The following is a 56847-nucleotide window of genomic DNA, read 5'->3' as shown; positions in this document are numbered from 1 at the left end:
CGTCAACCGCGGCTACCGGGTGGAGTTCAACAGCGCGCTCGGCCCGTACAAGGGCGGCCTGCGCTTTCACCCGTCCGTGGACATCGGCGTGGTGAAGTTCCTCGGCTTCGAGCAGATCTTCAAGAACGCGCTGACCGGCCTGGGCATCGGCGGCGGCAAGGGCGGCAGCGACTTCGACCCGCACGGCCGCTCCGACGCGGAGGTCATGCGCTTCTGCCAGTCCTTCATGACCGAGCTGCACCGCCACATCGGCGAGCACACCGACGTCCCGGCCGGCGACATCGGCGTCGGCGGCCGCGAGATCGGCTACCTGTTCGGCCAGTACCGGCGCATCACCAACCGCTGGGAGGCCGGCGTCCTCACCGGCAAGGGCCAGGGCTGGGGCGGCTCCGCGATCCGGCCCGAGGCCACCGGCTACGGCAGCGTGCTGTTCGCCTCCGAGATGCTGGGGGTCCGGGGCGAGTCCCTGGACGGCCTGACGGCCGTCGTCTCCGGCTCCGGGAACGTCGCCCTCTACACCATCGAGAAGCTCCAGCAGCTCGGCGCCAACCCGCTGACCTGTTCCGACTCGCAGGGCTACGTGGTCGACGACAAGGGCATCGACCTCGCCCTGCTCCGCCAGATCAAGGAGGTCGAGCGCGGCCGCGTCAGCGAGTACGCCGCCCGCCGCGGCTCCTCGGCCCGCTTCGTGCCGGGCGGACGCGTCTGGGAGGTCCCGGCCGACGTCGCCTTCCCGTCCGCGACCCAGAACGAACTGGGCGCCGAGGACGCGCGCGCCCTCATCGGGAACGGCGTCAAGGCGGTCTCGGAGGGCGCCAACATGCCCAGCACCCCCGAGGCGGTCCACCTCTTCCAGGCGGCGGGCGTCGCCTTCGGCCCGGGCAAGGCCGCCAACGCGGGCGGCGTCGCGGTCAGCGCGCTGGAGATGGCCCAGAACGCGGGCCGCACGGCCTGGACCCGGGACCGGGTCGAGTCGGAACTGGCCGGCATCATGCGCTCGATCCACGAGGTCGCGTACGAGACCGCCGCCCGCTACGACGCCCCGGGCGACTACGTCACGGGCGCCAACATCGCCGGCTTCGAGCGCGTGGCGGACGCGATGCTGGTGCAGGGCGTGATCTAGGCCTTCCGCTGCCGTCGGGCCCGCACCCGTGCAGGGTGCGGGCCGTGCCGCCTCAGGCGGGGTCAGTGCGGTCGTCTCCTTCAGCCCAGGCGGCGAGCTGCCTGCGGATGCTCAGGACCGCGGGATGGCCGGCCCCCTGGTCGCGCTCCACGTCCGCCAGGAGTACGCGGCCGAGCTCCTGTGCTGCGGCTGTGTCACCCGCTTCGGCGGTGTAGCGGGCGTATTGCGCGCGGCTGCTGAGAGTGCGCGGGTGCCGGGGTCCGAGTACACGGGTCCAGTCCTCCACGAGGACGCGGAAGAGGTCGCGCGCCTTGGCCGGGTCCCCGGCCCTGCCGGTGTAGCGGGCGTGCTGCCCGCGGCTGATGAGGGTGTTCATGTGGTCGGGGCCCAGGACACGGGTCTCCTGGTGTACGAGTGCGCCGTAGAGGTCGCGTGCCTTGGCGGGCTCTCCGGCCTTGCCGGTGTAGCGGGCGAGTTCGTACCTGGTGATGAGGGTTCCGTGGTGGTCGGGGCCGAGGACGCGGGTGCGGTCGGCGGCGAGGGCGGCCAGCAGGTCCCGTGCCGCGGCCGGATCACCGGATTCGTTGGTGAAGTAGGCGTTCTCATGCCGACTGGCGAGGGTATCGGGGTGCTCGGGGCCCAGGACGCGGGTCTGAACGGGGATGAGGGCGGCCAGCAGGTCGCGTGCGGTCGCCGGATCACCTGCCAAACCGGTGAAGTAGGCCTGCTGGTAGTAGCTGGCGAGGGTGTCCGGATGATCAGGTCCCAGTACGCGGGCCTCGTCCGACACGACTGCGGCCACGAGGTCGCGTGCGGTGGCGAAGTCACCGGTCTCGCCGGTGTAGTAGGCGAGCTGGTACCGGGCGCGCAGGGTGTCCGGATGGGTGGAGTCCCGGACTCGCAGCCCGTACTGCACGAGCGCCTCGTACAGATCGCGTGCGACGGCGGGTTCGCCGGCCTCGCCGACGCAGTAGGCGTGTTCGTACCGGCTGGCGAGGGTGTCCCGGTGCTCCGGGCCCAGGTAGCCGGACGAAGCCGCCGTCAGCAGGGCGTAGAGACGGGCAGCCTCCCGGAAATCTCCCCTCTCCTGCGCGGCCCTGGCCTCACTGCCGAGTTCCCACGCCGTCTTGTTCGGCATGTCCGGGCCGGTGGAGGGGTTGTCCGGGACAAGGGTGGGCGCGGGTTGGCCGAGTTCGCCGCTGATCCGGTGGACCGTGTCGCTGTCGGTGTCGTTGACCGCCGCCACGCGGGCGAGGGTCGCGTCGATGTCGTCACCCACGGGGTCCGGGGAGGCGGCCGGTGCGAACGGGGCGAGGCCGGGGAGACCGTCCGACGGGTCCGGGCCGCCGCCCTGGCCGCGCAGCCGCTCCAGTTCCTCCGTCAACTCGGCGATCTGCTCCTGGAGGTGCCCGGCCAGGGCCTCGGCCTGCCGCTTCTTCTCCTCGGCCCGGCCCAGCTCGCTCTCGGCCCTGGCCTGCTGGGAGCGGGCCCGCTCCAGTTCGGCCCGGACGGCGGACCGGTCCGCGTCCCGGCTGAGGGCGCCGACCCGCTCGTTCAGGGTGTGGATCATGCCGAGCAGGATGCAGATCAGCCGGGCCGAGTTGTGGGCCGTCTGGCGCAGCTCCGCCTGCTGCTCCAGCGCGCGCGTGAGCCGGTCGTACGTCTCGATCTGCTGGGCCTGTACGGCCGCCAGGTCCACCGCCGCCGCACCGGCCACCCGCGCCGCCGGCTTCGACGTGCGCGGCGGGTGCAGCGCCTCGTACAGCAGGGCCTCCGCCTCGCTCCGCCGGCGTTCGCGCAACGGCGGCGGGACCGTGGCGTCGATCAGTGAGGTGACGAACCGCTGCGACGGGATCCGCCCGCCCAGCAGCGAGCTGATCTGCGTCGAGGAGAAGCTGATCTCCTTCTCCAGCACCGCCAGGGTCTTGCCGGAACCGTCCACCTGCGCGCGCAGGAACGCGGCGAGTCTGCCCGCCGCCGGGTTCACCGGGCGGATCTGCCCCCAGGGGCGGCCCTTTCGCCTGTTCGTCTCCGCCACCCACGTACCCCCGGGTGCGCGCGCCGTGCGTTTGTCCGGTCCGGCCGGGACAAGTGCCCTTTCATCCGCAACCTATCTGCGATGTTCTGCCCGCAGGGTCCGGACAACCCAACTCCCCCCGATGGTGCGTCCACCGGCCGCACCCCGCGGCCCGACCCCGAAGGGCCCGACCACCATGACCGACCTCCTCTCCGTCGCCGCCGACGTCCTCACCCTGATGGGTACGACCCTCTCCCTCACCCTCGAAATCCGCCGCGCCCGCCGCGAGGCCGCCGCGCTCAAGGACCGGGAGAACCCCGAGGGGTGAGCCCTGGGCGGCGGCGTAGCCTGTAGGTCCGCCACCTACAGGGAGTTGCCGCGTGCTGACCGCGCTTGACGGGACGTACGGCGACCGCGCGGACGCCGTACGCGTCGCCGGCCGTACCGCCTCGTACGAGGAACTGCTCGGCGCGGCGGGGGCCGTGGCCGCCGACGTCGCCGGAGCCCCCGCCTTCGCCGTGACGGCGACCGCCTCCCTGGAGACCGTCGCGGCGGCCGTCGGCGGGCTCCTCGCCGGGGTGCCCTTCGTACCGCTGCCCCCCGATGCCGGGCCCGCCGAGCGCGAGCACATCCTGCGGGACTCCGGTGCCGTCGAGGTCCCCGTCGACTTCGCCCGCCGGGCCGCGGCGCCCGCCCGGGCCGCCGCGGCCGGGGACCCCGCACTGGTGCTGTACACCTCCGGCACCACCGGCCCGCCCAAGGGCGTGGTCCTGACCGCCGCCGCCATCGCCGCCGACCTCGACGCCCTCGCCGGAGCCTGGCAGTGGAGCGCCGAGGACACCCTGGTGCACGGGCTCCCGCTGTTCCACGTGCACGGCCTGGTCCTCGGCGTGCTCGGCGCGCTGCGCACCGGGAGCCGCCTCGTGCACACCGGCCGCCCGACCCCGCAGGCGTACGCCGCCGCCGGGGGCAGCCTGTACTTCGGGGTGCCGACCGTGTGGTCCCGCATCGCCGCCGAACCGGAACACGCGGCCGCGCTGTCCGGGGCCCGCCTGCTCGTCTCCGGCAGCGCCGCCCTGCCCGCGCCCGTCTTCCGGGACCTGGAGCGCCTCACCGGCCACCGCCCCGTCGAGCGCTACGGGATGACCGAGACCCTGATCACCGTCAGCGGCCGCGCGGGCGGCGAGGTCCGCCCCGGCACCGTCGGGACCCCGCTCCCCGGCATCCGGACCCGGATCGCCGCCGAGCCGGGCGCCGAGATCGGCGAACTCCAGCTCACCGGCCCCACGCTGTTCTCCGGCTACCTGGGCCGCCCCGACGCGACCGCGGCCGCGTACACCGAGGACGGGTGGTTCCGCACCGGCGACATCGCCGCCGTCGACCCGGAGGACGGCGTCCACCGCATCGTCGGCCGGGCCTCCATCGACATGATCAAGTCCGGCGGCTACCGCATCGGCGCCGGCGAGATCGAGAACGCCCTGCTGGACCACCCCCGGGTGGCCGAGGCGGCCGTCGTCGGGGTCCCGGACGCGGACCTCGGGCAGCGGATCGTCGCCTTCGTCGTCGCCGACGGGGTCACCGGTCCCGAACTCACCGACTTCGTCGCCGCGCACCTCTCGGTGCACAAGCGGCCCCGCGAGGTCCGCTTCGTTCCCGCGATCCCGCGCAACGCCATGGGGAAGCCCCAGAAGAAGCTCCTGCTGGGCGGCGACCGGGGCGGGTCCGGGGAGGCGCGGTGACCGGCTCCGACGGGGAGAGCCCCTGGATCCGCCGCTTCCACCCGCCGGCGGTGCCGCCGGGGAGGCCCGTGCCGGTCCTCGTCGTCCTCCCGCACGCGGGCGGCAGCGCCTCCTTCTACTTCCCGCTCTCCCGCGACCTCGCCGCGCACGCCGAGGTGCTCACCGTCCAGTACCCCGGCCGCCAGGAGCGGCTGGGGGAGCCGATCCCGGACACCATCGCCGGGCTGGCCGACGGGGTGGAACGGGCGCTGGAGCCCTGGCGCGGCCGGCCCCTCGTCCTGTTCGGGCACAGCATGGGCGCGGTGCTCGCCTACGAGCTGGCGCGGCGGCTGGAGGCGGCCGGCGCGACGCCGCGCGGCCTGATCGTCTCCGGGCGGCGGTCGCCGCTGGTCGAGCGGGAGGAGGAGCACCTCCACGCGCGGGACGACGACACCCTGCTCGCCCAGGTGCAATCCCTTTCCGGGACCGACCCCGCGCTGCTGGCCGACCCGGGGTTCCGGGCGCTGATCCTGCCGGCGCTGCGCAGCGACTACCGGGCGGTCGAGACCTGGCGGCACGAGCCCGGGCCGCCGTTGCGGACCCCCGTCAGCGTGCTCTGCGGGGACTCCGACCCGCGGGCGAGCGTGGCGGAGGCGCTGGGCTGGCGGGACGTGGCCGGGGCCGGGTTCGGCTTCCGCGGCTTCCCCGGCGGGCACTTCTACCTGGCCGAGCAGCACGCGGCCGTGGTGCGGGCGGTGGCGGAGGACCTGGCGGGGTTCACGGCGGGCTGACGCCGGTTCGGCCGGGCGGGCGTGCGTCCCGCGTGCGTCCTGCCTCGTCAGGCCGTCGTTCCTTCGCCGCGCACCGCCAGGTGCCGGGCCAGAACCTCCAGGGCCTGCGTCACCTCGGGCAGCCGCTCGGCGCCGGCCTCGCCCAGTGCCCGGGCGAGCGCCTCCTCGACCTTGGAGCTGCCGGCGGTCCGTACGGCGGCCACGCGCGCGGAGGCCGCGGGGGACTGGCGCACCAGGGTCCGGCGGCGGTCGGCGGGGTCGGGGGCCGTCTCGACCGAGCCGGCCTCGCGCAGCCGGGCCACGGCGCCCGAGACCTGGCTCTGCGGGAGCCCCGTGCGCTGCGCGGTCTCGCCGACGGTGGTGTCCGGGTGCGCCGCGATGTCCCCGGCGACGATCACCACGGAGCGGGTGCCGCCCGCGTACTGCCCGGACCCGCCCGGGGGTTCGGGCAGGGCCTCCTCGCCGAGCTTCATCAGGGCGCGGCCCAGCAGGAACAGTTCGATTCCATCCACCGGTCCAAAATACATCAGCATCGATTCATCAAAATCGATCCATCGGTATTGATGTATCGGAATCGATGGAATATCTTGGTTGCAGGGCGACGGGCAAGGGGTCCGGCGCCGGCGGTCCAACCAGCCGAAGGAGAGCCGTCATGCCCAGTCTCGCCGTTCCCGGTGCCATCCTCCACTACCAACTCCAGGGCTCCGGGCCGCTGTTGCTCATCTCGCAGAGCGGTGAGGGCGACGCGGACCGCACCATGGACCTGGTTCCGCACCTCACCGACACCTTCACCGTCCTGACCTACGACCGCCGGGGCCTGTCCCGCAGCCGCCTGGAGCAGCCCGGCCGGACCACCTCGCTCGCCGAGCACGCCGATGACGTCCACCGGCTGCTGGCCGCCGTCACCGACGAGCCGGCCCTGATGCTCGGGTGCAGCCTCGGCGCCGTCATCGGACTGCACGTGGCCGCCGAGCACCCGGGGCAGCTCTCCGCCCTCGTCGCCCACGAGCCGGTCGCCCCGCGGCTGCTGCCGGACGCCGCCGACCGGAAGCGGCACGAGGCGGAGCTCGTCGAACTCCAGCACACCTTCCGGGAGGAGGGGCTGCCGGCGGCCGCCCGCGAGGCCGCCCGGGTCCTCGGCATAGACACCAGCGGCAAGGACTCCGAGCCCGGCCTCACCCCGCAGCCGATGAGCGAGCAGCGCCGCGCCAATTTCGCCTACTTCATCGAGCACGACTTCTCGGCGATCCTCCAGGACACGCTCGACCCGGACGCCGTGGCCGCGAGTACCACCCGCATCCTCCCGGCCGTCGGCGCCACCACACCGTCCACCGTCTTCGACGTCGCGTGCGCCCACGCGCTGGCGGATCTGGTGGGTTCGGAGATACGGGTCTTCCCGGGCGGGCACAACGGCAACACCAGCCACCCCCGGGCCTACGCGGAGCGTCTGCGCGCTGTCCTGACGGCCAGCTGACAGCCCGCTGAGCACCCGCTGACGGCCCTCCGACGCCCTGCTTGCGGCGTGGGCAGTGGCTTCCGGGGTGCTGTGGTTCGGGCTGCACATGGTGGCGCTGAACTGGAGCGAGCAGCCGGCCCCGGCAACCGCACGGCGAACCTTCAGGCGGGCTCGACGTTCGTGACCACGGTGGTGAACTCTCGGCCCGAGGAGCCACGGATGTAGGCCAGTTCGACCCAGTGATCCCTCAGCACCGAGTCCGAGACGTTCTCGTTGATCACAGCCATCAGCTCTCCCTCTGTGCCGGAGGCGATGTCGCGGACGCGGCGGCGCAACAGCCGGTGCGGTACGTATTCGTACTGCTCGCTCATTCGGGCACCTCCTCGAAGGTGTCGAGAAAGCGCTCCCACCCGACCAGTGCGCGGTGGAGCAGTGCGGCGCTGGGCGTCACGCAGACGGCGACACCCGGCGGACACATGGAGCGGTGGCAGCGGTGCTCCCCGGTTGCCGGGTCCGGCCCTGGGCCGGCCTCGCGGACTGCGGGGACATGCCGGATACGTGCACGCATGGGTGCCCTCCTCGGTGTGGCGTGCCGTCACCGTAGGGGCGCTGGAAGCGGGCCAGGGGGACGGTTTGTCCCTCTGACCCAGACCGTCCCCCTACGCGATGGCCACCCCGATCGCCTCGGCGAGGCGACCGGCTTCCGGACGCAGCGCGCGTGGGGCCTCGCGCCACAGGTCGAGCACCGCGACGCGTGCCGAGGGGGTGTAGGCCACGGTTTCCGCGCTGATCCCGTGCGCGATCTGCATGACGTGCAAGGCGGCCGTGCGGTCCCCACGCTGGAGGTGGCCGCGTGCGACCTCCACCCACAGCCGGGCACGGCGTTCCAGCGACGGCATCGCGTCAGGGTTCACCTCGTCCGCCAGACCGAGTGCCTGCCGGGACGCGGACAGGTCCGTGGCGACGCTGATCTGATGGAAGTCCACGTTCGCCCGTCCGAACATGGTCGACGGATGGACGTACGACGCGGGCAACGACTTCGCGACCTCGTCCCCGGTGTCCCAGTGCCGCCAGGCGTCCCCGGTCCGCCCGGCGCGGGCGGCGGTCACCGCCGCGTGCAGTGCCAGCGCTCCGTAGACGCCCCGCCAGTCGTCCGGCGCGGAGTCCAGGTGCGGTCGCAGGAGGGACGCCGCACCCTCGACGACCTCCAGTGCTTCGTCCGGGTGCGCCGTGGACCTCAGGATGTTGCCCAGACTCCAGGCAGCCGCCGCGATCGCCGCCGGGTTGTCGGAAGCCTGGGCGGCGGTGAGCGCCCGGTCCGCGATCACCCATGCCATCTCGGGCGGTGCGATGTAGGCAGTGGCCTGGCCAGTGAGCCGGTACACCTCGGACAGGGCCTCGTGCGCGCTGCGCCGGGGCCGTCCCTCCAGAACTCTTGTCGCGATCTCGGCATCTTGGATCAACTCCGGTAGCAGAGCGCCGACTTGTGTGCGGTTGTGGTCCGAGGTGTGCCACAGCCGCCAGGCGTCGCGGACGCGCGCCAGGAGCGCGGCCGGGTCCGGAGGGGTTTCGGGGAGGGCCAACAGCAGAGGCCGTGTCATGACCGCCTTCCAGATGGCGGGCATTGCCGGATGCGTGAGCCTGCCGAGTACGACCGGCTGCGCCACGTTCTCCCCGGCGGCGGTGATCAGGGAGAGGTCGGTCAGCTGGAGCGCGCCTGCCAGACGGAGCAGCAGGCTGTGGGAGCGGATGGGACGCTCGCCGGACTCGATCTTCTTCAGCCAGTCGGGGCCTCGGCCGCACAGGCCGGCCAGTACGGGACGGGACATCCCGCGTGCTTCACGGAGCAGCCGAATCCGCTCGCCGGTGGTGAGGTTGCTGGGGATGTCCATGTGGTGCCCCTTCCCGAATGCCGTTGGCGGCAGCGTACGTCCAGCCCCGGGCGCGGAGGTAGGCGTCCAGTTCGGCGGCGCCCGACAGGAGGGCGCGGGCGCGGGTGGACAGTCGGGCGTGCCAGCCGTGGAGGGCGGCCTCCAGGGGCTCCGGGCCGCCGGCCGCGCGGACCTGGGTGATCAGCGGGGTGATCTGCTCCAGCAGGTAGCCGCCCCGGCGGAGTTGGTGGGTCATCCGGGCGTCCCGTACGGCGGCCGCGTCGTAGACGCGGTATCCGGTTCCGGGGTCGCGGTGGGGGCGCACGAGGCCCGCCTTCTCCCACTTGCGCAGGGTCGCGGGCCGGATCCCCAGCTTCGCCGCCAGCGGGCCGATGAAGGTGCCACCCGGCTCGGGGGGAGGGGACGGCGCCAGGTCGCGGAGGGCGTCCTCCACCGCCCGGAGGGTCCGGCGGTCGTCGAGGAGCTGGGCGTGGCTCTCGTCGATGAGGCGGAAGGCGTCGTCCACCGCGCCTTCGTTGACGGCCCGCATGACCGCCGTCGCCGTCCGGTGGCCGTGGCCGGGCAGCAGGGCCAGGAACGCGCGCAGGGCGCCCGCGTGCAGCGGGGTGTAGGCGCGGTAGCCGCCGGCCGTGCGGGCGGCGGCCGGGAGGATGCCGGCCTCCTCGTAGTTCCTGACCGCCTGCGTGGACAGACCGTGCGCCCGGGCCAGGTCGATCGGCCTGAGGTGACCCTTGGTTTTAAGGTTCTGGCTCATGCGGGCCGAGAATAGCGGCCAAAGTCTCAACCGAAAGTTCAGCGATAGCGTTGAAGGCATGGAAACCCGTGTGAAGGACCACGTCCGTTCCGTCGATGCCTCCGCCGTTCTCCGCCTGCTCCCGCGAAGGCCCCGGCTGCTCGCCCTCGGCGAGCCCACCCACGGCGAGGAGACCTTGCTCGAACTGCGCAACGAGCTGTTCCGGCAGCTCGTGGACGAGGGCTACCGGACCATCGCGATCGAGAGCGACTGCCTGGCGGGCCTCGCCGTGGACGACCACGTCACCTCCGGCGAGGGCGTCCTCGACGAGGTCGTGGAGCGCGGCATCAGCCACGGCTGGGGTGCCTCCGCCGCCAACCGCGAGCTGGTGCGCTGGATGCGCGCCCACAACGAGGGCCGGCCGGCCTCCGAACAGGTCCGCTTCGCGGGCTTCGACGGCCCGTTGGAGATGTCCGGCGCCGCGAGCCCCCGGCAGGTCCTCACCGCGCTCCACGGATACCTGGCCGCACGGGTGGACGCCGGCCTGCTCCCCTGCACGCGGGAGACCCTCGACCGGCTGCTCGGCACCGACGGGCAGTGGACCGAACCCGCCGCGATGAGGGACCCGGCCCGGTCCGTGGGGCAGTCCGACGAGGCGGGCCGACTGAGGCTGATCGCCGACGACTTGGCGGCCCTGCTCGACGAGCAGGAGCCCCAGCTGATCGCGGCGGGCCCGCAGGAGGAGTGGGACCGTGCCGCCCTGTACGCACGGACGGCCACGGGTCTGCTGCGCTACCACCACTGGACGGCCGACGGCTCGTCCGCCCGGTGGGCCCGGCTGGCCGGGGTCCGGGACGCGATGATGGCCCGGAACCTGCTCGCCCTCGCCGGGCGGGGGCCGGTGTTCGTCCACGCCCACAACGCCCACCTCCAGCGGGAGAAGAGCTCCATGCGCATGGGCGGCGAGCCGCTGGAGTGGTGGAGCGCCGGTGCGCTGGTGGACGCCCGCCTCGGTGCGGAGTACGCCTTCGTGGCCACGGCCCTCGGCACGATCCGGCACCGGGGAGTGGACGAGCCGGCGCCGGACACCTTCGAGGGGCTCCTCCACGCCCTCCCGGAGGACCGCTGCCTCGTCGACACCCGGCGGCTCGCGGCAGAGCTCGGCGGTGCCCGGCCCGCGCCCCGGGTGTCGCCCTGGTTCGGCTACGCCCCGCTCGACCCGGCGCACCTGGAGGACGCCGACGGGGTCGTGTTCCTCAAGGACATGGCTCCGGCGTAGCGTTCATTCCTTGTCTGTTGCAACGCGCGGGTGGGGTTCGTTGCGTTGAATTCAGGGGCGTTGCAACGATTGCAGGGCTGTGACCTGCGATGATGAAGTTTCTTTGCGGTGGGTGTGTTGCTCGGGTTGTGAACGCGGCGTAGCGTTCAGGTCATCGGAAACACCGAGTGACACGAACCCGAAGGAAGAGAAACCATGCAGAAGTTCGCCACCGCCGCCGCGATCACCACCGTCCTGGACGTCCCGGCCGGCAACATCCGCTTCATCGCCGCCGACCGTGCGGAGACCACGGTCGAGGTCCTGCCGGCCAACGCGTCCAAGAGCCGTGACGTGAAGGCGGCCCAGGAGACGGCCGTCGAGTTCCGGGACGGTGTCCTGCGGATCACCGGGCCGAAGAAGAACCAGGTGTTCGGCGCTTCGGGTGCGGTCGAGGTGACGGTGCAGCTGCCGGCCGGGTCGAGCGTCGAGGCGCGGACGGCGTCGGCCGAGTTCCGGGGTGTGGGACGGCTGGGTGAGGTGTCGCTGGAGAGCGCGCACGGCACGGTCAAGCTCGACGAGGCGGCCGGGGTGCGGCTGGTCCTGGCCGCCGGTGACGTCGCGGTGGGCCGGCTGGGGGGCTCGGCGGACATCCGTACGCAGAAGGGCGATCTGACGATCGCCGAGGCCACCGGCGGCACGGTGACGCTGCGGACCGAGCACGGGGACATCAGCGTCGGCGCCGCCCGCGGGGTCTCGGCCTCCCTGGACGCCGGCACCTCCTACGGCCGGATCAGCAACGCCCTGCACAACAGCGGCGAGGGCGCCGTGCTGGCCATCCAGGCCACCACCTCCTACGGCAACATCACCGCCCTCACCGCCTGAACGGGAACGGGTCGAACGGGAGAGCCGCGGCCGTGTCGTACTCGCGACCGCGGGCACCGCCCGACCGGCACCGGACCGGCGGCGGCCGGAGCAACCCGCCCCGACGCTGGGTACGTTGAGCCGATCCAGGCCGCGACCCGGGCCGCCCGCGTACGACAGCACCTGCGAGGAACCCCATGCACCCCACCACCACCCCGAGCACCGACCCCGCCGCCCGGCTCCGGCGCGCCGTCGCCTTCCGCGACCTGCACGCCGGTCCCGGCCCCTTCGTCGTCCCGAACCCCTGGGACGCGGGAACCGCGCGGATCCTGGCCTCCTTCGGCTTCGCCGCCCTCGCCACCACCGGCGCCGGCCTCGCGCACAGCCTCGGCCGGCCCGACGGGGCCGACCAGGTCAGCCGCGCCGAGATCCTCGCCAACGCCACCGCGATCGTCGACGCCACCGGACTGCCCGTCACCGCCGACCTGGAGAGCGGCTTCGGCGAGCGCCCCGAGGACGTCGCCGAGACCATCCGGCTCGCCGCGGCGGCAGGCCTGGTCGGCGGCTCCGTCGAGGACTCCACCGGCCGAGACGAGGACCCCGTACGGTCCCTCGAAGAGGCCGTCGAGCGGGTCGCCGCCGCCGTGGAGGCGGCGAAGGGGCTGGACTTCCCCTTCACCGTCACCGCCCGCGCCGAGAACTTCTTCCAGGGCCGGCCCGACCTCGACGACACCATCCGCCGCCTGAAGGCGTACGAGGCCGCCGGCGCCGACGTGCTCTACGCCCCGGCACTCCCGGACGCCGACGCGATCCGCGCCGTCTGCGCCGCCGTCGAACGGCCCGTCAACGTCCTGATGACCGCCGCCCTGAAACTGTCCGTCGCCGACCTCGGTGCCCTCGGGGTGCGCCGCGTCAGCACCGGCTCCGCGCTCTCCCGCGCCGCCCTCGGGGCCCTCACCCGGGCCGCCCGCGAGATCACCGGGACGGGCACCTTCGGCTTCGTCTCGGACGCCCTCCCCTACGACGAGGCCAACGCCCTCCTGACCCCCGCCCCGGAGAGCGATCCGGCACCGTGAGCCTTCCGTACGCGTCGCCTGATCGGGGCCTTCGCGGTGTGAGCAACCAGAATGGCGGGCGACCACGTCCGCGAGAGCGGCGCCGGTTCAGGCGCGAAAAAGGGGGAGTTCTCCAGTGAGCAGCACCACCACCGTCAGCAGTCCCGTCGAGGCCGTGCGCCTCGCCGACCCGTACCCGTACTACGCGCGCCTGGTGGCCGAGCGGCCCTTCGCCTGGGACGAGGCGCTCGGGGCCTGGGTGGCCGCCGACGCGGCCGCGGTGCGCGCGGTGCTGGGCAGCGGCGCGCTGCGGGTGCGGCCCGTCGCGGAGCCGGTACCGGCCGGGATCGCGGGGACGGCCGCCGGGGAGGTGTTCGGTGAGCTGGTGCGGATGACGGACGGCGCCCGGGCGGCCCGGCTGAAGCAGGTCGTGGCCGGGGCACTGGCCCGCGCGGACACCGCGTACGCGGCCTCGCTGGCGGGGCGCCTCACCCGCGAGGTGCTGGCGGAGGGCGGCGAAGTCCCGTACGAGGAGCTGATGTTCGGGGTGCCGGCGCGGGTGGTTGCCGACCTGAGCGGCCTGACCGAGGGAGCGGGCCGGGAGGCGGCCCGGGCGATCGGCGACTTCGTGCAGTGCATTCCCGCTGCCGCCACGGAGGACCAGTACCGGGCGGCCGCGGCCGCCGCCACCCGCCTCCGCGCCCTCCTGGGACCGGCCCTGACCGAAGCCCAGGCCACCCCGCTCGGGCCCCCGGCCGCCGGGGCCGCCGCTGCGTACTCCGTCCGGCCAGGGCAGGCGCAGGGGCTGCTCGGCGAGCTGGTGGCGGGCGCCGAGCGGGACGGGTGGGCGCATGCGGGGCCGTTGCTGTCCAACGCCATCGGGTTCCTCTCCCAGACCTACGACGCCACCGCCGGGCTGATCGGCAACACCCTCGTCGCCCTCGCCCGGGGCGCCGGCGGCGCCGACCTCGACGCCCTGGTGCGCGAGGTGGTCCGGTACGACGCCCCGATCCAGAACACCCGCCGCTTCGCCGCCGAATCCTTCACGTACGCCGGCTCCACCGTGGAGCCCGGGCAGCAGGTCCTCGTCCTCCTCGCCGCCGCCAACCGCGACCCCGCCGTCAACCCGGACCCGCACACGCTGTCCCCCGAACGAGTGAATCCGGCTGTCTTCACGTTTGGCGCGGCGGCCCACCGCTGCCCGGGTGCGGAGCTCGCCACGGCCCTCGCCGGCGCCGTCGTCACCGAACTGCGCGCGGCAGGCTTGGGCACCACCGCGACCCCCGCCTACCGCCCGCTGGCGAACGCACGGATCCCGCTCCTCTAGCGCGCGGGCCGTCCCCGACGGAAGCCGACGCAGCCCCCGCAGCCGCGATCAGGCCGGGGGTCGGTCACCCCTATGTCTTCAGACAGGACAAACCGGACCATGTCGGACAGTCTTCACCTCTGGATGCGTCACGAGGCCCGCCCCACCGAGCGCCGCGCCCCCCTCACCCCCGAGGACGCCGCCCGCCTCGTCGCGGCCGGAATCCGCGTCACCGTCGAGGAGTCGGACCGCCGCGCCTTCCCCCTCACCGCCTACACCGCCGCCGGCTGCGCCACCGCCCCCACCGCCTCCTGGAACGAGCAGGCCCCCGACGACGCGTACGTCCTCGGCCTCAAGGAACTCCCCGCCGGCCCCGGCGCCCCCGCCCTGCGCCACCGGCACATCTACTTCGGCCACGCCTACAAGGGGCAGGCCGGCGCCCGCGAACTGCTCGGCCGCTTCACCGCCGGCGGCGGAGCCCTGCTCGACATGGAGTACCTCACCGACGAAGCCGGCCGCCGCGTCGCCGCGTTCGGCTACTGGGCCGGCTACGTCGGCGCCGCCCTCGCCGTCCTGCACCACCGCGGAGCCCTCACCGCCCCCCTGATCCCCACCGACCGCCCCGCCCTGGACGCCCTCCTCGCATCCGGAGCCGACCCCGCCGACCCCACCGCCGCCCTCGTCATCGGCGCCCTCGGCCGCTGCGGCCGCGGCGCCTGCGACGCCCTCGTCCAGGCGGGCCTGGAACCCACCCGCTGGGACCTCGCCGAGACCCGGAACCTCGACCGCCGCGCCCTCCTCGCCCACGACCTGCTCGTCAACACCGTCCTGACCACCACCCCCGTGCCGCCGTTCCTGACCAAGGCCGACCTCGACGACCCCGACCGCCGGCTCTCCCTGGTCAGCGACGTCACCTGCGACGTCACCTCCGACTGCAACGTCCTGCCGGTCTACGACGAGACCACCACCTGGACCGGGCCCGTCCGCGCCCTCCGCGAGGGCGAACGCCCCCTCGACCTGATCGCCATCGACAACCTCCCCTCCCTCCTCCCCGTGGAGGCCGCCACCGCCTTCTCCGCCGAACTCACCCCGCACCTGCTGCGGCTGGCCGAGTGGGACGGCGTGTGGGCCCGCGCCCTGCACACCTTCGAGACGGCCGTGCGAGCCCAGGAGGCACCCCTTGACCACTGACCGGCAGCCCGCGGCGCCGGCCTCCGGCGCGTCCACTGGATAAGCGGGGGCCCATCCACCAGCTGGGCCGTCTTGGGCCCGTCACGTCAGGGGTGCAACGGCCGGACCATCGCCGTGAGGACGGGGGAGTCAGGGGCGGGCCGGACGGGGCCGATCGCCTTGTAGCCCCACGCCTCGTAGACCCGCTGGACCTTTCCGCCTCCGGCGGCCGGGTTGACCATGAGCGAGGCGTACCGGTCCGTGCGGCCGGCCAGCAGCTCGTCATGGACCCGCCGGGCCAGGCCGGTGCCCCGGTGGGCGACCGTCACGCCGATCTCCCTGAGCGCCAGGGTCGGCGCACGGGTGTACTCCGTGTCCAGGTCGTCGCCGATGCGCGTCCACCAGAGGTCGCCGGCCTCCACGGTGTTGCCGTACGCGTACCCGACCGGCCGGTCCCCGGCGTCGAAGGCGAGGACGGCCGCGAAGCCGGGGGTCTGGCCGTAGCGCTCCAGCCGCTCGGCCAAAGCCCGCAGGGAGTAGTTCGGCAGGTGCAGCAACGGTGCGCGGACGTCGGCGTACGCCTCGACGAGCGGACCCCGGGCCTGCCGCACGTCGGTGAGCCGGCGCAGTCGGGTCGTCATGTGGTGTCCCCAGGTGCTGCTGCTTCGACGGGTTGTGTGCGCTGGGCGAAGGCCCCCGGCCAGAGATTACAGATCCCGCACCATGACCGCGTAGACGGGGGAGTCGTCGGAGGGCTGGGCTTCGGCCCGCTTCTCGTAGCCCCACTTCTCGTACAAGGCCTGCACCTTTGTATGGGTGGAGTCGACAAGGAGCGTCGCGAAGTCCCCGTCGATGGAATGGAGCAGCGCGTCGTGGATGCGTTGTGCGCGGCCCGTGCCCTGCCACTGGGGTGTCACCATCAACTCGGAGAGGGCGAAGATCCGGCCCCGCACGCCCTTGGGCCGGTCCGTCCCCTTCCACCAGCCGCCCGGCTTGAACTGCGATCCGTAGGCGTATCCGACCGGCCCGTCGCCCTCCCAGCCTGAGACACACGTCCAGTCCTCGCGCGCCGACCACAGGTCGACGAAGTAGGAGAACCGTTCGCGCGAATGGAACGGGTCGGGAACGTTCGCGTACACCTCGTCGTGGATGTCCAGCAGCAGGGAGCGGACGTCCGGTGCGTCGGCGTGCGTGTACCACTTCAGGTCCATCGGCGTGACTCCTCGATCCAGCTCACGACCTCAGGCGCCTTCGTGCCTGTGGCCTCGATGACTTGGCGGGTTCCGGCGAGCGTGTTCGCCGTACGCTGTGACCCGGAGTCCGGCAGCAGCATCCCGTAGGCCCGCTGTCCGGTCGCGCACGCGAGTTCCACTTCTCCCTGTCGTGCCTGAGCCAAAGACAGGTGTGCCGTGTACAGGGCCCTGTTCCGGATCATCTCCGCCGGCATGGCGGCGAGAGTGCGGTGAAGGCAGGACTCGGCCCTCGCGTGGTCTCCAAGGGCTGTCCACACGTACGACGACAGGGCGTCGTACTCGGCCTGGCTGTAGAACGAGATCCATCCCGACTGCTTCCCCCGCGGGGCAGGTACGAACGCTTTCTCGGCCAGGCTCAGGGCGTGCAGTGACTCCAAGGGCTGGGAGAGCCTGGCCAGAGCGTTGGCCCGCCGCATGTATCCGAGCGACGCGAACAACGGATCACGTCGGGCAGCCGACGAACGCTTCATCACCTCCGCGCCGGCCGCCGCCTCGGCGTGATCCTCACGCTGGCTGGAGGTGAGCATCAGGTGGTCCCAGACCCGGTACATGGTCTCGGCGTCGCGGGCGAGGCCCGCGAGGGTGAATGCCCGGTCGAGATGGGCACGGGCGCGTCGGGGTGCGCTCGCGTCGATGGCGGCGAAGGCGGCCAGGCACGTCACGTCGGATGCGAGTCGGTACATCTGGCGCTGGACGCGTTCAGAAGCGCCACCGCCGGCGAGTGAGGCTCGAATGCGAGCCGCCAGTTCGACCGCCTTGTGCTCGATCCCCCGGGCACCGCCGAGCTGTGAGTCATCGCGCAGCAGGTGGGTGTACTCCAGGTGGAACCGGTCCGCGTCGGGCTGCCCCAGCCGTGTGTGTCGTGCCGGGGCGGCAGCAGCGACAGCGGTTCCGGTCGCTGCGACAAGGAAGGTACGACGATGCACTGGGTCCTCCGCTGGTGCGGCAGTACGTGGTGGGTCGAACCCTAAATCCGTGGTGGGGCATCCGAAAACCGCTTCCAACGCGGCACATGTACGGCCGATCGGGCGCCTGGTGGAGCCGTTCACCAGGTTGCGCACCGTGCGTGCCGATACCTCGCCCGGCCTTCCCATGATCTTCAACAGAGCGATGTTCATCTGTGAAGCCAACTCGTCCTGGGTGAGGCCGAGTTCGTGCATCTTCTGCTTCAACACGGCGTTGGCTGCCATGGCATCGGAACGTAGCCCGATGCTCACTATCCGCGCCAGGCCGGTCGTAAAGCAGGCGCAAAGTTTTCCGCTCGACGGGCGTGCGGCGGCAAGGTGCTCTTCCTGTTCCCTCACGGCCGCCGGCGCTTGACTGGTCACACGGAACGGGAACACCTCGGGCCGGTCGCCCACCCGCTCACAACGGTATGGAGCCGCTTTGACCACTCCACTTCCGCGCGACGTATTGAGTCTGGACACCCCTGACGGCACGGGGACCGCCCCGCTGTCCTTGCCCAGTGCGGACCTGCTCGCGCGGGCGCAGGCAGGTTGGGATCACTTCCTCCTCGGCATGAGGCTGGAGGCGGCGGATGAGTGAGTGCTACGAGTACGTGCCGCACCGTCTGCTCCGCACGCGCGTACGCGACATCGCGTCCGGGGTCGAGGGGGAGCTGATGGCCGTGGTCAACGAGAACGTTTTCGACACGGGCATGGAGCGCTGGGTCGAGCTCGCGTACATCCGGGGCGCGTCCGGGCGGGAGTTCACCACCGCCGTCGGGAACGTCGAGCCCGTGTGACGGGTCGTGACCCGGTCCCGGGGAGGGGGCGGCCGCGGGCCGCCCCCTCCGCACGTGTCCGCCGCCTCAGGCGCGCGACGGTGCCAGGAGCGGCGGTACGGCCTCGGTGGCGGAGGGCGGCTCGGGCGGGGTGCCGTCGCCGAAGGGGCGCCCGCCCAGCGCCTCGCGGCCGTGCGGTTCGAGCCAGCCCGACGGGTCGGGGCCGGCCGGCACGATCCCGGACGGGTTGATGTGGCTGTGCACGACGTAGAAGTGCTGCTTGATGTGGTCGAAGTCGACCGTGTCCCCGAAGCCGGGCGTCTGGAACAGGTCCCGGGCGTACGCCCACAGCACCGGCATGTCCGAGAGCCGCTGCCGGTTGCACTTGAAGTGGCCGTGGTAGACGGCGTCGAAGCGCACCAGCGAGGTGAACAGCCGGATGTCCGCCTCGGTGATCGTGTCCCCGACCAGGTAGCGGGAGCCCGCCAGCCGCTCCGAGAACCGGTCGAGACGGTCGAAGAGCGCCCCGTACGCCTCCTCGTACGCCTCCTGGGACTTGGCGAACCCGGCGCGGTACACGCCGTTGTTCACGTCCGTGTAGATCTCCTCGTTGACCGCGTCGATCTCCGTCCGCAGCGCCGCCGGGTACAGCTCCGGCGCCCCCTCGCGGTGGTACGCCGTCCACTCCAGCGACATGTCCAGGGTGATCTGCGCGTAGTCGTTGGTGACCACCTCGCCGCTCGGCACGTCCACGATCGCGGGCACCGTGATGCCCCGGTCGTAGTCGGGGAAGCGGGCGAAGTAGGCCTCCTGCAGGCGCTCTATCCCCAGCACCGGGTCGCGGCCGTCCGGGTCCAGGTCGAAGGTCCAGCTGCGCTTGTCGTGCGTCGGCCCGGCGACGGCCAGCGGCAGGGCCTTCTCCAGCCCGAGGAGCCGGCGGACGATCGTCGCGCGGTGCGCCCAGGGGCAGGCGCGGCTCACCACGAGGCGGTAGCGGCCGGGCTCCACGGGGAAGCCGTCGCGTCCGTCGGCGGTGATCCGGGTGGTGATGTACCGGCTGTCCCGCGTGTATCCCTTGTCGGGGCGTACGTTGCTCATCCCCGGGGCCTACCCAGGAACCGCGGCCCCGAGCAACCGCTCGACCGGAGCTCGACCGTCCCTCGTCCGCAGCCGCCCCGGTCTCAGACCAGGGCGAGGACGGCGACGGCGGGGGCGGCGTAGACCATCGGGAACACCGCGTGGCCGAAGGCGCGGGCCTTCAGGACCGTGATCACGGCGCCGGTGAAGTACAGCACCAGCCCGACGGCGGCGGCGATCCCGACCGCCGGGACGAAGAACCCGGCGAGGAGGCCGAGCGCGCCCGCGATCTTGGCGGTCGCGAGCAGGTTCCACCAGCTGCGCGGGACGCCGTACTGGGCGAGCGGCTCGACGGTGAACTTGGCGCCGGCGAAGATCGAGGCGCCCGAGAAGCCGGCCATGAAGGCGGCGACGACGGTGACGACGGTGGCGGTGGTGGACATCGGGGGCTCCTCGGGGGCGTTCTCGCTTGCTTCGACACCCCTGTGACCCGCCGCCCGGCGCGGATGTGACAGCCCGCCGGAACTTTTCCCGGCGGGCCGGTCCCGCCTCCGGCACGGGCGACGGGAGCCGCCCCGGCGCGCCTTTGCGCCCGGACGGCTCCCGTGGGTCCTTCCGCGCGGGGCCCGCGGCTACTCGGCGACGTAGGTGTGGCCGCTGTAGGCGTACACCAGGAGTTCGAGCTCCAGCTCCGGGTCCACCACGGTGCCCCCGGTGGGCTCGAAGTGTTCGTACCGGTTGCCGTTGAGGACCTTCACCTTCGCGGTGGTGTCCTCCACGTAGCGGATGCGGTCCAGCTCTTCGGCACTGGAAGAGGGTCCGCCGCTGAGTATGACGTTCGGGCTCTGCACTGTCATGGTCGTCGTCTCCTTCGGCCGGGTGCGGAGGCAGCAGCCTCACTGCCTGCCGCACAGGATCGGGTGTACCGCTAAAGCCGGTCTAAAACCGGTTCGAAAGCGGAGGAACCGTACGCCTCACGACGCCCATGAACCCGGGGAGCGGAAGTCCCCGTCGGCCGGGGGCCAAGGGGCGCGGAACGGCCGCGGCTCGGGCGCGGCGATCTCGGAGCCCATCATCCGGGCGGTGAGCAGCATGGCGATGGCGGCGACCTCCTCCAGAGTCGGGGACCCGCCGACCACGTGGAAGGCCGCCTGCTGGAGCTGGGCCTCGGCGGGGCTCACAGGGGGAGGTTCCCGTGCTTGCGGCTGGGGCGCGGCGCGTGCTTGCCGCGCAGCATCTCCAGCGCGTCGATGAGCCGGGACCTGGTCTCGGCGGGGTCGATGACGTCGTCCACAAGGCCTCGTTCCGCGGCGTAGTAGGGGTGCATGAGCTCGGCTTGGTATTCCTTGATCTTCATCTGGCGCACCGCGTCGGGATCGTCGGAGGCCGCGATCTCGCGGCGGAAGATGACGTTCGCGGCGCCCTCGGCGCCCATCACGGCGATCTCGTTGGACGGCCAGGCCAGCGCGATGTCCGCGCCGATGGAGCGGGAGTCCATGACGATGTACGCGCCGCCGTAGGCCTTGCGCAGGATCAGCGAGATCCGCGGCACGGTGGCGTTGCAGTACGCGTACAGCAGCTTGGCCCCGTGCCGGATCACCCCGCCGTGCTCCTGGCCCACGCCCGGCAGGAAGCCCGGTACGTCGACCAGCGTCACCAGCGGGATGCTGAAGGCGTCGCAGAACTGCACGAACCGCGCGGCCTTCTCGCTCGCCTGGATGTCGAGGACGCCCGCCATGGAGGAGGGCTGGTTGGCGACGATGCCGACGGTCTGCCCGCCGAGCCGGGCGAGGGTGCAGACGACGTTCTGCGCCCAGCCGGCATGGATCTCGAAGTGCTCGCCGTGGTCGACGACCTCCTCGATCACCTCGCGGATGTCGTACGACTGGTGGGGGCGCGACGGCACCAGGTCGGCCAGGCGCTCGCAGCGCCGGCCGGGCGGGTCCTCGGTGTCGCCGGCCGGCGGCAGCTCGCGGTTGTTGGCGGGCAGCAGCGACAGCAGGTAGCGCACGTCCTCCAGCGCGCTCTCCTCGTCGTCGTACGCGAAGTGCGCGACGCCGGAGGTCCCCGCGTGGCTGTCGGCCCCGCCGAGGGTCTCACTGGTGACGGCCTCGCCGGTGACCGCCTGGACCACGTCGGGTCCCGTGATGAACATCTGCGAGGTCCCGCGGACCATGAAGACGAAGTCCGTCAGCGCCGGGGAGTACGCGGCCCCGCCGGCGCACGGGCCCATGACCACGGAGATCTGCGGGATCACCCCGGAGCTGCGCACGTTGCGGGTGAAGATGCCGCCGTACCCGGCGAGCGCGGTGACGCCCTCCTGGATGCGGGCGCCGGCCCCGTCGCACAGGCCCACCAGGGGCGCCCCGGTGGTCTCGGCGAGGTCCATCAGCTTGTGGATCTTCTGGGCATGGGCCTCGCCCAGTGCGCCGCCGAAGATCCGGAAGTCGTGGGCGTACGCGAAGGCGGTCCGGCCGTGGACCAGCCCCCACCCCGTGATCACGCCGTCGGTGTGCGGCTTCTTGTACTCCAGGCCGAAGCCGGTGGCACGGTGCCGGCGCAGCCCTTCGATCTCGGTGAACGTCCCCTCGTCGAAGAGGAGTTCGAGGCGTTCGCGGGCGGTCAGCTTCCCCTTGGAGTGCTGGGCCTCGGTCGCCTTCTCGCTCGGACCCCGTACCACCTGCTCCCGCAGGACGGCGAGCTCCGCCGTGCGTTCCCTCAGGGACGAGTACCGGATCTCCTCCTGGGTGCTCATGAGGGCCCCTTTCGTCGCGGACGCGCCGGTCCGGCCGGTGCGCGGCGACGAGCGTCCGGCGCCGGGCTAAAGCCGGGCTTGCACGCCGCCGCCGGGACCCGCCGCACGCTCCGCACGCGGTCCGGGGCACCCCTACCTCGCCCGTGCGGACCCCACTGCATGCGCCGCGACCGGGACTTCGGTGGCCGGGATGCGTATCAGTGGAACGTCACGTCCGAACCGCCGGAGGCCTCTGTGAAGGAAATCCTCGACGCGATCGCCGCGTCGACCGCATCTGGCAGCGGAACTCCCGCTGTCACCGCCGCCGACTTCGCGGCCCTGCCGCTGCCCGAGTCGTACCGTGCGGTGACCGTGCACAAGTCGGAGACGGACATGTTCGCGGGCATCGCGACCCGCGACCGCGACTCCCGCAAGTCCCTGCACGTCGAGCAGGTACCGCTGCCCGAACTCGGGCCCGGCGAGGCCCTGGTGGCCGTCATGGCCTCATCGGTCAACTACAACACCGTCTGGAGCTCGATCTTCGAGCCGCTGCCGACCTTCGGCTTCCTGGAGCGCTACGGCAGGATGTCCCCGCTCGCGGCGCGCCACGACCTGCCGTACCACATCCTCGGCTCCGACCTCGCCGGCGTCGTGCTGCGCACCGGCCCCGGCGTCAACCGCTGGCACCCCGGCGACGAGGTCGTCGCGCACTGTCTGTCCGTGGAGCTGGAATCGGCCGACGGGCACAACGACACGATGCTCGACCCCGAGCAGCGCATCTGGGGCTTCGAGACCAACTTCGGCGGCCTGGCGGAGATCGCCCTCGTCAAGTCCAACCAGCTGATGCCCAAGGCGCGCCACCTCACCTGGGAGGAGGCCGCCTCCCCGGGCCTGGTCAACTCCACCGCCTACCGCCAACTGGTCTCCCGCAACGGCGCCGGCATGAAGCAGGGCGACAACGTCCTGATCTGGGGCGCCAGCGGCGGCCTCGGCTCCTACGCCACCCAGCTGGCCCTGGCGGGCGGCGCCAACCCGATCTGCGTCGTCTCCTCCCCGGAGAAGGCCGACATCTGCCGGGCCATGGGCGCCGAGGCGGTCATCGACCGCAACGCCGAGGGCTACAGGTTCTGGAAGGACGAGCGCACCCAGGACCCGCGCGAGTGGAAGCGCTTCGGCAAGCGGATCCGCGAGCTGACCGGCGGCGAGGACGTGGACATCGTCTTCGAGCACCCGGGCCGCGAGACCTTCGGCGCGTCCGTCTACGTCACCCGCAAGGGCGGCACCATCGTCACCTGCGCCTCGACCTCGGGCTACATGCACGAGTACGACAACCGCTACCTGTGGATGTCCCTCAAGCGGATCGTCGGCTCGCACTTCGCGAACTACCGCGAGGCCTGGGAGGCCAACCGCCTCATCACCAAGGGCAAGATCCACCCCACCCTCTCCAAGGTCTACCCGCTGGAGGAGACCGGCCAGGCCTCCTACGACGTCCACCGCAACCTCCACCAGGGCAAGGTCGGCGTCCTCGCCCTCGCCCCCGAGGAAGGCCTCGGCGTCCGCGACCACGAGAAGCGCGCCCGGCACCTCGACGCGATCAACCGCTTCCGCGACGGCCGTACGCTGCCGGAAACCGGATGACGGGGACGAGGGCCGCCGGGGCCGCCGTCCCCGGCGGCCAGGTGGCCCTCGCCCACGACGACGAGCTCCCCCCGGGCGGTGAGCTGCGCGCCCTGCTGGAGGACGTCCTCGCGGAGGTGCGCGGCGCCTGCCCGCCCCTCGGCCCGCACCCGCCCGCCGTGGTGAGCGGCGCCCACGTCGTCGACCCGCCGTTCTACGGCAGCGGCGACATCGGGCGGGTCGCCGTCTGCGCCACCGTCAACGAACTCGCCGCCGCCGGCGCCCGCCCCCTCGCCCTGACCCTGTCGGCGGTCGTCGAGGCGGGCCTGCCGCTGGAGCGCCTGCACCGCCTGGCCCGCTCCGTGCGCGACGCCGCCCGCGAGGCCGACGTGGTGGTCGCCGGCGTGGACGTCCGGGTCGTGCGCGCCGGCGAGGCGGACCAGGTCTACCTGCACACCACCGGCATCGGCGCCTTCCACGGCGCCCCGCCGCACACCCCGGGCGCCCGCCCCGGGGACCGCGTCCTGCTCAGCGCCCCGCTCGGCGGACACGGCGCCCACATCCTGTCGGTGCGCCGCGGCCTCGGGTTCGAGAGCCTCGTCCCCAGCGGCTGCGCGCCGCTGGCCGGACTGCTCGAACGGGCCCGCGCGGCCGCGTCCGGCGACGGGATCCGGGCCGTACGCACCGTGGCGCGCGGCGGCCTCGCCGCCGCGCTGCACGCGTACGCCCGCGAACTGGGCCACACCCTGCGCGTCGAGGAGAGCGCGCTGCCCGTGCAGTACGAGGCCCGGATGGCCCTGGAGGCCATGGCCGTCGACCCGCTGCACGCCTCCAGCGAGAGCTGCCTGTGCCTGCTCGTCGCGCCGGACGCCGTCCCCGGTGTCCTGGCCGCGCTGCGCACCCACCCGTACGGGCGGTTCGCCGCGGAGATCGGCACGGTCGTCGCGGACGGCGCCGCCCCGGTCGAGCTGCTGCGCGACCGGGGCGGAGCGGTGCCCGTGCTCGTCACGCCCGAACCGGCGGCCTTCCCCCGGCTGGCGTGAACCCCGCCCCGGCCACCGCCCGCACCGGGCCGGCGGGCGCCGTGTCGGCCGGCACCGTCTCGGCCGCGGGCCGGAAGCCGCGCAGCAGGACGAGTCCGGCCGCCGCGGCCAGCGCCGGGAGCAGCCCCATCCCCGCCAGGACGCCCCAGGCGGTGCCGGAGTCCTGGCCGGTGGCGTGCCCGGTGTCGGAGGAGACGTAGCCGGACGCCTGCAGCACCAGCCCCATCAGGAACGGCCCGACGGCCATGCCCAGCGCCTCCCCGGCGCTGAACAGGCCCGACATCGCCCCGGCCCGGCTGCGCCCGGTGCGGACGGCGTCCCCGGCCGCGCACTCGGCGAGCATCGCGTAGAGGAACAGCAACTGCCCCGCGTGCCCGGTGCCGACGACGAGGAGCGCCACCGGCGCCCAGAACGCCGGCATGACGGGCGCGGCCGGCAGCAGCAGGGCGCCCCCGGCGAACAGGGCGCAGGACAGGACGAGCACCCGCCGGTGGCCGTGCCGGGCGGCCACGCGGGACCACAGGGCCGTGGTGAACAGGTTCGGCAGGACGAACGCGGCGACCAGCACCCCGGTCATCGCGGGCCGCCCCAGGACGTGTTCGGCGTAGTAGGGGCAGCCGGCCAGCAGCACCCCGGTGCCGACGACGAGGACCATCGCCCCGCGCAGCAGCGCGGCGAAGTGCGGGTCGGCGCGGAGCACGGCGAACCAGGCGCGGGGCCCGGCGCCGCCCGGCGTGCCGGGCGCGGTGGCCCCACGGGGTGTCCGCGAACTCGCGCCCGCCCCGCGATCCGGGCGGACGGCGCCACTGCGCGGCCACCCGCCGGAGGTCCCGAAGAACACCCCGAGCGTCCCGACGGCGACGACGAGGGCGCCGAACAGCCCGGCCCAGCGGTGCCCGGACAGGCCCCCGCCGCCCGCCTCGACGACGGCGGGCGCGGCCGATCCGGCGACCAGGGCGGCGACGGCGATGCCGGCCACCCGGCCCCCCACCAGCCGCACCCGGTCCCGTGCGCTCGTGGCGATCTCGGCGGGCAGGGCGGCGTACGCCACCTGGAAGAACGCGAACGCGGTCGCCGTCAGCAGGAAGCCCGCGGCGGCCCACAGCGCCCCCGCCGACCCGCGCGCGGCCCCCGCGAACATCAGGGCGAAGGCCGCGGCCACACCGAGGCCGCCGCCCAGGACGTGGCCCCGGCGCGGGCCCCACCGGCCGCGGGTCCGGTCGCTGATCCGCCCCGCGTACGGGGTGAGCAGCACGTCCCAGACCTTGGGCACCAGGACGACGGCCCCCGCCGCGGCGGCGCCGACGCCGAGGGTGTCGGTGAGGTAGGGCAGCAGGAGCAGACCGGGCAGCGTGTTGAAGGCTCCGGTGACCAGGGAGCCGGAGGCGTAACCGAGACGTGTACGGGCGGACATGCCCCGATCGTCGCCGCGCCGGCCCGGCCCCCACCAGTCGGTGCTTCTCCCCTTTTCCGCAGGTCGCGGCGGTCCCCGGGCGGCCGTCCCGGACGGCCCGTCAGGGAACACCCCGACACCCGGCACCCGTCCCGCGGGTGGCCCTCCGCAGTAGTTGACATGCAGGTAGTGACGGTCCGGCGGCCCTGTGCGCGGTGACGCCCGTCCGCGAGGCTGCCGGAGGGGGAAAGCGCACACGAGGGGGATTACGTTGCCTGACCAGCAGCAACCTTTGACAGCGGCCCGGACGAGGGACCTCGCGGTCCTCTACCGCGAGCTGCGGCTGGCCGGTGAGGGGCCCCGGTTCGTCCGGCTGACCGGCGAGCCGTGGAGCGGCAAGAGCCGGCTGCTGCGGCAACTGGCCGCCACCGCGCACAAGGAGGGGTGGACGGTGGCGTCCGGGCGGATGCCCAGGGCGGGCCGGAGCCGGCCCTTCGCGGTGGTGGCCGACGCCCTGGACGACCATCTGGCCCGCGCCGACGGCACGTTGTTCGAGCGGCTCGGCGAGGCGCGCACCCGTGCGCTCGCGCCGGTGTTCCCGGCCCTCGCCACCCTGCCGGGCGCCGGTGAGAAGCCCGACCCCGGCGCGGTGGTCCGCGCCCTGCGCTTCCTGCTGGGGCTGCTGGGGGAGCGCGGGACCCTGCTGGTCCTGGACGACGTGCACCGGGCCGGCCCCGAGGTCCTCGACCTGCTCGACCACCTGGTCCGGCATCCGCCGACGGGCTCCGTGCTGACCGTCTTCGCGCACCGCTCCGTGCCCGGGGGCCGCCACCTGGCGGCCGTCCCGTACGACGCGCCCGGCGTCCGCCACCTCGCCCTGGGCCCGCTGCCCCCGGCCGACGCCCGCGCCCTGCTGCCGCCCGGGACGCCGCCGCTCGCCGCCGAGCTGGTGCTGCGCGACGCGGCGGGGGTGCCGGGGCTGCTGCACGCCCTGGCCCGGGGCGCCGGGCCGGGCCCGTCCTTCCACGCGACGGCCGAACTGGCCACGGGCGTACCGCCGGTGCTCGCGCCCGACTCGATCGACCTGCACACGCTGTCGTCGCTGGGCTGGCGCTGCGCCTGCGCCGCCGCCCTGCTCGGCGACCCGTTCACCGCCGCCGCGCTCGCCCGCACCGCGGGCGTGCCGCTGGAGCAGGCGCTGGCCGGGCTGGACGAACTGCACGGCGAGGGGCTGGTCCGGCCCGACGGCGCGGCCGGAACGCGGTTCCGCTTCGTCCGTCCGGCGGTACGGGCGCTGGTCCACCACGCCTCGGGGGCCGGCTGGCGCAGTGCGGCGCTGGGGCGCGCCGTGGACGCGCTGAGGGCGGGGGCCGGTACCCCGGCCGGCCCGCAGGACGCCCCGGGGGAAGCCCCGGGGGACGCTCCGCGGGACGAGGACGCCGGGGCCGCCGCGGCCCGCCGGACGCTGGCCGCGCACCTCGAACACGCCGCCGGGATCGGCCTGGAGGACGTCCGGGCCCTGGCGCTGAGCGCCCGCGAGGGCCTGTACACCCGGCCCGCGCGCTCCGCCGCCGCCCTGCGCCGGGTGATGGCCACCGGCCCGGTACCGGTGGAGGTCCGCCTGCTGCTCAACAAGGCGCTGGCGCTGTCGGGCCGGCTGGAGGAGGCGGTGCGCGGCTACGAGGAGACCGGACCGCGCTCGCACGAGGACCGGCTGCCCGGCGGCCGGACCGACACGGCGGTGTGGCAGGCCCGAGCCCTGCGCTGGAGCGGCCGCCACGCGCGGGCCCGGTCGGTGCTCGACGGGGACGGGGGCCTGCCCCCGGGGGGTCCCGCCGCCGAAGCGGAACGGGCGGCGCTGGCCCTGGAGCCGGCGGCCGGGGCGGACCCGGGAGAGGCCCGCGCGGCGGCCGAGCAGGCCCTGCGGACGGCCCCGGCGGACGATCCCGGGGCGCGGGCGCACGCGTACGCGCTGCTCGCCGCCGCCTGCGCGGCGGCCGGTGACGTCGAACCGGCCCGGGCCGCGGCGGACGCGGCGCACGCGCTGCTGGCGCGGACCGGGGAGCCGGAGCGGGCCGCGCACCTGGAGGCGCTGCGCTGGCTGGGGGCGGCCGAAACCGGGCTGGGCGAGCCCGAGCGGGCGGGCCGGCACGTGGAGCGGGGCCTGGCGGCGGCCCTGGAGTACGGGCAGGCGCATCTGGCGGGGCTGCTGGCCCTGGGACTCGCGGAGGCCGCGCTGGCCGCCGGGGACGCCGCGGGGGCGCGGGCGCGCATCCGGCTGGCGGCCGCGCTCGCGGAACAGACCGCCGTGCCCGCTCTCGCGGCCGCAGCCCGGGAGGCGGAGCACCGCACCGGGGTGCACGTGGGAGGGCCCCACGACGCGAGCCGGCTGTCCCTGCTCAGCGAGCGGGAGCGCATCGTCACCGGGCTCGTGGGAGAAGGGCGTACGAACCAGCAGATAGCGGCCCGGCTGGACATCAGCGTGAAGACCGTTGAGACGTATATGAGCCGCATCTTCAAGAAGCTCGGGATGAATTCCCGGACCCAGGTCGCACACGTCGTCGGGATGAGCGCCAATATCCGCTGACCACCGCCGGATGCAAGTGATACGGGCGGTATGTTTTGCATATCCCCTTGGCCTATTCACGCCGAAGCCCCGCCGGTTTTCGGAAAAACTTTTCCGAAAACCGGCGGGGCGAACGGTCCGGCTCTACCGGCGGGGGATCCGGGAGCCCGTGCCCCAGATCATGCCCCCGCGCGCTTGTGGCCTGCTAAAGGATGAGGTTCAGGGGCAGGTGAGCTCCCAGCGGTCGTCCATCGGGCAGTTGACGACCGCCTCGCTCACGCGCAGGTCGGCGAGGTTCTTCGGCGCGGTCACCGTGATCTTGGTAACTGCCTCGGACGCCTGGGCCGCATTGGTCCAGGCCATACCCCATACGCCGAACGCGAGAACGATGGCGGTTGTGGCATTTCGGATGGATGCGCTGCTCATGTCTAACCCCCGTGTCGACAACTTTCGTTTGCAGGAACATCCTGACCAGCAGTCACGGCCGGTCCAAGCCAAAAGGGCAGGCGTAAAGTTGCCTGGCAGCAAGTCCTGTCAGCACATGGGGGTGTCAAACGGGATGTCGGGGAGTTCCCTACACGGGTCCGAGTTCGGCGAGTTGGACGACGCGAGCGCGTCCGCCTACCAGCACGCCGTCCTGTTGGGGCGTTTCGTCCGTTCGGAGATCGCGTCCGCTCTGGGGGTGACGGAGCAGGAGGCCGGCCGGGTGGAGGAGGCGCTCACCACGCTCCGCCTGCTCCGGCCGATGCCCGGCCGGCCGGACGAGCTGGTCCCGGTGAGCCCGGACGCGGCGGCGGCGGATCTGGTGGGCCCGGCCGAGGCCGAGATCCGCGAGATGCAGCAGGCGGTGAGCAGCGTCAAGACGCAGATGCTGGGACTGCTGCCCGCCTACTTCGAGACCCGCCGCAGGCGCAATCAGGCGGAGGCGTTCGACGTCATCAGTGACGTGGGAGTGCTCCAGGCGATGCTGGACGACTGGGGCACGCGCTGCCGCGTCGAGCTGCTGACCTCCCAGCCGGGGGGATCACGCCGGCCCGGCGCCATGGAGACGGCCCTGCCGCTGACCCTCGACCGGCTGCACCGCGGCGTGCACGTCCGGCACCTGTACCAGCACACCGTCCGCAGCGACCTGGCGACGACCGACTACGTGCGCGCGGTCACGGCCGAGGGCGCCGACGTGCGCACCACGGACGAACTGGTCGACCGGATGCTCATCTACGACCGCGAGGTCGCCTTCCTGCCCGAGCAGCACGTGGAGGGCCGCTCCCCGGGCGCGATCGTGGTCCGCGAGCCCACGCTCGTCGCCTTCCTGTGCAAGGTCTACGACCACATGTGGGCGGGGGCCGCGCCGTTCACCCCGGGGGAGGAGGACGCCACCGACATCGCCGACGACCTCAAGCGGTCGATCATCCGGCTCATGGCACAGGGCCACAAGGACGAGATGGTGGCCCGCCGGCTCGGCATGTCGGTGCGCACCTGCCGCCGCCACATCGCCCGGATCATGGAGGAGATGGAGTCCACCAGCAGGTTCCAGACCGGGGTCAACGTCGCGCTCTACGGGCTCCTCGGCGCCGACTTCTCCCCCTCGGGAGAGGCCGCGGGAGAGGCCGCGGGAGAGGCCGCCGGGCTGGGTACTAGCTGACGGACAGCAACCTGCCAGCTTCCACGGCTGGTTCCCTCCGCCGGACCCCCGGCAGCCTGGTCCCTGCGGCCCCGGCACCCGGCGGGGCCGGAGGGAGGGCCAGCCATGGACACCGCCGTCATCGCCGCGGGACCGACTGCCGCCAGGGCCGCCGCGCGGCACCTGGTGCACCGTCCGCAGCCCTGGGAGCGGCACGGCGGTGCCGCCGCGCCGCCCGTGGCGGAGGAGTTCGTCCTGCTGGGCGACCTGACCTCCGGCCACCCGCTGTTCGACGACGGCCCGGCGCACTTCCACGACGTGGTGGCGGCGGCCGACATGCTCCGCGAGGTCGGCGAGTTCATCGGCCGCACCCACTTCCGGGTGCCCGGGAACCGCACGGGCATCTTCTACCGGGTGGGCATCGAGACCGGTGACATCGGACCGTGGCGCACCCGGCCCGGGGCCGCGCCCGCGCGGCTGGCCACCACGATGAGCGTCCGCCCCGACAAGGTCATCGACGGGGTGCCCCGCGCACTGGAGTTCCGCACCGCCCTGGAGATCGACGACGTGCCCTGCGGCACGGGCACCGCGAACCTGGTCTTCCTCGCCCCGATGGTGCACCGCAACCACCGCGAGCACAGCCGGCTGGCCGCGCTCTCCTCGGCCGCCGGAGAGGACCGCCCGGCCCCCGCCGGCGCCCCGGTCGACGCCGAGGAGGTGGGGCGCCGCGATCCGGCCAACGTCCTGCTGCACGGCCCCTCCGGACCCCGCGACGGCCGGCTGTCCGTCGGGGTGTCCGTGCCCCCGCACTGGCTCGGCGGGAGCGCCGCGCGCGACGGCCACGTGCCCGCGCCGGCGCTGCTGGAATCCCTGCGCCAGACCTCCCTGCTGGCCGTGGGACGCGGCCACTGCCTCGAACCCGGGCGCAGTGCCCTCGCCTCGCTCCAGGTCCACGTCCGCGGATACGCCGAGGCCGACCTGCCGCTGCGCTGCGCCGCGGTGACCGGCAGACCGGGACGGGACGCCGCGGGCCGGCGCACCGCACCCCTCACCCTGACCCTCACCCAGGCCGGCCGCACCGTCGTGGAGGCGACCACCGTGGTCGTCGAGGACCACTGACCGGAGTCAGCGGGCGGCGGCCCGCAGCGCCAGCCCCAGGGCCTCGGCGGCCTCGGAGTCGAGCATCGTGGTGATCTCGGTGTCCAGGGTCCGGCCCAGCCCCGCGTCGTACACGGCCGCGCTGACGCAGAACGCGACGCCGCCGACGTCGAGGCCGTACGTGCGGAAGGCCCACTCGGTGCCCGACCCGGGCGTGCCGTCCGGCCGGTGCACGCGGGCCGGTCGGTCGTCCGGCCCGAAGCCGAACTCGGTGAACCGGAACTGCATGCCCTGCCCGATGGCCTTGCTGTAGGCCTCCTTCAGGGTCCACAGCCGCACCAGTCGCGGATTGCGGTCCGCCGGGTCCAGCCCGGTGAGGTGCAGGCGCTCGGCCGGGGTGCAGATGTGCCGGTCCAGGCCCTTGCTGTAGATCTGGCGGTCCGCGAGCTCCGCGTCGACACCGACGAGCCCGCGCGTCGTCAGGCCCACCAGCAGCAGGTCCCCGGTGTGGCTGAGGCTGATGTCGATCTGGTCGCAGCCGCGCAGGTACGGCCGCCCGGTGGGCCCGTAGGTGAGTTCGAGGTCCGCCGCGTCGGCGTGCAGGGCCGCCGCGGCCGCGTGCTTGAGGAGCCGGCGCGAGGCCGCGTACCGCTCCCGGATGTCCTCGTGCGCCATGCCGCTGTAGCGGGCCCAGTCGCGGCCCAGCACGGCGCGCAGCGCGGGCCCGTCGGGGTCCCGGGGACGCCAGTCCGCGAGGGTGCCGTGCACCAGGGCCGTCCCGTGGGCGCGCAGGTCCGCGCGGACCGCCTCCCAGTCGGTGCCCTCGGCGCGCACCGCGATCGGCTCGCCCGGCGGCAGGGACGCCGCAGCGTTCACAGCGCACCGCCCCGGGGCACGGGCCGGGCGCCGGCAGCGGCCAGGACCTCGGTGTGGATCTGCGCGATGCTGCGGGCCCGCAGCACGGCGGAGACGGGCACGCGGCTCCCCGTCTCCTGCTCGATCAGCATGACCAGCCGGAGCAGGTGCACGGAGTCCCAGGACGGCAGGGCGTCCAGGTCGGCGCGGGCCTGCTCCTCGGTCAGCTCCAGTCCCAGTTCGTCGCCGATCAGGGCGAGGAAGCCCGGAAGATCAGCGGGTGGTTCAGGCAGGCTCATCGTCGTCCCCTCCGAGGCGCGGATCGGTGGTCAGGTGGTCGGGTACGGGGGGCAGCTGCGCCAGGTCGTGGCGGTAGTGCAGCGAGCCGTCGGGGTCCCCGGCGGTCTCGGTGAAGCCCAGTGAGGGGTAGAAGCCGGCCGCCCTGCCGTTCTTGGCGGTCGGCCGGTAGCGGGCGTGCACGGCCGGCAGGCCGCGGGCGGCCGCGTGCGCCAGCAGGGTCGCGAGGACGGCCTGCTCGACCCCGCGCGCGAACACCCGGCAGCTGAGCCAGAAGCCGTCCAGGTGCAGCCCGTCGTCCGCGTACCGGCCGAGGACCGCGCCCGCCAGGCCGCTGTCGCCGAACCGGTCGCCGACGTGCACCCCGAGCAGCAGGCCCGCCCGGTCGGCGGCGAGGGCGGCGACGCGCTCCGCGCCGAGCCGCTCGCCGGTCAGGTTGAACTGGTTGGTGCGCAGCGACAGCTGGACGATCCGGTCCCGCTCGTGCGGCCGCGGCGGCGCGATCCGGACGCGGACGCCCAGACCGCGCAGGTACTCCTCGTACGATCCGCTGCCGTGCTCCAGCTCCGCGCGGGCGGCCGCCTCGTGGTAGCGGGCGGTCCGGGCGAGGTCGTCGCCGGTCAGCCGGGGGGTGTCGAACCAGCCGTCGGCCAGCAGCCGGGTGACGTGCAGGGCCGGTTCCGTGCCCAGCGGCACCACGGCGGCGGCGGGCAGCCGGGCCCGCACCAGGGCGCGCTCGGCGGGGGAGTCGTCGGCGAAGACCAGCGCGTCGGCGCCGATGCCGAGCGCGGCGGCGATGTCCCGCAGATTCCCGTCCTTGGGCTCCCAGTTGGCGTGGACGCGTACGAAGTCCCGCTCGCGCAGCACCATGTCCGGGTGGTCGCGGAGCACCCCGAGGACCGGAGCGGAATCGTTCTTGCTGCTGATCGCGAGCAGCACCCCCTGGGCGGCGAGCTGCCGCGCGGTCCGCTGCAGGGCCGCGTGCGGCTCCCCGGCCAGGGTGCCGGCGGCGGCGGTGATCCCCTCGGGGCCGTCGTCGCCGAGGATCCCCGCCCACAGGGTGTCGTCCAGGTCCAGGACCAGGCACTTGCGGGTCATGCCCCGGTGGGCGCGCAGCACGTGCACGGCCTCCCGGGCGTAGGCGGCGAGCAGCTGCTCGGTGTACGGGGCGTGCGTGTACAGGGCCAGGCGCGGGTCGGCGGCCGGGCCGCCGTCGGCGATCAGCGGCTCCAGGTCGACCACGGCCACCGTCGGGTGCTCGGCGGCCAGCCGCAGCAGCCGGGCGTTGAACTCCCGCCACACCGCCGCGAGCAGGGCCCGCTCCCGCTGACCGACGAGCTGCTGGAGCCGGATCCGGGGCAGGGGCAGGGTGTTCAGGACGAGCGGACCCGCGGGGTCCGCGGCGTGCGCGGCGGCGACCGCGCGCAGCCGCTCCAGCAGCCGGGCGCAGCCGGCCTCCGCGTCCTGCCAGGTCCACGGCTCCGGGAGCTCGTCGAAGACGGCACCCGCGTCGAGCACGCACAGCGTCAGGTCGGGCCGCCGGCGGCGCAGTTCGCCGCCGTCGAGCAGGTCGCGCAGGTAGGCGCCGTGGTCCCCGGACAGCACCTGGGGGAGCAGCCCGTGCCGGGCCAGCTCGGCGACCAGCGGGTCGGTGAGCTGGACCAGGGTGGAGTGCCCGGTGACGGCCACCGTGACCCGGGGGGTGTCCGGGTGGTGGGCGAGGACGTCGTCGGCCGGGACCGCGGCGAGGACCCGGCCGGCCCGCACCAGGTCGGTGCGGACGGCCTCGGGCTCCCGGTCCCCGTGGTCGGTCAGCTCGGCCAGCAGCGGAGCGACGCGGGGCCATTGCGCGGCGAGCCGGCCCGCCCGGCGCAGGGCGCGCAGCTCCCGCACCGGGTCGGGGGGCGCCGCGGGACCCGCGGGCACGGTGGCGGCGGTGGCGGCGGTGGCGGGGGAGGCGGGGGAGGCGGTCATCCGGTGCCGTCCGTCTCCGGGACCCGCTCCAGCGCCAGGCCGCCCTTGATCCACTTGCTGGACTCGACCACCACGGCCAGCGCCCGCTCGCCGTCGCCCAGCTCCCCGGCGAGCCGGTCGAGCTGGATCAGCGGCAGGGCGTTGCCGGTGTTCCCGGTGTCGGCCACGCAGGACACCTCACGCAGCTCCGGTACGTCCAGGTGCTCGGTGATCCGGGCCGTCATCCGGCCCGAGAGCTGCGGGGGCAGGACGTAGTCGAGGTCCTCGCGGCACCAGCCGGAGGAGGTCAGCAGCTCCCAGAAGATCTCCGAGGCCATGGCGGGGACGCTCTCCTCGATGGCCTTGTAGTCCTCGAACAGCATCTGCCGGCCCGAGCTGTGGCGGGCCACGCCCTGCCAGTCGACGATCTGGCCGGGGGCGCGGCCCCGCCCGGTGAAACGGTGCAGCAGACCGCGTACGGCGATGGCCTCGCCGACGGGCTCCGAGGCCACCACGGCCGCGCCCGCCCCGTCGCCGAACAGCACGTAGTTGACGAGCTCCTCGGTGGGCAGGCTGACCGCCTCGCGGCCGGGGTCCAGGAACCGGTCGGTGACGTCCCCGCCGACGACGAGGCCCGCACGGTGGCCGCCCGCGAGCAGTGCGCGGGCCACGTCCAGCGCCTGCACGGCGCCCGAGCAGCCCGCCTGCAGCTGGAAGGCGGGCAGGTGGCTGAGGCCCAGCCGGTCGGCCACCACCGTCGCGGTGGTGGGCAGCAGGGTGTCGGGCGTGGCGGTGGCCAGGATCAGGAAGTCGAGGTCGGCGGGGGCGAGTCCGGAGCCCGCCAGGGCGCGCCCGGCGGCCTCGGCGCACAGGTCGGCGAGGCTGTGGGTGAGGGTGCCGGTGCCCAGGTCCCAGCAGAAGTGGCGGCTGCGCGTCCCCACGAAGAGGTCGATCCACTCCTCGCTGATCCCGAACACCTTGCCCAGCGTGGTGTTGTCCACCGGGTCGCCGGGCAGGGCGGTGCCCGTGCCCACGACGTACAGGGCGGTCTCGGTCACTTGTGTCACGGTCGTACCCCCACACTGATCCACTCGCCGACGAAGTCGGCCAGGGTGCCCACCGAGCGCAGCGCGGGCAGGAGTTGCTGCACCGCGATGCCGCCGGCCTGCGGCAGCGAGGTCTCGATCCGGTCCTTGAGTTGCATGATCATTACAGAGTCGAAGCCGAGGTCCTCATAGAACCTGGAGTTCCGGTCGACCCGTTCGGGCGCGTAGTCCCCCACCTCCACCACGGCCCCCACGACGGCGGCCAGCACCGGGTCCGCGGACCCGTCGCTTCCGCCGCCCTCCGCCGCGGCCGGCACCGGTCCGGCGGCCGCCCCGGCCGAAGTCGCCGGGGTCGCCGCCGGGGCCGCCGCCGGGGCCGCGGCCGGGCCCGAGGGCACCTGCGGGCGGGCCGCCGCGGCGTGCCAGAACCGGTGCTCGGCGGAGAAGGCGTACGGGGGAAGCCGCTCGGTGGTCCGCCAGACGGGCTCGTACAGCTCGTCCCACTGCGGCTCCAGCCCGGACCGGTACAGCGCGGCGACGGTCTCGGCCAGGTCGCGGGCCGTAGCGTCCCGGCCCGGCGACGGATGCAGCAGCCGGATCCCGTCGGCCAGCCCGGACCGTCCCGCCAGCTGGATCAGCTGCGGCGCCGGGCCGATCTCCACGAGCGCGGTCGGGGCGGTCCGCGCCACCAGGTCGGCCAGCGCGTCCGCGAACAGCACCGGCCCCGCCGCCTGCGCCGCCCAGTAGGCGCCGTCCATCGGCTCGTCGGCCAGCAGCCGCCCGTACCGGGTGGAGGCGACGGGGATGCGCGGCGCGGCGGGCGTGATCCCCGCGGCGGCCGCGGCCAGCGGCTCCAGCACGGGATCCATCAGCGGCGAGTGGAAGGCGTGCGAGACGCCGACCGCACGGCAGTGCGTACCCCGCCCGCGCAGCACCCCGGCGACCCGCTCCAGCTCCGCCACCCCACCCGACAGAACGGTGTTCCGCGGGCCGTTGACCGCCGCGAGCGACACCCCCGTCCCGCGGCCGAGGAACTCCTCGACCGCCTCCCGCCCCGCCCGCACCGACAGCATGCCGCCGCCCTCCGGCAGCGCGTCCATCAGCCGGGCCCGCTCCGCGACCAGCCGGGCCGCCTCCTCCAGGGTGAGCACCCCGGCGGTCACGGCCGCCGCGAACTCCCCGACGCTGTGCCCGAGCACGACGTGCGGCCCCGCGCCGAGGCCGCCCAGCGTGGCCGCCAGCGCGTGGCCGACCGCGAACAGGGCAGGCTGCGCCCAGCGGGTCCGGTGCAGGTCCGGATCCCCGCCGAGGACCAGGTCGCGCACCGAACGGCCCAGGTGCGGGGCGAGCGCCGCGTCGGCCTCGTCCAGCGAGCGCCGGTACAGCGGAGACTGCCGGTACAGGGCGGCCGTCATCCCCGGCTCCTGGACGCCCTGGCCGGTGAAGAGGAACCCGATGACCGGCGGACGCCAGGCCCGGTCGGCGATCCCGGCGGCCAGCCGCCCGTCCTCGGCCGCCGCGCGCAGCGCCGCCGCCAGCTCGACCGTGTCCGTCGCGGTGAACGCCGCCCGGTAGGGCAGCCCGGTCTTGACCCGGTTGCTGGTCCAGCACAGCGCCGCGGCGTCCCCGCGCGGGCGGGCGGCCACCGCCTCCGCCTGCGCGGCCAGGTTGCGGCGCAGCGCCTCGGGGGTGTCGGCCGACAGCGTGAACACCCCGGCCGGCGCGGCCGCCGCCCGGCGGCGTCCCGTGCGGGCCGTACGGGGCGCCGCCGCGAGCACCGCGTGCGCGTTGGTCCCGCCCATGCCGAAACTGCTCACGCCCGCCACGACCTCGCCGGCCGGCAGCCGCACCGGAGCCTTCAGCAGGGCCAGCCCCCGCTCGGCGAGCCGCAGCTGCGGGTTCTCCCGGTCCGCGTACCGGCTCGCGGGCACGATCCGGTGGTGCAGCGCGAGCGCCACCTTGATCAGCCCGGCGATGCCCGAAGCCCCCTCCGTGTGCCCCAGATTGCCCTTGACGGAGCCGATCGCGCACGGCTCCGCGCGCGGCACGTCGTGCACCTCGCCCAGCGCCCCGCACTCGATGACGTCGCCGAGCGCCGTACCCGTGCCGTGGGCCTCGACGAACCGCACTTGGTCGGGGGTGACCCCGGCCCGCCGGTACGCGGCCGCGACGACCTCCCGCTGCGAGTGCCGGTTCGGCGCGGTGACGCCGTTGCTGCGCCCGTCCTGGTTGACGGCCGTGCCCCGGACGACGGCGTAGACCCGCTGCCCGTCGGCGAGCGCGTCCTCCAGCCGCCGCAGCACCACCACCCCCACGCCGTCACTGCGCGCGATGCCGTTGGCGTCGGCGCTGAACGGCCGGCACCGGCCGTCCGGCGAAGCCAGCCCCATCTGCGCGTACACCAGCCCCAGCGCCGGCGTCAGCACCAGGTTGACCCCGCCGGCCAGCGCCGTCCCGCACTCCCCGGACAGCAGCGAGTTCACCGCCAGGTGCACGGCGACCAGCGAGGACGAGCAGGCCGTGTCCACGGACAGGCTCGGCCCCTTCAGGTCGAGGTGGTACGAGATGCGGTTCGCGGCCATGCCGGCGCTGGACCCGGCACCCAGCTGCGGCGTCACGCGCCCGTAGTCGCCCAGGTGCAGCTGGCCCCACTCGCTGCCCATCATGCCGACGAACACCCCGGTGTCACCGCCCGCAAGGGACCGCGGGGAGCGCCCCGAGTCCTCCAGGGCCCGCCACGCGCACTGCAGCAGCAGCCGCTGCTGCGGGTCCATCGCCGCCGCCTCGCGCGGCGACACGGTGAAGAAGTCGTTGTCGAACACGTCGGCGTCGTCGATGAAACCGCCGCGCACCGGCGTCTCGTACCCGGGCCCGAACCTGCGCGGGCCGGGCTGCTCACCGGTCGCGTCACCGCCGCGCATCAAGAGGTCCCAGTAGGCGTCGGGGCCCGGCGCGCCCGGGAAGACGCAGTCCAGCCCGACCAGGGCGACGGCGCGGGAGCTCACCGGGAGACCCCCGCGGCCGGAACCGTCACGCCCCGCCCGCCGAGGTAGGCGACCAGCGCGACGACCGTCGGGTGGTCCCAGGCCAGCGACGGGTCCACGGCGATGCGGAACGTGTCCTCGATGTCCCCGCACAGGCTCAGCGCCCCCACCGAGTCCATGCCGTACTCGGCGAGCGGCACGGTGGGGTCGATGCTGTCCGGCAGCCGGTCGAGGTAGACGGCGAGGCGGTCGGTCAGCCAGTGGTGCAGCGGGGCCGCGCTGTGCGGCGACACGGACAGGGACATCCCTGGACTCCTTGCGTGCGGGCTAAGGGGGAAGCGGTGGTCGGGGCCGTCGCCCGTCAGCCGGGAAGCGGGGTGTTGTGCAGGTCGTAGCTGCGCCGGTCCCCGAAGCGGGCCAGCACCTCCTGGTGGACGCGCGCCAGGCACTCGGGGGGCAGCTCCACGGGCGCGGCGCCCAGTCTGGACGTGATGCGGTGCAGGGCGGCCGCCGCCCAGGCCGGATCGGCCAGGAACGGGTCGAGGCCGTGCCGGTTGTGCCGGCGGACGCCGAGCACGGCCGCGGCCGCGAGGACCAGCACGTAGCGGTCCGTCAGCGCGAACCACGCCGGACCCACCGGCGTCCCGCCGTCCAGCGGAGGCAGCGCGAGCACCCGCCGGCGCAGGTCCCGCAGCTCCTCGACGAGGTGCAGCGTCATCGTGTGCAGGGCCCGCTCCACCGGGTCGCGGCCCGGCGGCTCCGCGGCGGCGGCCAGCAGCGAGGCGCTGAGGCTGTCGCGTCCGCTGGCCAGCGCGAGCGCGTCGTAACGGAACGCCGGCAGGGGCGCGTCCGGCTGGAACAGCGCGGCCGGGGCCTCCTCCTCGGCGAACCAGGAGCGGCCCGCCAGCTGCTTCAGCTGCGGGATCACCGTCGCCTGGCAGGCGACCGTCCCCGCGTGGCCGAGGCTGATCACCGGCACGTCCCGGATGTGCTTCTGCAGCACGCCGACCGTGCCCTCCCGCGTGTACAGCTGCGAGCCCAGGACCGTCGACAGGTCGTACATCGTCTCGATCAGCACCCGCGGCAGCAGCAGCTTCACGGCCGCCGAGTACACGCTCGTCTCGGCCGGCAGCAGGTGCAGCGCCCGAGTGGCCACGACCGCCAGGCAGTCGTACAGCAGCAGGTTCACGAACGCGCCGGTCAGCGTGTTCGCGGTGTGCTGCGGGTCCACCGGCGCCGTGCCGGCCGCGCCGGGCCCCCGCTGACGGTCCACCAGCACGGCCGTGCGCAGGCTCGTGTCCACGGCGGCCACCGACAGGGAGGCCATCAGCGTGCGGCTCATCTGGAACGACTGCAGCGAGGTCGCCACCCCGCTGCCGGGCGCGCCCAGCAGGGCGTCGGCGGGCACCGGGCAGTCGTCGAAGCGCACGCCCGAGAAGAAGCAGGACCGCAGCCCCACCGCGGCCGGCCGCCGCTCGGTGCGGTAGCGGCCGGCGGGCAGGGTGCGCGGGTCCAGCAGCAGGGCGCTCTGCGTCCCGCCGGGGAAGTGGTCGCCGGTACGGCAGAACAGCACCAGCGCGTCGGCCCGGTGCAGGTTGTTGACCACCGGCTTCGCCCCGGTGAGCGACAGGCCGCCACCGGGGCGCAGCTCCGCCGAGATCTGGTTGCGGACGAAGTCGTTGGTGTGCGCGGTCTCGTGCTGGGCGATGGCCGCCTTCGACCCGCCCAGCAGCAGGCCGCCCAGCCACGACCGCTGCTCCTCGCTGCCGCGCATCCACACGTCGGAGGCGGCCATGAAGGTGGTCATGCCGTAGCCCATGCCGAGGGACACGTCCCGGCGGAACACCGGACGCATCACCCGCAGCAGGCCCTCGGCGGAGTCGAAGCGGCCGCCGAGCTCGCGCGGGACGAACTCGCGGTGCATCCCGAAGTCGTCGAGCAGCCCCTCCGCCTCCGGCGACAGCGCGGCCGCCTGGTCGGACGCGAGCAGCGCGCGGTGCCCGGCCGGGTTGCCGGGCGCGGCCGGGTCGCCGAGCAGGGCCTCCAGCGCGGCGGCCCGGACCCGGCCGCTCGTCGACTCCGGAGACGGCGCGGGCCGCCGCACCGGCGCCCGCGGGGCCGGTCCGGCGGCGACGGCGACGGCGCTCACCACGCCGTCTCCGCGGCGGCGCGGGCGGAGGGCCGCAGCAGGTCGTTGCCGAGCAGCGTGTCGCGCGGACGGACCAGGGCCTGCACGGCCGGGTCGAGGACCTCGTACGCGCCGCTGACCTCGCCCGCCAGGAACAGCTTGCGGATCAGCGTCCGCTGGATCTTGCCGCTGGTGGTGCGGCGCAGCGTGCCGGGCCGCACCAGGAGCACGTTGGCCGCGGGCACGTCGAAGTCCTGGCCGATGAGGATCTGGATGCGCCGGGCCAGGGCGCGCAGCGTCTCCCAGTCCGCGTTCTCGGGACGCACCTCGTGCACGACGACGAGCTGCTCGCGGTCCGCGTCCACGGTGAACACGGCGCCCTGGCCCGCCCCGAGGGACGGCTCCGTCTCGCGCACCGCCCACTCCACGTCCTGCGGATAGATGTTGCGCCCGTTGAGGATGATCATCTCCTTGAGGCGGCCGGTGACGTACAGCTCGTCCCCGTCGACCACCCCGAGGTCCCCGGTGCGCAGGAAGCCGCTGTCCCCGTCGTCCACCATCGCCTGGAAGGTGCGGGCGGTGTCGGTGGGACGGCGCCAGTAGCCCTGGGCGACGCTGTCGCCGCGCACCCAGATCTCCCCGACCCGGCCCTCCGGCACCTCGCCGCCGACCACCGGCTCCACGATCCGCACGTCGAAGCCGCGTACGGTACCGCTCCCGACGAGGGTCCGCACCGGCCGGCCGGGCCGCGGCGGGCGCAGCTCGTCGTACTCCAGACCGGACGCGTCGACGGTCAGGGTGCGCGGGCCGCGGCCCGGCGGGCCGCCGGACACGACGAGCGTGGCCTCGGCGAGCCCGTACGCCGGGAAGAGGCTCTCGCGCCGGAAACCGGCCGCGGCGAAGCGCTCGGCGAAGGCCTCCAGGGTCTGGTGGCGCACCGGCTCGGCGCCGTTGATCGCCAGCCGCCAGCCGCTCAGGTCCAGGCCGGCGAGCTGCTCGTCCGTGATCCGGCGCAGGCACAGGTCGTAGCAGAAGTTGGGGCCGCCGCCGATCGTCACCCCGTACTCGCCGATCGAACGCAGCCAGCGCACCGGCCGCTTGACGAACGCGGTGGGGGACATCTGCACCGACGAGGTGCCCAGCCACAGCGGGTGCAGCAGATGGCAGATGAGCCCCATGTCGTGGTAGTGCGGCAGCCAGCTGCCGAACACGTCCCGGTCGGTGGAGCCCAGGACCCCGCGCATGGCCTCCATGTTGGCGAGGAGGTTGCGGTGACTGACCATCACACCGCGCGGCCGGGACGTCGAACCCGAGGTGTACTGGAGGAACGCCAGGTCCTCCGGACCCGTGGGGGGCGGCTGCCAGGCGTCGGCGTCCAGCCCCTCCTCCACGTCGGTGGCCAGGCACACCGTCTCGCCCCGGCCCGCCATGGCGAGCCACAGCGACACGTCGGGGGCGTTGGCGGAGTCCGTCAGCACCAGCTGCGCGCCGGTGTCGCGGATGATCCCCGACACGCGCTGCAGCCGCTCGCCCCGGTCACCGGGGAGCGGGGCGGGAACGGCGACGGCACCCGCGTACAGGCAGCCCGCGAACGCCTTCAGGAAGCCGGGGCCCGGCGGGTACAGCAGCAGCACCGGCTGCCGCAGCGCACCGTGCTCGCGCAGCCGCACCGCGATGGCCCGGGCCGCCCGGTCCAGCTCCCCGTACGTGAGGTGCTCGGCGGCGGCGCCCGGGGCGTCACCGAGGAACACGTGAGCGTCGCGCTCGCCGAGTGCCGCGGCCCGGCCGCGGAGCACCTCGGTGAACGTAGCGAATCCAGTCAACGTCAGCCCCCTTCTGGCGCACCCGGGGCAACTGCCGAACGCCCGGCGCCCCTGCCGCCAACGCCTCGGCATGCTCCACGGGGCGCCTAAAGCATGGCTTGCGGGTCCCGGGCAGGGTGCCCGGCACCGGATCAGGGGTCCGGCTGTCCGAAGCCGGGGGTGCGCCCGGCCCTAGGGTGACCAGGGCCGGGCAGCTGGGGGAGTCTGCCGCCACCCGTGCCACCGGAGTGCCGAGGAACGGGGGCTGCATGCGATTTCGGGTGTTGGGGCCACTGGAAGTGGACGCGGCCGGCCCGGGCGCGCAGCGCGTCACGCCCCGCGCGGCGAAGATCCGCGTGGTGCTCGCGACGCTGCTCGTACGGCCCAACGAGATCGTGTCCGTGGGCAGCCTCATCGACGAACTGTGGGGCGAGGACCCGCCGCGCACCGCGACCACCACGCTCCAGGTCTACATCTCGCAGCTGCGCAAGCTCCTGCACGCCGCCGACCCCGAAGCGGGCCGCGAATGCCTGGTCACCCGGCCGCCCGGCTACCTCATGCGGCTGGACCCGGACCGGCTGGACCTCACCGCCTTCGAGGACCTGCACGCCCGGGGCCGCGCCGCCATGGCCCGCCAGGACGCCGGGGCCGCCGCCGACCTCCAGCGCCGCGCGCTCGCGCTGTGGCGCGGCCCGCTGCTGTCCGACACCCCCCACGGGTCCCTGCTCGACAGCACCGCGATCCGCCTCGGCGAACTGCGCACGGCCGCACTGGAGCAGCGCATCCGGGCCGACCTGCAACTGGGCCGCCACCACGAACTCGTCGGCGAACTCCGGGCGCTGGCCGCCGAACTGCCGATGCGCGAGGAGTTCCACGCCCACCTGATGGTGGCGCTCTACCGCACCGGCCGGCAGGCCGACGCGCTGGAGGCCTTCGCCCGGCTGCGGCGCACCCTCGTCGACGAACTGGCGATCGAGCCGGGACCGCCCCTGCAGCAGCTCCACGGCCGCATCCTCGACGGGGACACCGCACTGCTGCGCCCCTCGGGCGCCGCACCGCACCGCGCGGACCCGGACCGGGCGCGGTCCGCGGCGGCCGCGGGCGGACCCGGTACGGCCGCACCGGCCGCCGCGCTTGCCGCGGCACCCGCAGGGCCGTACGCGGGGCCCTTCGCGGGACCGTCCGCCGGGCCGGACCCCGTGCTGCCCACGGCCGTCGGACCGGTCGGTGAACTCCCGCCGCCCGACCCGCTGTTCACCGGACGCGACGAGGAGCTCGGCGCGCTGCGCACGCTCCTGCGGGACGTCCCCGCGGGCGGCTGCGTCGCGCTCACCGGTCCCGCCGGCGTGGGCAAGACCGCCCTCGCCCTGGCCGCCGCGCACCACGCCGGCGACCTCTTCCCCGACGGCCGGGTCCTCCTCTCCCTGCGCGACGACACCGGCGCACCGCTCGCCCCCGCCGCCGCCCTCACCCTGCTGCTGCTCCGCTGCGGGGTCCCCGGGCCGCTGCCCGACGACCTCGACGGGCTGCGCCGCACCCTGGACCGGCTCACCCCGGGCCGCCGGATGCTGATCGTGCTCGACGACGCGGCCGACGCGGAGCAGGCCCGCCACCTGCTGCCCGCGACCCCCGGCAGCACCGCGCTGCTGACCTGCCGCCGGACCCCGGCGCTCCCGGTCACCCGGGCGCACCTGCTGGACGTCCCCGCCCCGGCCCAGGCCCGCCGGCTGCTGCTGGCCGCCTCGGGCCGCGACGGCGAGGACGACGGGCCCGAGGCGGCCTCGGCCGCCGTCGTCGACGCCTGCGGCCGGCTGCCGTCGGCCGTACGGGCCCTCGCGGGCCGGCTGGCCGCCCGCCCGCACTGGAGCGTGGCCTCCCTCGCCGCCCGGCTGGCCGGCGAACACGACCGGCTCGCCGAACTCCGCTCCGCGCAGCCCGGCCTGGACGCCGCCCTGCGCGCCGGGTACGACGAGGCCGGCGCACCGCTGAAGCGCGCCTTCCGGCTGCTCGGGCTGCTGCCCGCCGGCCCCTTCCCCACCGCCGACGCGGCCGCCCTGTTCGGCACGCCCGAACCCGCCGCCGAAGCCCTGCTGGAGAGCCTGGTCGAAGCCCGGCTGCTGCGGGCCGAACCCCGCGGCGCCTACCGCCTGCACGTGCTGTGGCGGCTGCTGGCCGGCGAGCTCCTCACCGCCGAGGAGCCCCCCGCCGAGGCGGCCCGGGCCGTGGCCCGGCTCGCCGACGCCCTGGCCGCCGAGGCGCGGGAGGCCGACGGACTGCCGCACGCCGCCGAGTGGTTCGCCGACCGCCGCACCGCTCTGGCCTCGGCCCTGGGCCGGGCCCACGCGGCCGGACTGTGGGCCCGCACCGTGCGCCTCGCCGACGTCCTCACCGCCCCCCTGGAGGCCCACGCGGCCTGGGACGACTGGGAACGCGCGCACACCCTGGCCCTCGACGCGGCCGAACGCTCCGGCGACCTCGGCGCCCAGTCCCGGCTGCTGTGCTCCCTCGGCGACCTGGCCTGGCAGCGCCGCCGCACCGACGCGGCCCGCGGGCTCTACCGGCGGGCCCTGAGGGCCGCCGACGGCGCCGACGCCCGGCCCGAACGCGACCGCGCCCTGACCGGCCTCGCCGAACTGAGCCTGGACGCCTCGGCCGTCACGGAAGCGGCCCGGCTGATCGGCCAGGTCCTCGACGCGGAACCCGCCGACCCCCGCGACCACTACGAGGCCCTTCGGGTCCGGGCCCTGCTCGCGCTGGAGACGCAGGGCCCCGCCGCCGCGGAGCCGCACTTCGAACGCTGCCTGGCCCTGGCGGCCCGGCTCGGCGACCGGCGCCGCGAGGCGTACGCGCTCCGCTGGCTGCGCCACGTCCGCGGCGGCCTCCCGCTGCCGGACTGGACGGAGACCCGGCCCGGGGTGTGGCGGCTGCGCACCGCCGCCTGAGCCGCACGCCGCCGCCGTTCCACCGGAACACCGACCGACCGGGCGACGCACCCCGCGTCGCCCCGTACCGACGCAAGACCTAAGGAGGGACACCCGTGCTCACGGCACTGCAAGGGGTGTACGGGGACCGCGCGGACGCGGTCACCGTCGCCGGCCGGACCGCCTCGTACGAGGAACTGCTGGGCGCGGCCGGAGCGGTGGCCGCCGACGTGGCCGGCGCCCCCGCCGTCGCCGTCGAGGCCACGGCCTCCCTGGAGACCGTCGCCGCGGTGGCCGGCTGCCTGCTGGCCGGGGTGCCCGTGGTGCCCGTACCGCCCGACGCGGGCGTCGCCGAACGCGAGCACATCCTGCGCGACTCGGGCGCCTGCCCCGTCACCGCGGACTTCGCCCGCCGGGCCGCCTGGAGCGGCCCCGCACCGGCGGCCGACGCCCCCGCGATGATCCTCTACACCTCCGGGACCACCGGCGCGCCCAAGGGCGTCGTCCTCGGCGGCGCCGCGATCGCCGCGGGCCTGGACGCCCTCGCCGAGGCCTGGCAGTGGACCGCGGAGGACACCCTCGTCCACGGCCTGCCGCTGTTCCACGTCCACGGCCTGATCCTCGGCGTCCTCGGCGCGCTGCGCACCGGCAGCCGCCTCGTGCACACCGGCCGGCCCACCGCCGCCGCGTACGCGGAGGCGGGCGGCAGCCTGTACTTCGGGGTGCCCACGGTGTGGTCCCGCGTCGTGGCCGAGCCGGAGCGGGCCCGGGCGCTGCGCTCGGCGCGGCTGCTGGTCTCGGGCAGCGCCCCCCTGCCGGAGCGGGTCTTCCGCGGCCTGGAGGAGCTGACGGGGAGCCGGCCGGTCGAGCGGTACGGGATGACGGAGACCCTGATCACGGTGAGCGGCCGCGCGGGCGGCCCGCTGCGGCCGGGCGCGGTGGGGACGCCGCTGCCCGGCGTCCGTACCCGGATCGCGGCCGGGCCGGGCGAGGAGATCGGCGAACTCCAGCTGACCGCGCCCACGCTGTTCTCCGGCTACCTGGGGCGCCCCGAGGCCACGGCGGCCTCGTACACCGAGGACGGCTGGTTCCGGACGGGCGACATCGCGGCGATCGACCCGGACGGCACCCACCGCATCGTGGGCCGGGCCTCCGTCGACATGATCAAGTCGGGCGGGTACCGGATGGGGGCGGGCGAGATCGAGAACGCGCTCCTCGACCACCCCGGCGTGGCGGAGGCCGCCGTGGTCGGGGTGCCCGACTCCGACCTGGGCCAGCGCGTCGTGGCGTACGTCGTGGCCTCGGGGGTGACCGGGGCCGAGCTCACCGACTTCGTCGCCGCACGCCTCTCGGTGCACAAGCGGCCGCGCGAGGTGCGGTTCGTCGCCGCGCTGCCGCGCAACGCGATGGGCAAGACCCAGAAGCGGCTGCTGCTGTCGCGGGAGGGGTGAGGCGGTACGGCCTAAGCCGGCCCCGGGGACCCGGCCGGTGCCCGCTCGGCCTCGGGCCGGTAGTGCCGCAGGAACAGCTCCTCGAGGGTCGGCGGCCGGCTGACGAGGCTGCGTACGCCGGTCTCCGACAGCACCCGCAGGAACGTGCCGAGGTGCTCCTGGTCGACCTGGGCGGTGACCTCCGCGCCGTGCACCTCCAGCCCGTGCACCCCGGGGAGTTCCTCCAGGCCCTCGACGGGGGCGGCGAGTTCGGCCGTGACGTGGGTGCGGGCCAGGTGCCGCATCCGGGCGAGCGAGCCCGTCTCGACCGTGCGCCCGTCGCGGACGATGCTGACCCGGTCGCACAGCGCCTCGACCTCGGTGAGGACGTGGCTGGAGAGCAGCACCGTACGGCCCTCGTCGGTGGCCTCGCCGACGCAGCTCTGGAAGACTTCCTCGGCCAACGGGTCGAGACCGGAGGTGGGTTCGTCGAAGACGAGCAGCTCGGCGTCGGCGGCGAAGGCGGCGACCAGGGCGAGCTTCTGCCGGTTGCCCTTGGAGTACGCGCGGCCCTTCTTGCCCGGGTCGAGCTCGAAGCGCTCCATCAGCTCCCTGGTTAACCGGGAGTCGGTGCCGTCCCGCAGGCCGGAGAGGAAGCCGAGGGCGTCGCCGCCGGAGAGGTTGCGCCACAGGTTCACGTCGCCGGGCACGTACGCGATGCGCTGGTGCAGGGCGACGGCGTCGCGCCAGGGGTCGCCGCCCAGCAGGCGTACGCGGCCGCTGTCGGCGCGGATCAGGCCGAGGAGGATGCGCAGGGTGGTGGACTTGCCGGCTCCGTTGGGGCCGAGGAAGCCGTGCACCTCGCCCTTCTCGACGCTCAGGTCCAGGCCCTTCAGCGCTTGCGTGCGGCCGAACGACTTGTACAGTCCGGCAATATCGATTGCCATCGTCACATTGTCGGAAGATACCTTAGTTTCAGAATATCGTGAAGCTATCGGAAGGTGTCGTCCGACGATCGATCACGGGGGAGACGGTATGGACACGGGTGCCGGCGGAAGCGGAATCGGAAGCGAGAGCGGACAGCGGGACTACGGCGAGGAGGTCTCGGCCTTCGTCGAACGGTTCGCCGCCGACCTGGTGGCCGCCGGGATGCCCCGGATGCCCTCCCGGATCTTCGCCTGCCTGCTCGCCGAGGACGCGGGCGCGCTGAGCGCCGCGGAGCTCTCCGAACGGCTGAAGGTCAGCCCGGCCGCGGTCTCGGGCGCCGTCCGCTACCTGGCCCAGATGCACATGGTCGGCCGGGAACGGGCGCCGGGCGAGCGGCGGGAGCTCTACCGGATCCACGCGGACCTCTGGTACGAGACCGTCACCAGCCGCGACCAGATGCTCAACCGCTGGGCCGCCACCCTCAAGCAGGGGGTGGAGGTGCTGGGCCCCGGCACCCCGGCGGGCGTCCGGGCCGAGGAGACGGCCGACTTCTTCAACTTCGTGAAACTGGAACTGGACTCACTGATGGACCGCTGGCGCGCCCACCGCGGCCGCTGACCGCCCCGGCCGCGCGGGCCCTGCGGGCGCGGGCCCGGCCGCCGCGGGCCCGACAACCGGCACGAGGACCGCGCGGCACCGGGAACCTCCGGTGCCGCACGGCCGCCCGGGACGGCTAGTACGTGTGGAAGCCCCGCCCGCTCTTGCGGCCCAGGTAGCCCGCGTCCACCAGGTGTTCCAGGTGCCTGGCCGGCACCAGCGACGGCTCCCGGAACGAGGCGTGCAGACTGTTCTGGATCTGCAGCGACACGTCCAGCCCGATCGTGTCCAGCAGCGTCAGCGGCCCCATCGGATAGCCGCAGCCCTGCGTCATCACCGCGTCGATCTCCCCGGCCACCGCCCGCCGCTCCTCCAGCAGCCGCACCGCGCTGTTGAGGTACGGGAACAGCAGGGCGTTGACGATGAAACCGGCCCGGTCGTCGATCCCGACCGGGTGCTTGCCCAGCCGCGCGCACACCTCGTGGACCGTCCCCAGCGCGTCCGGCGCCGTCAGCACCGTCCCGACCACCTCCACCAGCCGCATCACCGGAGCCGGGTTGAAGAAGTGCATGCCGAGCACGTCCTCGGGCCGCGAGGTGACCGCCGCGCACTCCACCACCGGCAGGCTCGACGTCGTCGTCGTCAGCACCGCACCCGGACGGCACACCGCGTCCAGCCCCCGGAACACCTCCCGCTTGACGGGGAGTTCCTCCGCGACCGCCTCGACCACCAGGTCGCAGTCCGCGACCGCCTCCAGCGAATCCGCCGGCACCAGCCGCTCCAGCGCGGCCCGGCCCTCCTCGGCACTGATCCGGCCGCGCTTGACCCCGCGCTCCACCGAACCCGCGACCTTGTCCAGCGCCTCCTTCGCGCGCACGTCCGTACGGGCCACCAGCCGCGTCCCGTAACCGGACCGGGCGAACACCTCGGCGATGCCCGACGCCATCGTGCCGGACCCGATCACCCCGACCTCGCGCACCGGCCGCGACGGCCGCGCGGGACCCCCCGCCCCGCCGCCCGGCGCACCGGCCGCGGCCCGGGGACCCCCCGGGCCCTCGGGCCAGGTGTGGAACCCCCGGCCCGCCTTCGCGCCCAGCAGCCCCGCCGTCACCATGTGGTCCAGCAGCGGCGGCGGCAGGAACTGCGCCTGCCCCGTCTGCTCGTACAGGCCGCGCAGGGTGTCCCGCGCCGTGTCCAGACCGATCAGGTCGAGGTGGGCCAGCGGCCCCAGCGGCAGCCCGCAGCCCAGCATCATCGCCGCGTCGATGTCGTCGCGCGACGCGTACCGCCGCTCGTACATCGCGACGGCACCGTTCAGGTAGGCCATCAGCAGACCGCCGCCCGTGAAGCCCGGCTGGTCGCTGGAGGCCACGGCCCTGCGGCCCAGCGCACCCACCAGCTCCTCCGCCGCACGCCCCACCGACGGCTCCGTCAGGGGCGTGGTCACCACCTCCACCACACCGCCGTCCGGGGCGTGCCCGACCGGGTGCAGGCCCACCGTGCGCGGCAGCCGCCCGCACGCCGCCGCCACCCGGGTCACCGACAGCGAGGTCGTCGTCGCGAACACCGCCTCGGGACCGCACAGCCCGTCGGCCCGCCGCAGCACCTCCGTCTTCAGCTCGAAGTCCTCCGGCAGCGCCTCCACGACCAGCTCACTGCCCGTGATGGCGGCGAGATCGGCCGTGTACGCGACCCGGGCCCGGGCCGCCGGATCCTCCAGCCCGCGCTCGACGCGCTCGCGGCCGCCGGCCAGGGCGTCACCGTCGGCCTCCACCGCCACCACCCGGGCGCCCGCCGAGGCGAGCGAGCGGGCCAGCGCGGATCCGACCGTACCGAGGCCGATCACCGCGACCGCGGTGAAGGGCAGGGCACCGGGAAGGGGTGCCGCGGATGCTGCCGTCATGCTGCTGAGTCCTTTCGGGGAGCGGGAGCCGCCTCCTCGTCCCAGCGGACGAGCACCGTGCCCAGGGACATGCCGCCGCCGAAACCGGCGAGCAGCACGACGTCCCGGTCCCGGAACGCCCCGGACCGGTACGCCTCGTCCAGGGCGAGGGGAATGGAGGCGGCACTGGTGTTTCCGTGCTCGGCGACGGTGAGGTGCGTACGGGCGCGCGGCAGACCCAGACGGGGCACGGTCTCGCCCAGCATCACGCCGTTGGCCTGGTGCGGGACGAAGTGGTCGACCTCGGAGCGCTCCAGACCGTGCCGGTCCAGCACCTCGCCGACCGCGCGCGGCAGCTCGGCGGCAACGAAGTCGCGCACACCGCGCCCGTTCATCCTGAAGTGGTGCAGCCCCTCCGCGACCGTCTTCTCCGACGCGGGCAGCCGGCTGCCGCCGGCCTCCACCCGGATCAGTTCCGCCTGGTCGCCGCGGCTGGCCAGGTACGAGCCGAGGACCCCGTACCCGGACCGCACCGGCCCCAGCACCACGGCACCCGCGCCGTCACCGAACAGGACGGCGGTCCGCCGGTCCTCCCGGTCGATGATGCGCGAGTACACGTCGGCGCCGATGACCAGCGCGTGACCCCGGACCCCGCCGTCCTGCCCCGGCAGCAGCCGGGCCGCCGCCACCAGACCGAACACGAAGCCGCTGCACACCGAATTCACGTCGAACGCGGCCGCGTTCACCGCACCGATCCGGTGCTGGACCAGACAGGCCGTCGCCGGCTGCGGGGAATCCGGCGTGGACGTCGCCACCACGATCCACGACAGCTGCTCCGCCGAGATCCCGGCCGCGTCCAGCGCGGCCCGCGCCGCCTCGACCGCCAGGTCGGAGGTGGCCTCGTACTCGGCCGCGTAGCGCCGCTCCCGGATGCCGGTCTTCTGCAGGATCCAGTCCTCGGTGACCCCCGCCCGTTCCCCGACGACCCGATTGGACACCGTGTCGGCAGGCAGATAAGACCCGGTGCCCAGAATTCCGATTGCTGTCATGACGGACGGCTCCTCACCGTGGCGGTGGGCAGAAAGCGCGGGAAACTGCGGGAAATGCATTCACCGCGGGGTGCTCGAATGGGACATTCAGCAATGGTTCTCGCTGCCCGAGGCGGCCGGTAACCCTTGCTCGGCCCCCTAGCCGCCCCTAGCGGTACGGCAGGCCGGTGACCGGGAGCTGTTTTTAGCCGAGCTTTAGAGCCGGACGTCAGCGTCTCGACGGTCTGCATGGAATTCCCCCGGTCCTCGGTCCGCCCGCGCGCCCGGCGGATCCCTGAAGACGCATCAGGCAAACAGGCGAAGGGGGAGATCGTGGCTGACCCGCTGATTTCGGCACGGCAGACGACGGCGGCTCCGGAGGAGTCCGGTACACCAGGCCGTGGCACCGGGCCGATCGCGGTCATCGGCATCTCCTGCCGGTTCCCGCAGGCCGACGGTCCCGCCGCGTACTGGCGGCTGCTGCGCGACGGCACGGACGCCGTCACCGACGCGCCCGAAGCGCGCCGCGACGTCGTCCCCGCGGGCTCCGGCCCGGCCGCCGCCCGCGGCGGCTACCTCGACCGCGTCGACACCTTCGACGCCCGGTTCTTCGGCATCTCGCCGCGCGAGGCCGCCGCCATGGACCCGCAGCAGCGCCTCGTCCTCGAACTCGCCTGGGAGGCCCTGGAGGACGCGGGCATCCTCCCGGGCACCCTCAAGAACAGCGGCACCGGCGTGTTCGTCGGCGCCATCTGGGACGACTACGCCGACCTCGTACGCCGCTCCGGCGGCGCGGGCACCGGTCAGCACGCCTTCACCGGCCTCAACCGGGGCGTCATCGCCAACCGCGTCTCCTACACGCTCGGCCTGCACGGCCCCAGCCTGACCGTCGACACCGCCCAGTCCTCCTCCCTCGTCGCCGTGCACCTGGCCTGCCAGGCCCTGCTCAGCGGGGAGGCCGACCTCGCCCTCGCCGGCGGCGTCAACCTGCGCGTCACGCCCGCCAGTTCCGAGATCACCGCCGGGTTCGGCGCCCTGTCGCCCGACGGCCGCTGCCACACCTTCGACGAGCGCGCCAACGGCTTCGTCCGGGGCGAGGGCGGCGGACTCGTCCTGCTCAAGCCCCTCGACCGGGCCCTCGCCGACGGCGACCGCGTCCACTGCGTCCTGCTCGGCAGCGCCGTCAACCACGACGGGCCCACCGACGGCCTCACCGTGCCCAGCCCCACCGCCCAGGCCGACGTCATCCGCCGCGCCCTGGAGGCCGCCGGCACCGACCCCGCCGAGGTGCAGTACGTCGAACTGCACGGCACCGGCACCCCGGTCGGCGACCCCGTCGAGGCCGCCGCCCTCGGTACCGCCCTCGGCGCGGCCCGCGGCGCTGCCGACCCGCTGCCCGTCGGCTCCGCCAAGACCAACATCGGGCACCTCGAAGCCGCCGCGGGCATCGCCGGCCTCATCAAGGCCGCCCTCGCCGTCGGCCACCGCGAACTGCCCGCCAGCCTCCACCACCGCACCCCGAACCCGGCCATCGACCTCGACGCGCTGCGGCTGCGGGTGCAGACCGAGGCCGGGCCCTGGCCGCACCCCGCCCGCCCCCTCGTCGCCGGCGTCAGCTCCTTCGGCCTCGGCGGCGCCAACTGCCACGTCGTCCTCGCCGAAGCCCCCGCCCCCGCCGAGACCCCTGCCGAGGCCCCCGCCGCGCCCGCCGCCGGCCGGACGCTGCTCTTCCCGCTCTCCGGCCGCGGCGAACAGGCCCTGCGCGCCCAGGCCGCCCGGCTCGCAGCCCACACCGCCAACCACACCGGGACCGCCGCGGACCTCGCGCACGCCCTGGCCACCACCCGCACCGCCCACGAGGACCGGGCCGTCGTCCTCGCCGAGGACCTCGCCGGCCTCACCGCCGGACTCGACGCCCTCGCCGCCGCGGCACCCTCCCCGCACCTGGTCCGCGGCCGCGCCGGCACCGGCAGCACCGCGTTCCTCTTCTCCGGCCAGGGCAGCCAGCGCCCCGGCATGGGACGCGAACTGCACGCCGCGCAGCCCGCGTTCGCCGCCGCCTTCGACGAGGTGTGCGCCGCCTTCGACGCACACCTGCCCCGCCCGCTCCGCGAGATCGCCTTCGCCGCCCCGGGCACCGACGAGGCCGCCCTCCTCGACCGCACCGCCTGGACCCAGCCCGCCCTGTTCGCCTTCGAGGTCGCCCTCCACCGGCTGCTCGGCCACCTCGGCGTCCGCCCCGACTACCTCGTCGGCCACTCCATCGGCGAACTCGCCGCCGCGCACGTCGCCGGGATCCTCACCCTGCCCGACGCCGCCGCGCTCGTCGCCGCCCGCGGCCGCCTCATGGACGCCCTCCCCGAGGGCGGAGCCATGGCCGCCCTCCAGGCCAGCGAGGCCGAGCTCGCGCCCCTCCTCGCCGGACGCACCGACCGGGTGTGCCTGGCCGCCGTCAACAGCCCCCGCTCCGTCGTGGTCTCCGGCGACGAGGACGCCGTCGACGCCCTCGCACAGCACTTCGCCGAACAGGGCCGCAAGACCAAGCGGCTGCCCGTCAGCCACGCCTTCCACTCCCCCCACATGGACGGCATGCTCGATGCGTTCCGCACCGTCGCCGCCTCCGTCTCCTACGCCCCGGCCCGCATCCCCCTCGTCTCCAACCTGACCGGCCGGATCGTCACCGACGAGGAGATCGGCACCGCCGACTACTGGGTGCGCCACGTCCGCGAGGCCGTCCGCTTCGCCGACGGCATCCACGCCCTCGACGCCGCCGGCGTCACCACCTACGTGGAACTCGGCCCCGACGGCGCCCTGTCCTCCGCCGGACGCGAATGCGCCGGCGACGAAGCCGCGTTCGTGCCCGCCGCCCGGACCGGCAAGCAGCCCGAGCCCGAGTCGCTCACCACGGCCCTCGCCCGCCTCCACACCCTGGGCGCCGCCCCGGACCTGCGCTGGGACACCCTCCTCGGCACCACCGGCCCGGCCCCCCGGCCGGACCTGCCGACGTACGCCTTCCAGCGCCGCCGCCACTGGATCGACGCGGCCCCCGCCACCCCCGCCACCCCCGCGACCGCGGCCGCCCCGACGGCGGCCCCGGCCGCCGACACCCCGGAGGAGGAGGCGCACTCCGACACCGGAGCCCTGCGCGCCCGCCTCACCGCGCTCCCCGCCGCCGACCGCGAGCAGGCCGTCCTCGACCTGCTCCGCACGGACATCGCCGCCGTCCTGCGCCACGACGACGCCCGCGACATCGACCTGCGCGAAACCTTCCACGAACTCGGCTTCGACTCCTGGACCGCCGTCGAACTCCGCGACGGCCTCACCCGCAGCACCGGACTGGCCCTGCCCAGCAGCCTCCTGTTCGACCACCCCACCCCCGTCGCCCTCGCCCGCAACCTCACGGAGCGCGCCCTCGGCCGGACGGCCGGCCCGGCCGCCGCCACCCGCCACACCACCGCCGCCGCGGCCGCCGACGAACCGATCGCCGTCGTCGCCATGGCCTGCCGCTTCCCCGGCGGCACCGACTCCCCCGAGGCACTGTGGGAGGTCCTCGCCGCCGGCCGGGACGTCACCGGACCCTTCCCCACCGACCGCGGCTGGGACCTGGAGGGCCTCTACGACCCCGAGGGCCGGCCGGGCACCCACTACGTGCGGGCGGGCGGCTTCCTCGACGGCGCCACCCTCTTCGACCCCGCCTTCTTCGGCATCTCGCCCCGCGAGGCCGCCGCCATGGACCCGCAGCAGCGGCTCCTGCTGGAGACCTCCTGGGAGGCCCTGGAACGCGCCGGCCTCGACCCCCTCGCCCTCAAGGGCACGGACACCGGCGTGTTCATCGGCGCGACCTTCCAGGACTACGGCCCGCGCCTGCACGAGGGCACGGAGTCCACCGAGGGCTACCTGATGACCGGCAGCACCCCCAGCGTCGCCTCCGGCCGCATCGCCTACACCCTCGGCCTCGAAGGCCCCGCCGTCACCGTCGACACCGCCTGCTCCTCCTCGCTGGTCGCCCTGCACCTGGCCGCCCAGTCCCTGCGCCAGGGCGAATGCACCCTCGCCGTGGCCGGCGGCGTCACCGTCATGCCCACCCCCGGCCTCTTCGTCGAACTCACCCGCCAGCGCGCCCTGTCCGCCGACGGCCGCTGCAAGTCCTTCTCCGCCGACGCCGACGGCACCGGCTGGGCCGAGGGCGCGGGCGTCCTCCTGCTGGAGAAGCTCTCCGACGCGGAGGCCAATGGCCACCAGGTGCTCGCCGTCATCCGGGGCTCCGCCACCAACCAGGACGGCGCCTCCAACGGCCTGACCGCCCCCAACGGCCCCTCCCAGCAGCGCGTCATCCGCCAGGCCCTCGCCAACGCGGGCGTCACCGCCGACACCGTCGACGCCGTCGAGGCCCACGGCACCGGCACCAAGCTCGGCGACCCCATCGAGGCGCACGCCCTGCTCGCCACCTACGGCCAGGGCCGCGACACGGACCGGCCGCTGTGGCTCGGCTCCCTCAAGTCCAACACCGGCCACACCCAGCAGGCCGCCGGCGTCGCCGGCGTCATCAAGATGATCCTGGCCCTGCGCCACGGCATCCTGCCCAAGACCCTGCACGCCGAAGAGCGCTCCCCCCACATCGACTGGTCGGCGGGTTCCGTCGAACTCCTCGCCGAGGCCCGCCTCTGGCCCGCCGCCGAGGAGACCGGCCACCCGCGCCGCGCGGGCGTCTCCTCCTTCGGGATCAGCGGCACCAACGCCCACCTCATCCTCGAAGAGGCCCCGGCCCCGGCCCCGGTGGCGGCCCCGGAGGCGGCACCCGCCGCCGGCCCCGTGGCCTGGCTGCTGTCCGCCAAGACCGAGGACGCCCTGCGCGAGCAGGCCGCCCGGCTGCGCACCCACGCCGCCGAGCAGCCCGACACCCCCGTCGCCGCCGTCGCCGCCGCCCTCGCCGGGCACCGCTCCGTCTTCGGCCACCGGGCGGCCGTGCTGGGCTCCTCCCGCGAGGAACTGCTCGCGGGCCTGGAAGCCCCGCTGGTGTCCGGTGTCGCGGACGCGGGCGGCAAGACGGTGTTCGTCTTCCCCGGGCAGGGTTCGCAGTGGGTCGGGATGGGTGTCGAACTCCTGGATTCCTCGCCGGTGTTCGCGGCTCGGTTCGCCGAGGTCGCGGCGGCGGTGGAGGCGCATGTCGACTGGTCGGTGGAGGAGGTGCTGCGCGGTGACGGGGAGGCCCTGGCCCGGATCGAGGTGCTGCAGCCGGTTCTGTTCGCCGTGATGGTGTCGCTCGCGGAGCTGTGGCGTGCGGCGGGCGTGGTGCCCGACGCGGTCGTGGGTCACTCGCAGGGGGAGATCGCGGCGGCGGCCGTGTCGGGTGCGCTGTCGCTGGAGGACGCGGCCAGGGTCGTGGTGCTGCGTTCGCAGCTGTTCGCGGACGAGCTGGTGGGCCGGGGCGCGGTCGCCTCGGTGTCGCTGGGCGCGGACGCGGTCCGCGGGCGGCTCGCCCCGTACGGGGA

At 74.5% G+C, this 56847-nt stretch carries 47 protein-coding genes (1 of these 47 only partly in view); 20 read left to right on the top strand and 27 right to left on the bottom strand.

The window, feature by feature from the left end; genetic code table 11:
* On the top strand, positions 1–1123 hold the 3' portion of the coding sequence (gdhA, locus tag ACQKM2_RS25930) for an NADP-specific glutamate dehydrogenase (RefSeq protein WP_427713800.1). 227 nt of this gene lie to the left of the window's left edge; the window shows 1123 of its 1350 coding nt (coding positions 228–1350); its start codon lies beyond the left edge, outside the window; its stop codon occupies positions 1121–1123.
* A gap of 52 nt (positions 1124–1175) precedes the next feature.
* On the opposite strand, the gene ACQKM2_RS25925 is transcribed toward gdhA, so the two are convergent.
* Positions 1176–3161 carry a tetratricopeptide repeat protein gene (locus ACQKM2_RS25925; RefSeq protein ID WP_427713798.1) on the bottom strand — a complete coding sequence of 662 codons (1986 nt, stop codon included), beginning with the start codon at positions 3159–3161 and terminating at the stop codon, positions 1176–1178.
* Between the two features lie 175 nt (positions 3162–3336).
* Here ACQKM2_RS25925 and ACQKM2_RS25920 point away from each other — a divergent pair, with 175 nt between their 5' ends.
* Genes ACQKM2_RS25920 through ACQKM2_RS25910 form a run of 3 tightly spaced genes read left to right on the top strand, consistent with a single transcriptional unit; the run spans position 3337 to position 5649 of the window.
* Positions 3337–3468, top strand: a complete 132-nt coding sequence (locus ACQKM2_RS25920; RefSeq protein WP_427713796.1) for a hypothetical protein — start codon at positions 3337–3339, stop codon at positions 3466–3468.
* Between the two features lie 52 nt (positions 3469–3520).
* Positions 3521–4879, top strand: coding sequence for an AMP-binding protein (locus tag ACQKM2_RS25915; protein ID WP_427713794.1), 1359 nt, complete (start codon positions 3521–3523; stop codon positions 4877–4879).
* Positions 4876–5649, top strand: coding sequence for a thioesterase II family protein (locus tag ACQKM2_RS25910; protein ID WP_427713792.1), 774 nt, complete (start codon positions 4876–4878; stop codon positions 5647–5649). The genes ACQKM2_RS25915 and ACQKM2_RS25910 overlap by 4 nt, the downstream gene beginning before the upstream one ends.
* A 47-nt stretch (positions 5650–5696) precedes the next feature.
* On the opposite strand, the gene ACQKM2_RS25905 is transcribed toward ACQKM2_RS25910, so the two are convergent.
* On the bottom strand, positions 5697–6182 hold the full coding sequence (locus ACQKM2_RS25905) for a MarR family transcriptional regulator (protein WP_427713789.1): 486 nt from the start codon (positions 6180–6182) through the stop codon (positions 5697–5699).
* 119 nt (positions 6183–6301) lie between these two features.
* On the opposite strand from ACQKM2_RS25905, the gene ACQKM2_RS25900 reads away from it, so the two are divergent.
* Positions 6302–7123: an alpha/beta fold hydrolase gene (locus tag ACQKM2_RS25900; RefSeq protein WP_427713788.1), complete on the top strand. Its 822-nt coding sequence runs from the start codon at positions 6302–6304 to the stop codon at positions 7121–7123.
* Positions 7124–7266: 143 nt separating this feature from the next.
* Here the strand turns inward: ACQKM2_RS25900 and ACQKM2_RS25895 are convergent, their stop codons facing one another.
* The 4 genes from ACQKM2_RS25895 to ACQKM2_RS25880 all read right to left on the bottom strand — a co-directional run bounded on the left by ACQKM2_RS25895 (position 7267) and on the right by ACQKM2_RS25880 (position 9751).
* Positions 7267–7476 carry a hypothetical protein gene (locus tag ACQKM2_RS25895; protein WP_427713785.1) on the bottom strand — a complete coding sequence of 70 codons (210 nt, stop codon included), beginning with the start codon at positions 7474–7476 and terminating at the stop codon, positions 7267–7269.
* Positions 7473–7673 (bottom strand): hypothetical protein, encoded by a 201-nt coding sequence (locus ACQKM2_RS25890; RefSeq protein ID WP_427713783.1) that lies wholly within the window; start codon positions 7671–7673, stop codon positions 7473–7475. Before ACQKM2_RS25890 ends, ACQKM2_RS25895 begins: the two co-directional genes overlap by 4 nt.
* Positions 7674–7764: 91 nt before the next feature.
* Entirely contained in the window at positions 7765–8997 is a 1233-nt protein-coding gene (locus tag ACQKM2_RS25885; protein ID WP_427713781.1) for a helix-turn-helix domain-containing protein, read from the bottom strand.
* The gene (locus ACQKM2_RS25880; protein ID WP_427713779.1) at positions 8945–9751 is read right to left on the bottom strand and encodes a TioE family transcriptional regulator; all 807 of its coding nucleotides are present in this window, start codon (positions 9749–9751) and stop codon (positions 8945–8947) included. The genes ACQKM2_RS25885 and ACQKM2_RS25880 overlap by 53 nt, the downstream gene beginning before the upstream one ends.
* Positions 9752–9809: 58 nt before the next feature.
* Between ACQKM2_RS25880 and ACQKM2_RS25875 the strand changes: the two genes are divergently transcribed.
* From ACQKM2_RS25875 to ACQKM2_RS25855, 5 genes are all read left to right on the top strand, one after another.
* A complete protein-coding gene (locus ACQKM2_RS25875; RefSeq protein WP_427713777.1) occupies positions 9810–11009 on the top strand; it encodes an erythromycin esterase family protein in 1200 nt (399 codons plus the stop codon).
* 195 nt (positions 11010–11204) lie between these two features.
* Positions 11205–11870 carry a DUF4097 family beta strand repeat-containing protein gene (locus tag ACQKM2_RS25870; protein ID WP_427713775.1) on the top strand — a complete coding sequence of 222 codons (666 nt, stop codon included), beginning with the start codon at positions 11205–11207 and terminating at the stop codon, positions 11868–11870.
* A gap of 176 nt (positions 11871–12046) precedes the next feature.
* Complete coding sequence (locus ACQKM2_RS25865; RefSeq protein ID WP_427713772.1) at positions 12047–12925, top strand: isocitrate lyase/PEP mutase family protein; 879 nt, start codon at positions 12047–12049, stop codon at positions 12923–12925.
* A gap of 115 nt (positions 12926–13040) precedes the next feature.
* Positions 13041–14231 (top strand): cytochrome P450, encoded by a 1191-nt coding sequence (locus tag ACQKM2_RS25860; RefSeq protein ID WP_427713770.1) that lies wholly within the window; start codon positions 13041–13043, stop codon positions 14229–14231.
* Positions 14232–14330: 99 nt separating this feature from the next.
* On the top strand, positions 14331–15401 hold the full coding sequence (locus tag ACQKM2_RS25855; RefSeq protein WP_427713768.1) for a saccharopine dehydrogenase: 1071 nt from the start codon (positions 14331–14333) through the stop codon (positions 15399–15401).
* Positions 15402–15487: 86 nt separating this feature from the next.
* Here the strand turns inward: ACQKM2_RS25855 and ACQKM2_RS25850 are convergent, their stop codons facing one another.
* The 3 genes from ACQKM2_RS25850 to ACQKM2_RS25840 form a co-directional block, all read right to left on the bottom strand.
* Positions 15488–16021, bottom strand: coding sequence for a GNAT family N-acetyltransferase (locus ACQKM2_RS25850; RefSeq protein ID WP_427713767.1), 534 nt, complete (start codon positions 16019–16021; stop codon positions 15488–15490).
* A 66-nt stretch (positions 16022–16087) separates the two neighbouring features.
* Complete coding sequence (locus ACQKM2_RS25845; protein ID WP_427713765.1) at positions 16088–16591, bottom strand: GNAT family N-acetyltransferase; 504 nt, start codon at positions 16589–16591, stop codon at positions 16088–16090.
* Complete coding sequence (locus ACQKM2_RS25840; RefSeq protein WP_427713762.1) at positions 16582–17823, bottom strand: helix-turn-helix domain-containing protein; 1242 nt, start codon at positions 17821–17823, stop codon at positions 16582–16584. The genes ACQKM2_RS25845 and ACQKM2_RS25840 overlap by 10 nt, the downstream gene beginning before the upstream one ends.
* 347 nt (positions 17824–18170) lie before the next feature.
* On the opposite strand from ACQKM2_RS25840, the gene ACQKM2_RS25835 reads away from it, so the two are divergent.
* Complete coding sequence (locus tag ACQKM2_RS25835; RefSeq protein WP_427713759.1) at positions 18171–18377, top strand: hypothetical protein; 207 nt, start codon at positions 18171–18173, stop codon at positions 18375–18377.
* A 66-nt stretch (positions 18378–18443) separates the two neighbouring features.
* On the opposite strand, the gene ACQKM2_RS25830 is transcribed toward ACQKM2_RS25835, so the two are convergent.
* The 5 genes from ACQKM2_RS25830 to ACQKM2_RS25810 form a co-directional block, all read right to left on the bottom strand.
* Positions 18444–19454, bottom strand: coding sequence for a glutathione S-transferase family protein (locus ACQKM2_RS25830; RefSeq protein ID WP_427713757.1), 1011 nt, complete (start codon positions 19452–19454; stop codon positions 18444–18446).
* Between the two features lie 83 nt (positions 19455–19537).
* Positions 19538–19876 (bottom strand): DoxX family protein, encoded by a 339-nt coding sequence (locus ACQKM2_RS25825; RefSeq protein ID WP_427713754.1) that lies wholly within the window; start codon positions 19874–19876, stop codon positions 19538–19540.
* Positions 19877–20065: 189 nt separating this feature from the next.
* On the bottom strand, positions 20066–20290 hold the full coding sequence (locus tag ACQKM2_RS25820; RefSeq protein ID WP_007269108.1) for a DUF5988 family protein: 225 nt from the start codon (positions 20288–20290) through the stop codon (positions 20066–20068).
* 117 nt (positions 20291–20407) lie between these two features.
* Entirely contained in the window at positions 20408–20614 is a 207-nt protein-coding gene (locus tag ACQKM2_RS25815; protein ID WP_427713752.1) for an acyl-CoA carboxylase epsilon subunit, read from the bottom strand.
* The gene (locus tag ACQKM2_RS25810) at positions 20611–22188 is read right to left on the bottom strand and encodes an acyl-CoA carboxylase subunit beta (RefSeq protein WP_427713749.1); all 1578 of its coding nucleotides are present in this window, start codon (positions 22186–22188) and stop codon (positions 20611–20613) included. Before ACQKM2_RS25810 ends, ACQKM2_RS25815 begins: the two co-directional genes overlap by 4 nt.
* Before the next feature lie 234 nt (positions 22189–22422).
* Between ACQKM2_RS25810 and ccrA the strand changes: the two genes are divergently transcribed.
* A complete protein-coding gene (gene ccrA / locus ACQKM2_RS25805) occupies positions 22423–23805 on the top strand; it encodes a crotonyl-CoA carboxylase/reductase (RefSeq protein ID WP_427713746.1) in 1383 nt (460 codons plus the stop codon).
* On the top strand, positions 23802–24827 hold the full coding sequence (locus ACQKM2_RS25800; protein WP_427713743.1) for an AIR synthase-related protein: 1026 nt from the start codon (positions 23802–23804) through the stop codon (positions 24825–24827). The genes ccrA and ACQKM2_RS25800 overlap by 4 nt, the downstream gene beginning before the upstream one ends.
* Here the strand turns inward: ACQKM2_RS25800 and ACQKM2_RS25795 are convergent.
* On the bottom strand, positions 24790–26241 hold the full coding sequence (locus ACQKM2_RS25795) for an MFS transporter (RefSeq protein WP_427713742.1): 1452 nt from the start codon (positions 26239–26241) through the stop codon (positions 24790–24792). The two genes, ACQKM2_RS25800 and ACQKM2_RS25795, sit on opposite strands and share 38 nt — an antisense overlap.
* Before the next feature lie 250 nt (positions 26242–26491).
* Here ACQKM2_RS25795 and ACQKM2_RS25790 point away from each other — a divergent pair, with 250 nt between their 5' ends.
* Positions 26492–28807: an AAA family ATPase gene (locus ACQKM2_RS25790; protein WP_427713740.1), complete on the top strand. Its 2316-nt coding sequence runs from the start codon at positions 26492–26494 to the stop codon at positions 28805–28807.
* Between the two features lie 198 nt (positions 28808–29005).
* Here the strand turns inward: ACQKM2_RS25790 and ACQKM2_RS25785 are convergent, their stop codons facing one another.
* A complete protein-coding gene (locus ACQKM2_RS25785; protein WP_165365101.1) occupies positions 29006–29149 on the bottom strand; it encodes a hypothetical protein in 144 nt (47 codons plus the stop codon).
* A 196-nt stretch (positions 29150–29345) separates the two neighbouring features.
* Here ACQKM2_RS25785 and ACQKM2_RS25780 point away from each other — a divergent pair, with 196 nt between their 5' ends.
* Positions 29346–30428 (top strand): LuxR C-terminal-related transcriptional regulator, encoded by a 1083-nt coding sequence (locus tag ACQKM2_RS25780; protein WP_427713738.1) that lies wholly within the window; start codon positions 29346–29348, stop codon positions 30426–30428.
* 105 nt (positions 30429–30533) lie between these two features.
* Positions 30534–31526 carry an AfsA-related hotdog domain-containing protein gene (locus ACQKM2_RS25775; RefSeq protein WP_427713736.1) on the top strand — a complete coding sequence of 331 codons (993 nt, stop codon included), beginning with the start codon at positions 30534–30536 and terminating at the stop codon, positions 31524–31526.
* A gap of 6 nt (positions 31527–31532) precedes the next feature.
* On the opposite strand, the gene ACQKM2_RS25770 is transcribed toward ACQKM2_RS25775, so the two are convergent.
* From ACQKM2_RS25770 to ACQKM2_RS25735, 8 genes are read right to left on the bottom strand one after another with little or no spacing between them, the layout of a single operon-like run.
* A complete protein-coding gene (locus ACQKM2_RS25770) occupies positions 31533–32381 on the bottom strand; it encodes a 4'-phosphopantetheinyl transferase family protein (RefSeq protein WP_427713735.1) in 849 nt (282 codons plus the stop codon).
* Entirely contained in the window at positions 32378–32659 is a 282-nt protein-coding gene (locus tag ACQKM2_RS25765) for an acyl carrier protein (RefSeq protein WP_427713733.1), read from the bottom strand. Before ACQKM2_RS25765 ends, ACQKM2_RS25770 begins: the two co-directional genes overlap by 4 nt.
* Positions 32646–34631 carry an HAD-IIIC family phosphatase gene (locus ACQKM2_RS25760; protein WP_427713731.1) on the bottom strand — a complete coding sequence of 662 codons (1986 nt, stop codon included), beginning with the start codon at positions 34629–34631 and terminating at the stop codon, positions 32646–32648. The genes ACQKM2_RS25765 and ACQKM2_RS25760 overlap by 14 nt, the downstream gene beginning before the upstream one ends.
* A complete protein-coding gene (locus ACQKM2_RS25755) occupies positions 34628–35668 on the bottom strand; it encodes a 3-oxoacyl-ACP synthase III family protein (RefSeq protein WP_427713729.1) in 1041 nt (346 codons plus the stop codon). The genes ACQKM2_RS25760 and ACQKM2_RS25755 overlap by 4 nt, the downstream gene beginning before the upstream one ends.
* 5 nt (positions 35669–35673) lie before the next feature.
* Positions 35674–38661 (bottom strand): type I polyketide synthase, encoded by a 2988-nt coding sequence (locus ACQKM2_RS25750; RefSeq protein WP_427713727.1) that lies wholly within the window; start codon positions 38659–38661, stop codon positions 35674–35676.
* Positions 38658–38945 (bottom strand): acyl carrier protein, encoded by a 288-nt coding sequence (locus ACQKM2_RS25745; RefSeq protein ID WP_427713724.1) that lies wholly within the window; start codon positions 38943–38945, stop codon positions 38658–38660. The genes ACQKM2_RS25750 and ACQKM2_RS25745 overlap by 4 nt, the downstream gene beginning before the upstream one ends.
* A gap of 56 nt (positions 38946–39001) precedes the next feature.
* On the bottom strand, positions 39002–40789 hold the full coding sequence (locus ACQKM2_RS25740) for an acyl-CoA dehydrogenase (RefSeq protein WP_427713722.1): 1788 nt from the start codon (positions 40787–40789) through the stop codon (positions 39002–39004).
* On the bottom strand, positions 40786–42591 hold the full coding sequence (locus tag ACQKM2_RS25735; protein ID WP_427713720.1) for a fatty acyl-AMP ligase: 1806 nt from the start codon (positions 42589–42591) through the stop codon (positions 40786–40788). The genes ACQKM2_RS25740 and ACQKM2_RS25735 overlap by 4 nt, the downstream gene beginning before the upstream one ends.
* A 248-nt stretch (positions 42592–42839) precedes the next feature.
* On the opposite strand from ACQKM2_RS25735, the gene ACQKM2_RS25730 reads away from it, so the two are divergent.
* Positions 42840–45512, top strand: coding sequence for a BTAD domain-containing putative transcriptional regulator (locus tag ACQKM2_RS25730; RefSeq protein WP_427713717.1), 2673 nt, complete (start codon positions 42840–42842; stop codon positions 45510–45512).
* Positions 45513–45607: 95 nt separating this feature from the next.
* The gene (locus tag ACQKM2_RS25725; protein ID WP_427713715.1) at positions 45608–46942 is read left to right on the top strand and encodes an AMP-binding protein; all 1335 of its coding nucleotides are present in this window, start codon (positions 45608–45610) and stop codon (positions 46940–46942) included.
* Between the two features lie 11 nt (positions 46943–46953).
* Here the strand turns inward: ACQKM2_RS25725 and ACQKM2_RS25720 are convergent, their stop codons facing one another.
* On the bottom strand, positions 46954–47874 hold the full coding sequence (locus ACQKM2_RS25720) for an ATP-binding cassette domain-containing protein (protein ID WP_427713712.1): 921 nt from the start codon (positions 47872–47874) through the stop codon (positions 46954–46956).
* An 82-nt stretch (positions 47875–47956) separates the two neighbouring features.
* On the opposite strand from ACQKM2_RS25720, the gene ACQKM2_RS25715 reads away from it, so the two are divergent.
* On the top strand, positions 47957–48466 hold the full coding sequence (locus tag ACQKM2_RS25715) for a GbsR/MarR family transcriptional regulator (RefSeq protein ID WP_427713709.1): 510 nt from the start codon (positions 47957–47959) through the stop codon (positions 48464–48466).
* Positions 48467–48581: 115 nt separating this feature from the next.
* Here the strand turns inward: ACQKM2_RS25715 and ACQKM2_RS25710 are convergent, their stop codons facing one another.
* Positions 48582–50348: a 3-hydroxyacyl-CoA dehydrogenase family protein gene (locus tag ACQKM2_RS25710; protein WP_427713707.1), complete on the bottom strand. Its 1767-nt coding sequence runs from the start codon at positions 50346–50348 to the stop codon at positions 48582–48584.
* Entirely contained in the window at positions 50345–51376 is a 1032-nt protein-coding gene (locus tag ACQKM2_RS25705) for a 3-oxoacyl-ACP synthase III family protein (protein ID WP_427713704.1), read from the bottom strand. The genes ACQKM2_RS25710 and ACQKM2_RS25705 overlap by 4 nt, the downstream gene beginning before the upstream one ends.
* Before the next feature lie 312 nt (positions 51377–51688).
* Here ACQKM2_RS25705 and ACQKM2_RS25700 point away from each other — a divergent pair.
* Positions 51689–56847, top strand: a 5159-nt coding sequence (locus tag ACQKM2_RS25700) for a type I polyketide synthase (protein WP_427713703.1), incomplete at its 3' end; no start/stop codon positions are given.

Source organism: Streptomyces sp. NPDC004126, assembly GCF_050275515.1.
In the GTDB taxonomy this organism is placed as follows: domain Bacteria; phylum Actinomycetota; class Actinomycetes; order Streptomycetales; family Streptomycetaceae; genus Streptomyces.
This window is presented reverse-complemented; position numbering and strand designations above follow the sequence as displayed.

Excerpts from the sequence above, each read along its gene's own strand:
- ACQKM2_RS25920 (WP_427713796.1), top strand. The coding sequence starts at position 3,337 with ATGACCGACCTCCTCTCCGTCGCCGCCGACGTCCTCACCCTGATGGGT.
- ACQKM2_RS25905 (WP_427713789.1), bottom strand. The coding sequence starts at position 6,182 with ATGCTGATGTATTTTGGACCGGTGGATGGAATCGAACTGTTCCTGCTG.
- ACQKM2_RS25900 (WP_427713788.1), top strand. The coding sequence starts at position 6,302 with ATGCCCAGTCTCGCCGTTCCCGGTGCCATCCTCCACTACCAACTCCAG.
- ACQKM2_RS25895 (WP_427713785.1), bottom strand. The coding sequence starts at position 7,476 with ATGAGCGAGCAGTACGAATACGTACCGCACCGGCTGTTGCGCCGCCGC.
- ACQKM2_RS25890 (WP_427713783.1), bottom strand. The coding sequence starts at position 7,673 with ATGCGTGCACGTATCCGGCATGTCCCCGCAGTCCGCGAGGCCGGCCCA.
- ACQKM2_RS25885 (WP_427713781.1), bottom strand. The coding sequence starts at position 8,997 with ATGGACATCCCCAGCAACCTCACCACCGGCGAGCGGATTCGGCTGCTC.
- ACQKM2_RS25880 (WP_427713779.1), bottom strand. The coding sequence starts at position 9,751 with ATGAGCCAGAACCTTAAAACCAAGGGTCACCTCAGGCCGATCGACCTG.
- ACQKM2_RS25875 (WP_427713777.1), top strand. The coding sequence starts at position 9,810 with ATGGAAACCCGTGTGAAGGACCACGTCCGTTCCGTCGATGCCTCCGCC.
- ACQKM2_RS25870 (WP_427713775.1), top strand. The coding sequence starts at position 11,205 with ATGCAGAAGTTCGCCACCGCCGCCGCGATCACCACCGTCCTGGACGTC.
- ACQKM2_RS25865 (WP_427713772.1), top strand. The coding sequence starts at position 12,047 with ATGCACCCCACCACCACCCCGAGCACCGACCCCGCCGCCCGGCTCCGG.
- ACQKM2_RS25855 (WP_427713768.1), top strand. The coding sequence starts at position 14,331 with ATGTCGGACAGTCTTCACCTCTGGATGCGTCACGAGGCCCGCCCCACC.
- ACQKM2_RS25850 (WP_427713767.1), bottom strand. The coding sequence starts at position 16,021 with ATGACGACCCGACTGCGCCGGCTCACCGACGTGCGGCAGGCCCGGGGT.
- ACQKM2_RS25845 (WP_427713765.1), bottom strand. The coding sequence starts at position 16,591 with ATGGACCTGAAGTGGTACACGCACGCCGACGCACCGGACGTCCGCTCC.
- ACQKM2_RS25840 (WP_427713762.1), bottom strand. The coding sequence starts at position 17,823 with ATGGCAGCCAACGCCGTGTTGAAGCAGAAGATGCACGAACTCGGCCTC.
- ACQKM2_RS25835 (WP_427713759.1), top strand. The coding sequence starts at position 18,171 with ATGAGTGAGTGCTACGAGTACGTGCCGCACCGTCTGCTCCGCACGCGC.
- ACQKM2_RS25830 (WP_427713757.1), bottom strand. The coding sequence starts at position 19,454 with ATGAGCAACGTACGCCCCGACAAGGGATACACGCGGGACAGCCGGTAC.
- ACQKM2_RS25825 (WP_427713754.1), bottom strand. The coding sequence starts at position 19,876 with ATGTCCACCACCGCCACCGTCGTCACCGTCGTCGCCGCCTTCATGGCC.
- ACQKM2_RS25820 (WP_007269108.1), bottom strand. The coding sequence starts at position 20,290 with ATGACAGTGCAGAGCCCGAACGTCATACTCAGCGGCGGACCCTCTTCC.
- ACQKM2_RS25810 (WP_427713749.1), bottom strand. The coding sequence starts at position 22,188 with ATGAGCACCCAGGAGGAGATCCGGTACTCGTCCCTGAGGGAACGCACG.
- ACQKM2_RS25800 (WP_427713743.1), top strand. The coding sequence starts at position 23,802 with ATGACGGGGACGAGGGCCGCCGGGGCCGCCGTCCCCGGCGGCCAGGTG.
- ACQKM2_RS25795 (WP_427713742.1), bottom strand. The coding sequence starts at position 26,241 with ATGTCCGCCCGTACACGTCTCGGTTACGCCTCCGGCTCCCTGGTCACC.
- ACQKM2_RS25785 (WP_165365101.1), bottom strand. The coding sequence starts at position 29,149 with ATGGCCTGGACCAATGCGGCCCAGGCGTCCGAGGCAGTTACCAAGATC.
- ACQKM2_RS25780 (WP_427713738.1), top strand. The coding sequence starts at position 29,346 with ATGTCGGGGAGTTCCCTACACGGGTCCGAGTTCGGCGAGTTGGACGAC.
- ACQKM2_RS25775 (WP_427713736.1), top strand. The coding sequence starts at position 30,534 with ATGGACACCGCCGTCATCGCCGCGGGACCGACTGCCGCCAGGGCCGCC.
- ACQKM2_RS25765 (WP_427713733.1), bottom strand. The coding sequence starts at position 32,659 with ATGAGCCTGCCTGAACCACCCGCTGATCTTCCGGGCTTCCTCGCCCTG.
- ACQKM2_RS25760 (WP_427713731.1), bottom strand. The coding sequence starts at position 34,631 with ATGACCGCCTCCCCCGCCTCCCCCGCCACCGCCGCCACCGCCGCCACC.
- ACQKM2_RS25745 (WP_427713724.1), bottom strand. The coding sequence starts at position 38,945 with ATGTCCCTGTCCGTGTCGCCGCACAGCGCGGCCCCGCTGCACCACTGG.
- ACQKM2_RS25730 (WP_427713717.1), top strand. The coding sequence starts at position 42,840 with ATGCGATTTCGGGTGTTGGGGCCACTGGAAGTGGACGCGGCCGGCCCG.
- ACQKM2_RS25715 (WP_427713709.1), top strand. The coding sequence starts at position 47,957 with ATGGACACGGGTGCCGGCGGAAGCGGAATCGGAAGCGAGAGCGGACAG.
- ACQKM2_RS25710 (WP_427713707.1), bottom strand. The coding sequence starts at position 50,348 with ATGACGGCAGCATCCGCGGCACCCCTTCCCGGTGCCCTGCCCTTCACC.
- ACQKM2_RS25705 (WP_427713704.1), bottom strand. The coding sequence starts at position 51,376 with ATGACAGCAATCGGAATTCTGGGCACCGGGTCTTATCTGCCTGCCGAC.